A 50,000-nucleotide genomic window follows, 5' to 3' on the forward strand; every position below is an offset into this window, starting at 1 on the left:
TCTCCTTCAGGAAATATTCACGGTATGCCATTGGCGGCAAGTATAGGTATAGGAGACGAAGCATTGACTCGAATTGGTGGTTATACACCTAAAGTCAAGCCTGAAAATATTGTGATTATCGGAGCACGTTCTTTAGATGAAGGAGAAAAAGAGTTAATAAAGGAAAAAGGGATTAAAGTGTATACGATGCATGAGATAGATCGAATGGGTATGACAAAAGTAATGGAAGAAACAGTTTTATATTTGCGTGATAAAACAGATGGCGTTCATCTATCACTCGATTTAGATGGACTGGATCCACATGATGCACCTGGAGTAGGAACGCCAGTTATCGGTGGAATAAGCTACAGAGAAAGTCATTTAGCTATGGAGATGTTGGCAGAATCTCAGCTAATCACTTCTGCCGAGTTTGTGGAAGTGAATCCTATTTTAGATGAACGGAATAAAACAGCTACCGTAGCTGTTGCATTAATGGGCTCACTTTTAGGAGAGAAGTTAGTATAAAACATTAGTACCTACCAAAAGGTACATGAAACATATATGAAGATAAAAAAAAGAAGCTCTTAGTTCGGATTCGAGAGCTTCTTTATATAGAGAAAAACTTTTCATATTCATTTAATAAACCATCTAGCTCTGAACTTACTCTCACCACTGTTAGTGATGATAAAGGGTTTTCTGCTGCAAGAGTGACCATGTTATTTCTACATTCTTCAATTTGATTCAAAAGGTTCTCTTTTGTATGAGTCAAGCTTTCCACTCCTCTTCTTTTCATCTATACTAATTACATAACCTACGTACAATCTTTTTAAACGTATTTGACAAATTTTTGTTAAAATAATTAAGCATAAGTGAAACTTTATGATAAAGTACACGTATATATACTATCCCGCAATGGGCGGAGGTAACCGTTACATGGATTTATTATTAAAAAGGAAAATAAAAAAAGTAAAAAAAGGTGACCAGGATGCGTTTGCTGACATAGTAGAATATCACAAGGATAAACTTTTTCATCTATGTTATCGAATGTTAGGAAACCGGGAAGAAGCGCAAGACGCAGCACAAGAAGCGTTTATTCGAGCCTATGTAAATATTCATAGCTATGACACAAGTAAAAAGTTTTCCACCTGGTTATATCGAATTGCTACAAATCTTTGTATTGATCGAATTCGTAAAAAAAAGCCAGACTATTATTTAGATGCAGAAGTAGCCGGGACCGACGGGTTAAATATGTACTCTCAAATAGCTGCCGATCAGGCCTTACCAGAGGAAGAGCTAGAGCAAGTAGAATTGCAAGAATTCATTCAGTCGGAAATATTAAAGCTACCTGAGAAATATCGAACTGTCATTGTCCTAAAATATATAGATGAGCTGTCGTTAAAAGAAATCAGCGATATTTTAGACCTGCCTCTTGGTACGGTAAAGACTAGAATTCACAGAGGACGTGAAGCTTTAAGAAATCGACTTCGCCACTTGTAAGGAGTGAACTAAGAATGAAATGTCCAAAAATGTATGTAAATCTCATTCATGAGCATTTAGATGGAGATATTACAAAAGAAAATGAACTGTTATTAAAAGAGCATTTGCATCAATGCAAAGGTTGTCAGCAGCATATGCGTCAGTTAAAAAGAACCATTGCATTTGTGCAAAGCACTTCTCATATAGAATTACCTATGAACTTTACAGCAGGTGTTATGGCTGGGTTACCACGTGAGAAGAATCGAATTCGAATGAATAGATGGTTTACAAACCATCCGATTCTTAGTGCAGCTGCTGTATTTGTGCTGTTAATGTCCGGCACGGTGTTTTCGGCTTGGGAAACAGATGAAGACTTTTCTGTTTCAAAGCAGCCAAACCTGGTCATTCACGATAAAACAGTCGTTGTACCAAAAGGTGAGACCGTCAAAGGTGATATTACTGTGAGAAATGGCGATATTAAAATTGAAGGAAAAGTAGATGGAAACGTTACTGTTATACATGGTGATAAGTACCTAGCTTCTGCAGGAGAAGTGACAGGCAATATTGAAGAGTTAGACAAGATTTTTGACTGGGTATGGTATAACGTCAAAACTCATGCCAAGCAAGCTGTTGACTTTTAATAGTTGAACCATAAAACCGTCCGCTTATCTTGTTAGAGAGGAACAGTGGACGGTTTTATTTATATAAAAAGAAGGCTACATTGTATATAGGAACAAGGATTTAAAAATAAGATGTAATTTACAGTGTAATTTTGTTTTATGGTATAATAAAACGGTTATGTTATCTTTATTACATATATAGAGGAAGTGAGAAGATGCCTATTGGAGACCTACCAATCCTCTCATATTTAGGAAAAATTGTTGATGTTCTCCTGGTATGGTTCGTCATATATAAATTAATTATGGTCATAAGAGGTACAAAAGCAGTACAGCTTTTAAAAGGAATCACGGTGATTTTAGTTGTCCGCTTTATAAGTAACTTCCTTGGACTAAATACGCTGCAATGGTTAATGGACCAAGCGTTAACGTATGGGTTTTTAGCTATCATTATTATCTTCCAGCCAGAGCTGCGCCGAGCACTTGAACAGCTTGGGAGAGGACGTTTGTTTTCACGCAGTAATTTGCCTGAAGAAGATGAACGTACCGTTACGATTGAGGCTATTATAAAAGCAACGCATTATATGGCTAAAAGACGCATAGGTGCATTGATCTCAATCGAGAGAGAGACGGGTATGGGTGATTATATTGAAACAGGTATACCGCTCAACTCTAATATTTCTTCTGAATTATTAATCAACTTATTTATACCGAATACACCACTTCATGATGGAGCGGTTATTTTACAGCGGGATCAAGTAGCCGCTGCAGCATGTTACTTACCTTTATCTGAAAGTCCTTTTATTTCAAAAGAATTAGGTACTCGCCATCGTGCTGCTGTAGGAATAAGTGAAGTAACAGATAGTGTGACTGTCATTGTATCTGAAGAAACTGGAGGCATTTCCGTTACCAAAAATGGTGAATTGTATCGTGAATTGACAATTGATACATTGAGAGAAATGCTAGAAAAAGAATTAGTCACAACTTCTAAAGCAACTTCTTCCACTCGTTGGCAATGGAGGTTGAAGAAGAATGGATAAATTGATGAATCGATCGTGGGTTATGAAAATTATCGCGTTGCTGTTAGCCTTCATGTTATATTTATCTGTTAATTTAGATGATGGTGCCAGTTCATCAAATAAGATTCTGAACCGAAGCAGTTCTGCCAACACTGGAGTAGAAACATTAACAGATGTTCCGGTTCAAGTATCCTACAATGAGAAGAACAGAATTGTAAGAGGTGTTCCGGATACGGTTATTATGACACTGGAAGGTCCTAAAAATATTTTGGCTCAAACAAAGCTACAAAAAGATTATCAAGCTTATATTGACCTTGATAATTTAAGCTTAGGGCAGCATAGAGTCAAGGTTCAGTATCGAAATATCTCTGATAATTTAAACGTAGTCGTTAAGCCTGATATTGTAAACGTAACAATTGAAGAGCGCGATTCAAAACAGTTTTCAGTAGAGGCAAGCTATGATAAAAACAAAGTCAAGAATGGATATGAAGCAGGGGAAGCAACCGTTAGTCCAAGAGCCGTCACGGTAACGGGCGCATCAAGCCAATTAGATCAAGTTGCTTATGTGAAAGCCATTATTGATCTGGATAATGCTTCAAAAACAGTGACGAAACAAGCAACTGTTGTCGCACTAGATAAGAATTTAAATAAATTGAATGTAACAGTTCAGCCAGAAACGGTCAATGTAACGATCCCAGTGAAAAATATTAGTAAAAAAGTGCCGATCGATGTGATTCAAGAAGGCACGCCAGGCGACGGTGTCAACATTACGAAGCTAGAGCCTAAAACAGATGCAGTAAAAATTATCGGTCCATCTGATTCTTTAGAAAAAATCGATAAAATTGATAATATTCCAGTCGATGTTACCGGTATTACGAAATCTAAAGATATTAAGGTGAACGTCCCTGTTCCAGACGGAATAGATAGTGTAAGTCCAAAACAAATTACCGTTCATGTGGAAGTAGACAAACAAGGTGATGAGAAAGACGCAGAAGAAACGGACGCAAGTGCAGCTGAGACTAGGTCATTTAAGAATTTACCGGTTTCTTTAACTGGTCAATCCTCAAAGTACACGTATGAACTGCTTTCTCCTGCTTCAGTAGATGCGGATGTAAAAGGACCAAAATCTGATTTAGATAAGTTGACGAAAAGCGGCATTAGCTTGTCAGCGAATGTAGGGAATTTATCTGCCGGGGAGCACACGGTTCCTATTATAATAAATAGTCCCGACTCTGTTACATCAACACTATCGACTAAACAGGCAAAAGTTCGTGTAACAGCGAAAAAACAATCAGGGACAAATGATGAGCAAACAGATAAAGAAACAAGTGGAAGCACGAGCGATAAAGAAACAAAGCCAGACACGGGAACTGGATCAGGAACAAAGCCAGACACGGGAACTGGATCAGGAACAAATCCTGGGACGGGAAATTCAGGTGATTCAGCTGATAAACCAAGCGAAGAGACTGACACACCTGAAGACAATACAGATACACCAACAGATAGTACAGAAACTGGTGACGACAGTAGTAATCAAAGTGATGAAAATTCTACACCCGTAGATGGACAGACAGATAATACATCAGGAAACTAAATGTTTTGACATGAAGGAGAGAAAAATAATGGGTAAGTATTTTGGAACAGACGGAGTACGAGGAGTTGCCAATAGTGAATTAACTCCTGAGCTTGCTTTTAAAATTGGACGCTTAGGTGGTTACGTTCTAACAAAAGATTCAGAGCGACCAAAAGTATTAATCGGACGCGATACACGCGTTTCTGGTCATATGTTAGAAGGAGCGCTTGTTGCAGGATTGCTTTCAATTGGAGCAGAAGTTATGCGACTAGGCGTTATTTCAACTCCAGGGGTAGCGTATTTAACAAAAGCACTTGGCGCTCAAGCAGGGGTTATGATCTCTGCTTCACATAACCCGGTTCAAGATAACGGAATTAAATTCTTTGGTCCAGATGGATTTAAACTGTCCGATGCACAAGAGAATGAAATTGAAGCGTTAATGGATAGTGAAACAGATCAATTACCAAGACCTGTTGGAGGAGATTTAGGTCAGGTAAATGACTACTTTGAAGGTGGACAAAAATATCTTCAATACTTAAAACAAACGGTTGATGAAGACTTCTCAGGTATTCATGTTGCATTAGACTGTGCGCACGGGGCAACGTCATCTTTAGCAGCACATTTATTTGCAGATTTAGATGCGGATATCTCTACAATGGGGGCATCACCAAACGGATTAAACATCAATGACGGTGTAGGATCTACACATCCGGAAGCATTAAGTGCCTTCTTAAAAGAAAAAGGAGCGGATGTTGGGTTAGCATTTGATGGAGATGGAGACCGTTTAATCGCGATCGATGAAAAAGGTGAGATTGTAGACGGTGATCAAATCATGTTCATTTGTGCAAAATACTTGTATGAACAAGGACGCTTAAAGAAAAACACGCTTGTTTCTACCGTTATGAGTAACTTAGGCTTCTATAAAGCACTAGAAGCTAGCGGGATTGAAAGTGCACAAACTGGTGTAGGCGATCGTTATGTAGTGGAAGAAATGAAAGCTAATCAATATAACTTAGGTGGAGAACAGTCCGGTCATATTATTTTCTTAGACTACAACACAACAGGTGACGGTATGCTTTCAGCTATTCAGCTTGTAAACATTATGCAAGCAACGAAAAAGCCTTTATCAGAATTAGCAGCTGAAATGAAGAAATATCCTCAGCTTCTTGTAAATGTAAAGGTAACGGATAAGCATCATGTTACAGATAACGAGAAGGTAAAAGTGGTTATTGAAGAAGTAGAAAAAGAAATGAACGGTAATGGCCGAGTACTTGTACGCCCTTCAGGAACAGAGCCGTTAGTACGTGTGATGGTTGAAGCACAAACACAAGAAGAATGTGAGACTTATGTAACGCGTATCGTAGAAGTAGTAAAAGAAGAAATGGGCTTAGAGTAATTCATTAATTATATGCATAAGCGGTGACGTTTCAAGCCGTTTATGCATATTTTTATATTGTTGAGAAAAATTCTTGGAAATTATCTGATGCCAAAGGCTGTTTTTACAGATAGTAAAGAAGATAATTGACGTTTTCTCACTTCTTATTGTAATATTAAATCTGTTCGTCTCTTAATTTATGTAAAGGAGTGAACAATCTATTTTAAAAGTGAATACAAAGCGCCTGAACTAAGTAAAGGGACGGAAACGACTTAGTTGACGAGGAGGAGGTTTATCGAAGTATCGGCGGATGCCTCCCGGTTGTTGATTATCACGGCCGAAAACTTGATGTGAAAAACAATGAGGTGACTTATTGGACAAAAGCATTGAGATGATAATCATTGATGATGAAAAGAGACTCTCTTTTCATACATGAAGGAGGATTTTATCTATGTGCGGAATTGTAGGATATATTGGAACAGAAGATTCGAAAGAAATTTTATTACGTGGTCTTGAAAAGTTAGAATATCGTGGCTATGACTCAGCAGGTATTGCAGTTGTTAACAATGAAGGCGTGCACGTATTCAAAGAAAAAGGCCGTATTGCAGAATTGCGTCAGGCAGTAGATAACAGTGTTGTAGCACCAGCAGGTATCGGTCATACGCGTTGGGCAACTCATGGTGTACCAAGCCAAGAAAATGCTCACCCGCATCAAAGTACATCTGGACGCTTCACACTTGTGCATAACGGTGTAATTGAAAACTACGCTATTTTAAAACGTGAATATTTACAAGATGTAACGTTCAAAAGCGAAACGGATACAGAAGTAATCGTTCAGTTAATTGAAAAAATCGCAGCAGAAGGCTTAGATGTAGAAGAAGCGTTCCGTAAGACAGTAAGCTTGCTTCACGGTTCTTATGCACTAGCTCTTGTTGATAACGAAGATAAAAATACAATCTACGTAGCTAAAAATAAAAGCCCGCTTCTTGTAGGTGTTGGCGAAGGATTTAACGTTGTAGCAAGCGATGCTATGGCAATGCTTCAAGTAACAGATCAGTACGTAGAATTAATGGATAAAGAAACAGTAATTGTTACAAAAGAAGGCGTAACAATTAAAACGCTTGATGGTGAAGTGGTAGAAAGAGCACCTTATACAGCAGAGCTTGATGCAAGTGATATTGAAAAAGGTACGTACCCTCACTATATGTTAAAAGAAATTGACGAGCAGCCTTTAGTTGTTCGTAAAATCATTCAAGAGTATCAAAATGAGAACAATGAACTGCACATTGATGCAGACATTTTAGGAGCAATGGATGAAGCAGACCGCATCTATATCGTAGCATGTGGAACAAGCTATCATGCAGGCCTAGTAGGTAAACAATTCATTGAAACGTGGGCGAAGGTTCCAGTAGAAGTGCACGTAGCAAGTGAATTCTCTTATAACATGCCGCTTTTATCTGAAAAGCCATTGTTTATCTTTATCTCTCAGAGTGGAGAAACAGCTGACAGCCGTGCAGTATTAGTTCAAATTAAAGAACTAGGTTACAAAGCGTTAACAATCACAAACGTTCCGGGATCAACATTATCTCGTGAATCTGATTATACGTTATTACTTCATGCAGGTCCGGAAATTGCTGTAGCATCAACAAAAGCTTATACAGCTCAGTTAGCAGTGCTATCAATTCTAGCGGCTGTAACAGCAAAAACACGCGGCATTGAATTAGAATTTGATTTAGTTCAAGAGTTAGCAATCGTAGCAAACACAATGGAAGTACTTTGCGACGATAAAGAAGAAATGGAAAGCATTGCTCTTCAATTCTTAGCAACAACTCGCAACGCATTCTTTATTGGACGTTCTGTAGATTATTATGTAGGTTTAGAAGGTGCGTTAAAACTAAAAGAAATCTCTTACATCCAAGCAGAAGGATTTGCTGGAGGAGAGCTTAAGCACGGAACAATTGCTTTAATTGAAAACAATACGCCAATTATTGCATTAGCCACACAAGAGCATGTAAACTTAAGCATCCGTGGTAACGTAAAAGAAGTAGTAGCACGTGGAGCTAATCCTTGTATCATTTCAATGAAAGGATTAGAAACAGAAGAAGATCGCTACGTAATTCCGAAAGTTCACGAAACACTTTCACCACTAGCAGCGGTTATTCCTTTACAATTAATCTCTTACTACGCTGCATTGCACCGCGATTGCGATGTAGATAAACCACGTAACTTAGCAAAATCGGTTACTGTAGAATAATAAGGTTCTAGACACCCTTCTATTACAGAAGGGTGTTTTTGTATGTCTGAGAAAGAGAACAAACACCGTTTATGCCAGAAGTCTCATTGAGCTAAAAAATATATTTGCTTGCTCCATTTATTTTATATAATGAAAGAGGTAAATGAACGAACCTCAGCTATTAAAAAGGATGTGGAAAGCATTAGTGGATTGGCTCAAAGTATAAAGTACGTGTTGCGAGGCACCTTTTTTGTCTTGTATTTTCCCTTTTATTTTGTATTTCAAATCTTTTGTAAAATATGGATATATTTAATTACTAACCCCCTCATATGGATAGGAAAAAGAATCATTCAACCTGTCATTTATTTCATTTGGATATACATCATACGTTTTCTGTTCGTGTACCCTATTTCTTGGCTATGGAATGAGATAATATATCCTTTTATTCTCTTTGTTTGGGAACGATGTTTTTTGCCTATAACTAGATTTATATGGAGATATGCGGTATATCCTATATTGTATTTAGTTTGTTACCCTTGTTATCTTTTTTGGAAATACCTTGTGCTGCCTTTTTACAATGAAATTGTTCTTCCTGTGCTTTCATTCTGTCAGCGTATCTTTTTCTGTTTCTGGAAGGGATTTAAGTGGATTGGAATTCATATAATCTATTACCCTTTACGCTGGTTTTGGGTGACATGTATATATAAACCGCTTAAAAAAGTGTATATCAAAATCATTCAGCCTGTTCTCAAATGGTTTTCTCATTTATTTAGTTAATGAAATATACCAAAAGATTGCTTTTCTTTTTTAAGTATTAAACTCGAAAGATAAGAGGGAATTGATGTATAATAAAAACGGATATATCATTGCCTATTTATTTTATTAGATTCAATTTTGAAAGAGAGTGAAACAATATGGGCCGTAAGTGGAACAATATTAAAGAAAAGAAAGCGTCAAAAGATGCTAATACAAGTCGTATATATGCCAAGTTTGGCCGTGAGATTTATGTGGCTGCGAAACAAGGCGAGCCAGATCCAGAATCAAACCAAGCGTTAAAAGTTGTATTAGAACGCGCGAAAACATACAATGTGCCAAAAGCAATTATTGACCGTGCGATTGAAAAAGCAAAAGGCGGATCAGAAGAAAATTACGATAATCTTCGTTACGAAGGTTTTGGACCAAATGGCTCAATGGTTATCGTAGATGCTCTTACGAATAACGTAAACAGAACAGCTTCAGACGTGCGTGCTGCTTTTGGTAAAAACGGTGGTAATATGGGAGTCAGCGGATCAGTGGCGTACATGTTTGATCCAACAGCTGTTATTGGTGTAGAAGGTAAGGACGAAGAAGAGACGCTAGAACTGTTAATGGAAGCAGATGTAGATGTGCGTGACATTTTAGAAGAAGAGGATTCTGTTATTGTTTATGCTGATCCGGATCAATTCCATGCGGTACAAAAAGCGTTCAATGATGCTGGTATCACGGAATTTACAGTAGCTGAGCAAACGATGCTTGCTCAAAATGATGTGACTCTTCCTGAAGATGCACAAGCTCAGTTTGAAAAAATGATTGATGCATTAGAAGACTTAGAAGATGTGCAACAAGTATATCACAACGTTGATTTAGGATAATAGTAAAAGAGACAGACCTATCAAAGGGGTCTGTCTTTTTTTATAGGCCCTGCGAAAAGCATCTATTGACCCTTTCCCTTCGATTGAAATATGGTAAGATAATGAATTAAGTATAGAAAATAGTAGAATTTTATAAGAAACAAGTGGAGGGAAAGCAGTTGAAAAAATTAATGGTGGGGATGGCGTTAACAGCTACGCTTGCAACGGCTATAACGCCTGACTTTAGCTCAATTGGAGGAAATCAGGGAAAAGCATACGCAGCGACAGTTACATATAAAGTAACGGCAAGCAAGTTAAATGTGAGAAGCGGAGCGGGAACGACTTACGGGATTATCGGCAGCGTAGTGAAAGATCAAACGCTATCTGTGGTGAGCAAAAGCGGAAGCTGGTACAAAATTAACTACAACGGCCGCACGGGCTACGTAAGCAGCGATTATGTACAAGCATCAGGAACAACGCCATCAGCAGAAAGCACAACGTACATAGTAACGGCAAGCACGCTGAATGTAAGAAGCGGAGCAGGCACCAACTATGCAGCTATTGGAAGTGTGACAAAAGGTCAGAAGCTGTCCGTGGTGAGCAAAAGCGGAGATTGGTACAAAATTAACTACAGCGGCCGCACGGGCTACGTAAGCAGCGATTATGTACAAGCATCAGGAACAGCAACTTCACCAGCAGAAAGCACAACGTACATAGTAACGGCAAGCACGCTGAATGTAAGAAGCGGAGCAGGCACAAATTATGCATCCATAGGAAGTGTGACAAAAGGTCAAACGCTATCTGTGGTGAGCAAAAGCGGAAGCTGGTACAAAATTAACTACAACGGCCGCACGGGCTACGTAAGCAGCGATTATGTACAAGCATCAGGAACAACGCCATCAGCAGAAAGCACAACGTACATAGTAACGGCAAGCACGCTGAATGTAAGAAGCGGAGCAGGCACAAATTATGCATCCATAGGAAGTGTGACAAAAGGCCAGAAGCTGTCTGTGGTGAGTAAAAGCGGAAGCTGGTACAAAATTAATTACAACGGCGGTACGGGTTACGTAAGCAGCGACTATGTACAGGCTTCAGCTACAGCATCTCCAAAGCTCGTAGTCGATTCTTTTAAGACGTTAGGTAATGCCCAGCAGGTCATCTTGGTTACAGCAGATAACTACGATACGAAGTCTGCTAAAATTCAAACGTTTGAAAAAGTTGATGGAAAATGGAAGCAAGTTTTAACCGCGAATGGTGTACTTGGACAAAAAGGATTCGCTTTATCGAAAAAAGAAGGAGACATGGAGTCTCCGACCGGTAAATACACAATTGGCACAGCATTCGGACGCTATGCAAATCCTGGAACTAAGCTTCCATATCGAAAAATCACAGCAAATGATGTGTGGGTAGATGATTCAAAAAGTTCTCTATATAATACGTGGCAGCAAAAGCCGGCGAATGGCCGCTGGACGAGCGCTGAGAATATGGACATTCCCGCTTACGACTATGGGTTTGTCATTAATTATAATGAATCTAGAACGCCAGGAAAGGGAAGTGCAATCTTCTTCCATGTAGGCACAAATTATACAGCAGGATGTACGGCTACTTCTAAAGAACAAGTTGTCTCTATTTTAAAATGGTTAAATCCAGAGAAAAATCCAGTTATTATTCAATCTCCTGTAAGTGAATTAGATAAATATTAAGTTAGAAAGCAGCTGAATTCGTGTAATTCAGCTGCTTTTTTATGTAATTAAAAGCTTTGTCCGTCTGTGGTACGACAAAGTTAGTTTTCCTATTCATTGAATGAAAGCGTTTGATATCTTACGATTAAAGTATCATCACGTAGAGAAAGGAAGAGAGCAAATGGCTCAATCTAATATAAAAGTAGCTGTACAAAAGTTTGGGAACTTTCTAAGTTCAATGGTTATGCCAAATATCGGAGCATTTATTGCATGGGGACTTATTACTGCTTTATTTATTCCCACAGGCTTTTTCCCAAATGAAAGCCTTGCCAAACTAGTTGATCCAATGGTCAAGTATTTGCTGCCGCTGCTAATCGGCTATACAGGAGGAAAGCTTGTACACGATCAACGCGGAGGCGTTGTAGGTGCTATCGCGACCATGGGGGTCATCGTTGGATCTGATATTCCGATGTTTCTTGGCGCTATGATTATGGGACCGCTTGGCGGTTATATCATCAAGAAGTTTGATCAGTTTATTGAAGGTAAAGTCAAAACAGGATTCGAGATGTTAATTAATAATTTCTCAGCAGGTATTCTTGGAGGAATTCTAGCAATTCTAGCCTTTTTAGGAGTTAGTCCAGCTGTGGACGGCTTTACAGGTGCACTTGTAGTGGGTGTAGATTGGATGGTTGCACATGGCCTTCTTCCTCTTACAAGTATTTTAATTGAACCAGCTAAAATTTTATTCTTAAACAATGCTATTAATCACGGCATCTTATCTCCGATTGGAGCAGAACAAATTCGAACAAACGGACAGTCCATTCTATTGTTATTAGAAACAAATCCTGGTCCGGGATTAGGAATTCTGTTAGCGTATTGCTTCTTTGGAAAAGGAACAGCAAAACAGTCAGCGCCGGGAGCGGCCATCATTCATTTTATTGGCGGAATTCACGAAATTTACTTCCCTTACGTTTTAATGCGTCCGCTTTTAATCATTGCGGCTATTTTAGGAGGAATGAGCGGCGTATTTACATTTGTTCTTTTAGGAGGAGGCTTACAAGCGGTTGCTTCACCAGGAAGTATTTTGGCTATTTTAGCTGCTACACCAGGTAATGCAGGCAGCTACGTTGCAAATATCTCAGGTGTTCTCGTTGCAGCCGTCGTATCGTTTATTGTAGGTTCGTTAATTTTAAAAACAGGCAAGCAAACAGAAGATTTGGACGAAGCAGCTCGCAAAATGCAAGAGATGAAGGGCAAGAAGAGTTCTGTAGCAGGAAGCTTTACAAAACAGCAAGGCGAAGTACCAGCAAGTGTTCAAAAAATTGTTTTTGCCTGTGACGCAGGTATGGGATCGAGTGCAATGGGCGCCTCTCTTCTTCGCAAGAAAGTTAAGCAAGCAGATTTAAATATTTCGGTAACAAATACAGCTATCAGTAATATTCCAAGTGATGCTCAAATCGTTATTACACAGGAAGAGCTAACGCCGAGAGCTCAAAACAAAGTTCCAGATGCGTATCATATCTCGGTTGATAATTTTCTATCTAGCCCGGAATATGACAAACTAATTGATCAACTAAAAAATGATCATACTATTTCTAAGGCGGAAGAAGAAAAGAAAGTATCAGCAGAAAATAATGCAGATAGCAATGATGGTTTATTAAAAGAAGAAAACGTTTTCTTGAATCAGCACTTTTCTTCTAAGGAAGAAGCAATTCGATTTGCAGGAAGTGTGTTAGTAAAAGGCGGATATGTAGAAGAAAACTACGTTGAAGCGATGATTGAGCGCGACAATATGACTTCTACTTATATGGGAAATGACGTGGCGATTCCGCATGGTACGGAAGAAGCGAAAAAGAACGTTTTAAGGTCAGGCTTTACAGTGATTCAAGTGCCAGAAGGCGTTGATTTTGATGGTGAGAAAGTTCGTTTGATTTTTGGAATTGCCGGAAAAGACGGCACCCATTTAGAAATTTTATCTGGTATCGCGATTACATGTTCCGATATGGACAATATTGAAAAGATGGTTCATGCCAAATCAGCTAAAGAATTAATGGCTATTATTCAAAGTAACTAACGGGATAGAAAGGCATGAAGATGCCTTTTTATCCTTTGTTTATAAATAAGAAAAGAGTTGATGTTCTTGTTTATTACTTCAAGAGAAAAATCAATCATTGAGTTAATTATTAAAACGGCAGGAAAGCATACAGCACTTACACTTGCTACTTTTTTGAATGTAAGTGTAAGAACCGTTCACCGAGATTTGAAGGCAATTGAATCAATACTTGAAAAATTTGATTTGAAGCTGATTCGTACACAAGATGAAGGACTAATGATTGAAGGTAAAAATGAACAAATTTTTCGTCTTATCCAAGAGCTGATGAAGATTAAAACGACGGATCAGTCTCCACAGGAAAGAAAATTAATTCTTTTAATTCTTCTTCTAGAAGAAGGAGATTCATTTAAATTACAAACGCTGGCTAAAGACTTAGAAGTAAGTATTACTACACTAACTGCTTATTTAGATGAATTAACAGAGTGGTTAACAACATTTTACGTTTTCCTTCATCGAAAGAGAGGGGTGGGAGTAGAGGTTCAAGCTACTGAAGCCAATAAACGAAAAGCATTAGCTAATTATTTTCTTGTTTACTTTAATGAAGAGTTAATTGAGTGCTTGTTTTTAGCGGAAAATCAGCAGCATACGGATGAAACGATTTTGCATTATTTTTATCCGGATTATTTAGCAGAAGTAGACCGAATTGTACATCAAGCGATTAATCAGCATCATTCTAAGCTGGCTGACAGCGATTATATAGGGCTCATTGTTCATATTTGCATTATGATACAGCGAACGAAAAAGCAAATGTATCTAGAAGACGACAGCGGCCAAACGGAAGAGCTGGCGAGTGAAATGTTCTTAATGAAGGATATTTGCCGCGAAATTGAACGGGTATTTTCTCTTTCTTTTACAGAAAAAGATATTCATTTCTTAGCAGTGCGGCTGCGTGCAGCAAAGTTCCAAACTACTAGAGACGTATATTACGACAGCGTAGTGGTTGGGCAGATTATTAAGAATATGATTTCTCATGTTTCTGTTCAGCTTAACACCGACTTAACCGGTGATTTTTCCCTTTACCAAGGGCTGCTTGCTCATATGGAACCGGCAATTTTTCGTCTTAAGCAAAAAATGGAGCTTTTTAATCCATTAACAGAAGAGATTAAGAAAAAGTACCCTGTTTTATTTATGGCTGTGAGAAACAGTATCGATCAAGAGCTGCCGGATTTAATTTTTCCAGATGATGAAGTGGCATATCTTGTTTTGCATTTCGGTTCAACGCTAGTGCTAAAAGAAGAAGTCATGGAAATTCAGGCACTGATTGTCTGTCCAACTGGAATTGGCACCTCGAAAATGTTAGCTAGCCGTATTCGTAAAGAGATTCCGGAGATTAATTCAGTTGTCATTAAATCGGTAAAAGAAATCAAAGAAGCCGCGCTTGAAGGGTATGACGTAGTGATTTCAACAGTAAGACTGCCTTTTTTAAATGTAGATTACATTTTAGTCAATCCACTCTTAACCGAAGAGGATATTCAATCCGTCCAGAATTTTTTACAGAAAAACATTCAAAAGTTAACCAAAGATAAGGACTATCGTTCCTTCCAATATAAAAATAAGACCGTTTCTACAGAAAAACCGTCTTTTGAGGAAACGATGAAGCAAATTAAAGATGTGCATGGAAGTATCGAATCAATTCTTCAAAACCTTAGAATGTATCGATTTTCGGATGCAGTGAGTCACGATCAAGTGATTTCGCATGTAGTACGCGCCGCTGAAAAAGAACGTTTAATAACCAATGCCAGCTGCGTTATTCATCAGCTTAAGGAACGAGAAAACAAAGGCGGTTTAGGCATTCCGCAAACGAGTATGGCACTGTTCCATTGCCGTGAACATCACGTGAAAGAGCTGATTTTTCAAGTTTCACATTTAGAACAGCCTTGCACAGTTAAAGGTATGGACGGAACAAACATGCAGGCGCGTAACCTGCTATTAATGCTCGCACCTGAAGAGTTAAGTGAAGCACAGCAAGAAATCTTAAGTTTAATTAGTACCAGTTTAATTGAAGACCATGAAGCAATGATGATTTTTTCGTCTTCGAACGAAGAGATAATTCGCAAAAAGCTAGAAGATACGTTTCATGAGTACCTTCGAAATAATTTGATAAAGGAATGATTTTTGTGAAACAAGCAGTTCATTTTGGAGCAGGCAATATTGGTCGAGGATTCATTGGGGCATTGTTTTCTCAAAGTAACTATCACGTCACATTTGTAGATATTGCTGAAAAGATTATCAATCAGTTAAACGCAGATGAAGGGTATAACGTAGTGACAGCTGCAGAGCACCCGGAGACATTAGCTGTTCAAAACGTATCTGGTTTAAATAATCTGACACAAGAACAAGCGGTCATTGAAGCGATTAAAGGAGCAACGTACATTACGACGGCGATCGGACCCAACGTTTTGCCTCGCATTGCTCCTTTAATTGCTAAAGGTTTGGCTGAACGCGTGAAAACAAGCGACGAAAACGTATATATTATTGCATGTGAAAATCAAATCTCCGCGACAGATTTATTAAAAGGCTATATTTTTGATGCGCTGGATGAAGAGACAAAAGCTCATGTGATAAATAAGGTCTTTTTCTTTAATTCAGCTGTAGATCGTATCGTGCCTATTCAACATAACCAAGGTTCGCTTGATGTTTTAGTAGAATCCTATTATGAATGGGTAGTAGAAGCACCTGAAGATATTCCTTTGGTAGAAGGAATGACGATTGTGCCTGACCTTGCTCCTTTTATTGAAAGAAAGTTATTTACAGTGAATACGGGACACGCGGTGATTGCATATTTTGGTTATTTAAAAGGAAAAGAAACGATTGATCAAACGTTAAGAGATTCAGATATTTACGAACAAGTACAGCAAACGCTACAAGAAACAGGAAACTATCTAATTAAAAGATATGACTTAGATAGAAAGGAACATGAAGCCTATATTACTAAAATCATTGAACGCTTTAAAAATCCTCATTTAAATGATTTAGTTAAAAGGGTAGGAAGAGCGCCAATTCGCAAGCTTGGACCTCAGGATCGCTTGATTCGTCCGGCGCTAGAAGCAAAAAAAGCGGGCCTTTCTTATGCCTACTTAGCAAAGGCTATTGCTGCTGCGCTTTTATTTGACCCGCAAGAAGATAAAGAGGCGATGAAGCTTCAAGCGAATATTCATGAGTATGGTATTGAGTATGTGTTAAAAGAGGTTAGTGAATTAGAGGCAAGTGATGATTTAACAAAAGAAATCATTGCTCAATATAATGCTTTAAAGTCGTGAATGAATTTAGTGCGTGTAAACAGTCTATTTTAAATGGGCTGTTTTTCTTTTAACAGAAAGGGAATGTTTGTGTATAGGAGGGTGATAAAATGGTAGCTATTACGCACGTTCGATTAGCTGTACCTGATGTAGAAGAAGCCGTGCAGTGGTATGGAAAAGTTTTAGGTTTTAAGCTGATTGCGGGTCCTTATACGTTTAATGCTGAGGAAGAAAAAGCTGAAAATATGACTCAAGATTTACTGGGGTCTCATATCAAAAAAATGAAAAATGCTCACATGACAGCTGACAACCAGGTAGGCATTGAACTGTTTGAATTTAATAAGCCGCAAATGCCTCTTGTATTAAAAGACAGCGATGAGCAGTATCAAAGTTATTTTCACATGTGTTTAATAGCAGATGACGTGGAAAAATTAGCGGATAAAATTGAGCAATCAGGCGGTAAAAAGCGCAGCCAAGTATGGAATACAAGACCTGGAAAACCTTATTACTTAATTTATTGCGAAGATCCGTTTGGGAATATTATTGAGCTATATTCACACAGTACGGAGCTCATGTATGGGAATAGAGAAGAATAAAAGCTTATCCAGATTTCTTGGATAAGCTTTTATTTTTTCATAGCTGCCCGTAGCCGTATACCTTTGCCAGCTCTTCGAAGGTTTTTGATGAATACGTAATAGCTACAGATGTTCCTACTGCCACTTTATCAAATAATTCTTCGACATCCGCATTGTGCATTCGTACGCAGCCGTGGCTTACATATTTGCCGATGCTATCTTCTGAGTTATTGCCGTGAATAGCGTATGTGTCGCCAGTTGTGCCGTTTGCATTAAGCCCTAGCCAGCGGGAGCCAAGAGGGTTATTAGGAGCGCCTCCTGCAATATGCCCTGTATAGTAAGGACGATTTTTAATTTTATTAACAATCTTAAAAAAGCCTACCGGCGTAGCGCTCCATGTTTTTCCCGTAGCTACTGAATACGTCTTCTCTAACTTTCCATTATGAAAATAAGCAAGCTGATTTGTTTTTTTATTAATAATAATTAAATCTCCACTTGCTGCGTTTTCACTTGCATTCGCCGCACTTGCTGTATAAGAAATGCTGATAAGAGCTGCGAGGCATAAAGCAACTGCTCGCAGTATAATTTTTCTCACGTTCTAGCCATCTCCTCTATTGTTCGTTTACATATTTGATGAATTACATGCTATTAGTGTATAAAAGGAAAATGGACTGAATATGAACCTTTCCTGAATGACAACTGAAAGTGCATTTTATTTATAAGCGAATATAAAGTAAAAATCTGGGCAGAAATACAACTAAAGGTCTGGTACATATCTCATGAAAAAGAGAAAAGTGAAAATGCGCCTTGTATGTTTAATTTAGGATGTATTATCATGAAAGTTTGAAATAAAGGGCAGGAGGTGGAAGAAACAGATGCTTAAAGAATTTAAAGAGTTTGCTTTGCGAGGAAATGTATTGGATTTAGCTGTCGGTGTTATTATTGGAGCGGCATTTGGAAAAATTGTGACGTCTCTTGTAAATGATATTATTATGCCGCTGATTGGTTTGTTGTTAGCAGGGATAAACTTTAAAGATTTATCCTTCACGGTTGGAGATGCTACGGTATTATATGGATCTTTTATTCAAACAATTGTTGATTTCTTAATTGTCGCATTCTCGATTTTCTTATTTATTCGTTTCTTTAATCGTTTTAAGAGAAAAGAAGAAGAGAAAGTAGAGGAAGAAGTGGCTGTTCTGTCAAAAGAAGAAGAGATCTTAACAGAAATTCGTGATCTGCTAAAAGCAGAAGCAGTGAAAGAGCGTTCATAACAGCAATTTTTACATACGTATAAAACGGCTAAGAGGCCCGTCTTTTCATAAGAAAAGCGGGCTTTTTCGTGTGAAATTTCTCGGGAAATGTTAGTGGTATGATCATGGGGAAATTAGGCGTGAAAGCGAGAGAGATAGGAATGTTAAAATCATATTAAAAGTGTTAAGATATTGTAAATAGGAGGCTTAAGGTTATGTTTAAACATTTGTATCGTTCTTTGCCAATGCTGGCAGCGTATGGCCTGCTTAGCGTTTTTTTATACAGTGTTGTTATGTTTAATGTATCAAATGACACAAAAATGTTGTTTGACTGGGCCCAAATCCATACAGCTGGGTTCGTAGTATTAATAGGGGGATGCTCACTTGTTTTATGGGCGCTCACTTTCTATTTGCTACTTCGATTTAATCAGATAGAGAGAATACAAGGTTCGCAGTGGTATGCCATTTTTACGGCAATTGTGTTTTCAATTGTGGTAGCAGCCGTTTCTGCTATGGTTTTTATTATATATCATATTGATATACATAATCCAGGCAAAACAATAGAGTGGATGCAAGCATATCCCGAACGCTATCTTTTCACGGTATTTTTACTTTCGCTGTTAACACTAGCGATCATTATGCTAGTAGGGGAAGCTTATTTAGGGGCTGGGATTACCTTTGTTCTGTATTTTATTTTAGCTCTTGTAAACTATTATAAAAAAATCTTTCGAAATGAACCATTGTTCCCGAACGATTTTATTCAGGCGAGTCAGTTAAAAGAAGTTATTCCGATGATTAAAGATTCGATTTCAATTCCTATTGTAATAGGAGTTATTGGATCTATTGTTGTACTGATCGCTCTTTGGTTTTTCTTGCCGAAAATTAAAATTCGATGGTTTCTTCGAATTATTATGATTCTGCCGCTCATCTTTTTAATGAAATCATTTTTATTCTTTGAACACTCGTTTGCTCAAAAATATTATGATCAATATGCTGCGCTGATGCCTTGGAATCAGCAAAATAATTATTACTATAATGGACCTGTTATTGGCATGATTTCAAATGTTAAAACAGATGTGCTGCAAGAGCCGGATGACTACTCACAGGAAGTAATGGCCAAAGTGGCAAAGCGCATTCAGTCAAAGGAAGAGAAAACACAAGAAAGCAAGGCTGAAGTCAAACCAAACGTTGTGTTTGTGATGAACGAAACGTTTTGGGACCCAACAAAGCTTAACGTGACGTTCTCTGAAGATCCAATGAAAAATACAAGAGAACTTCAAAAGAAATATCCTTCTGGGTGGTCTTTAAGTCCTTCATTTGGCGGGGAGACAGCTAATGTGGAGTTTGAAGCGCTGACGAGCTACTCTTTGTCTTTCTTTAACCCTGGAGTCCTTCCTTATCAGCATGTATTGAGTAAAAAAGAATATCCGTCTTTTGTTTCTTATTTAGAAAAACAAGGCTATGCTACAACAGCTATGCATCCAAACAGCGGCATGCTTTATATGAGGCAAAATGTGTATCCAAATTTGGGATTTGATCAAGTGAAGTTTATTGATCAAATGAAGCATACGCAAAAAGATAACAAAGAATTTGTTTCCGATGAAGCGGTAGTTGATGAAGTACTCGATACGCTTCGTCAGTCGAAAAAGCCTGCATTTGTGCATGCTGTAACGATTGCAAATCATCTTCCTTATTCAGCGGATAAGTATAATGGTCAGGAAACAATTAAAGTAACCAGTAAAGGGTTATCACCGGAAATGCAAAAGGAAATTGAAATTTATGCTGAAGGAATTAAACGTTCAGATGCTGCTTTAAAACGATTGAACGATGAAATTCAAAAGCTGGACGAGCCGACCATTGTGGTATTTTGGGGAGATCATTTGCCAGCACTTGGACAAAACCTTCAAGCTTACAAAGAAACGGGTTTTGGAAACGAGAAAACGCAGCAAACATCTCAAAAATTTTATGAGACGCCGCTCTTATTTTTATCTAATTACGATACGGAAATAGATAAAAATCTCGGTACGATGAGTCCTATTTATATTGCTCCGACGCTTGTTCAATCTCTTGGTTACAAAAGTAATCTGTTCTACGATCAGTTGAATCAAATGAAAACAGAAGTGCCGGCTTTTCGTTCAAATATGTATATAGATTCAAAAGGAAAGCTAGTGGATGATCCGGCAGCGCTCTCTAAAAAAGCTGCAAAAGACCTTCAAGATTACCATGAAGTTGAGTTTGATACATTATCCGGGAAACAGTACGAAACGCATAAGTTGTATAAATAAAAATAAAAACTCCTTTTAAATAAAAGGAGTTTTTATTTTTTAAGTGTTTAAGGTTGTACTAAAAAATAATTCATGTATAATATTTTAAGGTTAAAAGTAAACTTTAAGTTAAGTAAAACAAAACTTGAGTTTGGAACAGCATGAACAATCATTCATGCTGTTTGCTAATTTTAAATACAGTTGAGGATCGAGAGTATGGAAATAGGAAAGAAAATTAAAAATTTACGATTAAAAAAAGGTTTAACACAAGAAGAGCTAGGAGAACGTACTGATTTAAGCAAAGGCTATATTTCGCAGCTAGAGCGCGATTTAAGTTCGCCGTCTTTAGAAACATTTTTTAGTATTTTGGAAGTGCTAGGGTGCGAACCGAAAGAATTCTTCGAAATTGATACGCATGTTCAAAAGGTTGTATACAGAGAGGAAGACTACACGAGTTATTGCGAAGATGAAAAAGGTTATCATATTCAGTGGCTTGTACATGAATCAAATGAAAAAGAAATGGAGCCAATTCGTCTTATTCTTCATGAAAAAGGTGCATTTAAGAGATTTGAGCCTTCTCTTTCAGAAACGTTTGGCTACATTTTGCGCGGGTGTGTGAAGGTGAAGCTTGGAGGCAGAATATATGAAGCCAAACAAGGAGAAACCATCTATTTTCAAGCTTCTGAAGAACATCAGATTTTAAATGCTCATGACGGAATAACAGAGTTAATTATCGTGGCGACAGAGTCTTATTTATAGAACAAAAGAGGTGAAGTGAAATGACATCTACGAATACAATTATTCAATTTGAAAATGTGACCAAGCAATATGATAATGATTCAGTTGTATTGGACCATGTAAGCTTTGAAATTGAAAAAGGGAAGTTTTATACCCTCTTAGGTCCATCGGGATGTGGAAAGACAACGATTTTACGATTAATTGCAGGCTTTACGGAAGCCTCAAGCGGAACGATTTATTTTAATGGGAAAAGAATTAATGATGTCCCGGCTAACAAACGTCAGGTTAATACGGTTTTTCAAGACTACGCGCTTTTCCCCCATTTGAATGTATTTGAAAATGTAGCATTTGGTCTTCGAATCAAGAAGATGAAAAATGCTGATATTGCAATAAAAGTTAAAGAAGCCCTTCGTTTTGTTAACCTAGAAGGATATGAAAACAGAGAAATAAAGGAAATGTCAGGCGGCCAAAGGCAGCGCGTAGCAATTGCACGAGCAATTGTAAATCAGCCCGAAGTCATTTTGCTGGACGAGCCGCTTTCAGCTCTTGATCTAAAATTGCGTACGGAAATGCAATACGAGTTAAGAGAATTACAGCGTCGTCTAGGTATTACGTTCATTTTTGTTACGCACGATCAAGAAGAAGCGCTTGCGATGTCCGATGAAATCTTTGTTTTGAATAAAGGAAGAATTCAGCAGAGCGGGGAACCTACAGATATTTATGATGAGCCAATTAATCGTTTTGTTGCCGATTTTATTGGTGAATCAAATATTGTACCAGGTAAAATGATTGCTGACTTTTTAGTGGAGTTTGGCGGCCAGCAATTTGAATGTGTCGATCAAGGATTAAACCAAAATGAGCAGGTTGAAATTGTGATTCGCCCTGAAGATTTAGCCATTACAAGCTCCGATCAAGGAAAGCTGCAGGTTCGTGTAGATTCACAGCTGTTTAGAGGAGTCCATTATGAAATTTTAGGCTATGACCATGCAGGGAATGAGTGGCTCGTTCACTCTACGAAAAAGGCAACGGTTGGCGAAGAAATTGGTTTATATTTTGAACCTGAAGCTATTCATGTTATGCGATTTAATGAAACGGAAGAAGAATTCGATAAGCGACTCGAAGGTTATGAAGCGGATTACGATGCAAACTAAATCAAGAAATATTTACTTAGTCCCGTACGTGTTATGGATTTTGCTTTTTGTAGTTGCTCCCATTGTATTAGTTGTCTATTATTCTTTTTTCAGCATCGATAATGAGCTGACGCTTGAAAATTATAAGAAATTTTTTACCCCAGTTTATTTACAGATGACGCTGAGTTCATTTTGGTATGCCTTTTTAATTACGTTATTTTCCTTGGTTTTTTCTTATCCTACAGCTTATTTACTAACGAAGCTTAAGCACAAGCAGCTTTGGCTCCTACTGATTATTTTACCGACGTGGATTAACCTATTATTAAAAGCTTATGCTTTTTTAGGTATATTTGGCACGTATGGTACGGTTAATAAGTTTACTGAATTTCTGGGACTTGGTACTCATCAAATTTTATTTACTGACTTTAGTTTTGTATTTGTATCGGTGTATATTTTTATCCCCTTTATGATTTTGCCGATTTTTAACTCTTTAGAAGAACTTAACCCCTCGCTTATCTACGCTTCGCGAGACTTGGGGGCATCTTCATGGGTGACATTTAAGCGCGTGGTATTTCCGCTAACGCTAGAAGGGGTTAAATCAGGTTGTCAGGCTGTTTTTATTCCAGCACTATCACTCTTTATGATTACGCGTTTAATTGCTGGAAACCGCGTCATTACACTGGGAACAGCGATTGAACAACATTTTTTAGTGACGCAGGATTGGGGCATGGGCGCCACAATAGCCGTCTTTTTAATTATTGCGATGGCCGTTATGATGCTCATAACAGGCATTGGAAAGAGAGGTGTGTAAAATGAAGAGAAAGTGGAAGTTCAGCCACCTTTATTTATTTTTTGTGTTTTTCATTTTATACGCGCCCATTTTTTATTTAATGTACTACTCTTTTAACAGCGGAGGAAACATGCGTGAATTTGAAGGGTTTACGTTAGATTGGTACAAAGAAGTGTTTCAAGACACACGTTTGCTCATTATTGTCTTGAATACCCTTATTATTGCTCTATTATCTTCGGTTATTTCAACTATTATTGGCGTGATAGGGGCACTTGCTATCGTATACGTGAAGCGCAGACGTGTTCAAAATACGCTGTTAACATTTAATAATGTGTTAATCGTGAGTCCAGATGTTATTATTGGCGCATCTTTTTTAATTCTATTTACCATTATCGGTGTAAAGCTCGGATTTATATCGGTATTATTAGCGCATATTGCATTCAGTGTACCGATTGTGGTCATCATGGTTCTGCCTAAGCTGCAGGAAATGAGTCCGACACTGCTCGACGCAGCCCGTGATTTGGGCGCAAGCCGCTTTGAAGTGCTTTCGAAAGTGGTATTGCCATTTATTCGTCCGGGTATCTTTGCAGGCTTTTTTATGGCTTTAACTTACTCTTTGGATGACTTTGCGGTTACGTTCTTTGTGACCGGGAACGGTTTTTCCACGCTTTCAGTAGAAATTTATTCGTTAGCAAGAAGAGGGGTATCGCTGAAAATCAATGCTCTTTCTACTCTTATTTTCATGTTTACCGTGCTGATTGTAATTGGTTATTACTTTATCAGTCAGCGATATAGCAATAAAGTGAAAGGGGTGGCGACTGGAAAATGAAGCAATTAGCAAAGCCGTTTATCTTCATCGTCATCCTTTCTTTCGTTCTTATGTATGTGGTTCATCATTTGAACAATGCCGAAGGATACTCTGGAGGAGATACGCTGACCGTCTATAATTGGGGAGATTATATTGATCCTGATTTAGTGAATCAGTTTGAAAAAGAAACCGGAATTAAAGTCATTTATCAGACCTTTGATTCGAATGAAGCAATGATGACCAAAATTGAACAAGGCGGTACGACATTTGATATTGCTGTGCCTTCTGAGTACGCGATTAGCAAGATGCGTGAAGAAAATTTACTATTGCCAATTGATCATTCGAAGCTGCCTAATTTAAAATACATTAATCCGCGTTTTTTAGACTTATCCTTTGATCCTGGCAATAAGTACTCTATTCCTTATTTTTGGGGAACTGTGGGTATTGTGTATAACTCTGATATGATTCATGGTAAGAAGATAAAAAGTTGGAATGATTTATGGGATCCTAAGCTGAAAAATCAAATTTTACTTGCAGATGGCGCTAGAGAAGTGATGGGAATGGGGCTAAATAGCTTAAATTATTCATTAAATGATACGAATAAAGCCCATCTTCAAGAAGCAAAAAGAAAGCTTGATACATTAACACCAAATGTCAAAGCCATTGTAGGAGACGAGATTAAGATGCTCCTAGCAAATGAAGAAGCGGCAATTGGCGTTGTTTGGTCAGGTGATGCTTCTGAGATTATGAGTGAAAACGATAAGCTGAATTACGTTGTTCCAGAAGAAGGTTCGAATTTATGGTTTGATAACATGGTTATTCCAAAAACGGCTAAAAACGTAGAAGGCGCACATAAATTCATGAATTTTATGCTAGATCCTAAACACGCTGCTCAAAATACGGAATATGTAGGGTATTCTATCCCTAATAAAAAAGCGTTAGATTATTTGCCGAAAGAAGTAGCGGAAGATGAACGTTTTTATCCAGAGGAAGAACTAACAAAAAAGCTTGAAGTATATAATAACTTAGGCAAACGAATGCTTGCTTATTACAATGAATTATTTTTAGAATTTAAAATGCACCGTAAATAAAAGGAACTTAATTAGGTCTTTGTACTTAAGTTCTTTATTGTTTTTGTAAATTCAGTTGCGTGATAGCAAGAGGAAAGATAAAATACAAACGAGTAAAGCTAATAACATTTATTTTATGTTATTAGCTTTTTTATTTGTAAAACGGGAAAGATAAGAAAAAATTGAATGTTCTATTATTCATCTAGAATTTATATTTCACATTATATAGGAGAGAAAAAGTGAAGCAAAAACAAAAGCAGCATATTCAATCCATTTATTTTTTACGATTATTCGCTATGATGATGGTTGTGCTCGTACATGTAACAGCAGCGTATGCAACGGTACTGCCATTTGCGAGCGAAGCTTATCAGAAATATCATTTTCTTAACCGAATTGTTCGAATTGAAGCAGGGATCTTTATTGTTATCACAGGTTTGGTTTTCTTTTATAGTTATATTAACAAGCCGTTAACAAAGACTTTATGGAAAACGTATTATGCTCGAAGAGTGACATATATTTTAGTTCCCTATATTATTTGGGCACTTATTTATGAATTTTATTCGTACTATGTAGGAGCAACAGAATTAAATGCAGCTGATATTGTGAAACGTATTTTACGCGGAGAGTCCTACTATCAGCTTCATTTTATCTTTTTAATTGTACAAGTCTATCTCGTGCTGCCGGTTTTTGTATGGCTAGCACAAAAAGTAACCATTTTTAAAAAATACATGTGGCTGTTTGGTATTATCATTCAGCTTGGTTATTTAATGCTTAACAATACGTATCATATCACTTCATTTAATTTATTTTTAAATACAATGGCTACGTTTTTACTCGGCGGTTGGATTGGCATTTATTATCGCGAGCAAGTGGATAAAAAGTACAGTCGTTCGAATATTGTATTATTTCTAGTGACGCTCGGATTGGGAATAGCTATTTCACTGTTAAATTATCACTTATACACAATGAAGACAATCCAAATTTCAGGCTTTACGTATGAGGCCGTTAATACGCTTTATTTGGTCGCTGGAAGTTATTTCTTCTTCCGAATTGCAGAGATATTAGCTGAAAAGCTTTCTGTGAAGTCCGTGACGATTGTTAAAAATATTGCCATGTACTCTTTTGGATTTTACTTGATTCACCCAATGGTTTTAAACTTTGTAGCAAAAGCAGTACCAATACAAGGCAACTACATGTTTCACTTTGAAATCGTGGCACGCTATATTTTAACATTAGCGGGCTGTTACCTCATCATTTGGGGATGTCATCGTCTTTTACCGTTTGCTAGCTTTTTGTTTGGCAAACTGCCAAAAGAAGCGGTGTTCATTTACCGACGTCCTGATCATAAATAGCGTTTAGTTAAAAGTTATGTCTGCTTGCAGACATAACTTTTTTTATAAAGTATAAGAGATGATAACGCGCTAGTTTTAAAATATTTTTAAAAGTGACATGCTAAGATAATGCTTATTTAGGTAATCACAAAAGGGGGAATTTGATATGCGTGTACTTGTGGTAGAAGATGATGCTTCATTATTACACGGTATCGTAGAAGGCTTAAAAGAAGAAGGATATGAAGTTGATTGTGCGTCTGAAGGAGATGAAGGTTTGTTTTTAGCAGAGCAGAATATTTATGATGCCTTGATTTTAGATATTATGCTGCCGGGTATGACAGGGCTTGACATACTAAAAAAGCTAAGAAAACAAAAGGTGCTGACGAAAGTTATTTTTCTCACTGCAAAAGATAGTGTAGAAGATCGAGTGAAAGGACTCGATTACGGAGCTGATGATTATTTGGTTAAGCCTTTTGCCATGGCTGAACTTTTTGCGAGGTTAAGGGTAATGCTCAGAGACTTGCAGGCAGAAGAAGGCATGATTTCATATGGTCCCATTTCTATACGAGAAGCCAATCATGAAGTTATGATAAATGGGAGTGCCCTAACGTTAACGATTAAAGAATTTCAGCTTTTGGAATACTTTATTCGAAATAAAGAACAAATCCTTATTCGAGATCAAATTTTTAATCGGGTATGGGGATTTACATCTGATGTAGGAGTAGGCGTAGTAGATGTCTATGTTCACCATTTAAGAAAGAAGCTTCAGCCTTTTAATTGTGACGGTTATGTACGTACAGTCAGAGGTGTAGGCTTTATGTTAAAAGGGGAAGAGCATGTTTAAAAAGACGAGAATCAGGCTTGTGTTATTTAACACAATGGTGCTGATGGTTATTTTGAGCATTTTTAGTTTAGTTTTATATTTTTATATGCAGCATGTTATTTTTTTAAATCCAGACAATCGGTTAAGTGAGATGAGCGAGCAAGTAAAAAAAAGAAACTTACATGAGATCCAGGAAAACAATGAGAGAGAAACAGAAAGGCGCGTTGCGTTTTTACTTTGGAGCAGTGATAAAAAATTAATCAAAATCACACCTAAAAAAGGGTTGTATACAAACGATATTGACGACTTTAAGCCTGCGCTCTCAGAAGGAAAAACCCAAACGTCGCAAGAGGTAAACGGTCATGCTTATCGAGTGATGAATGTGAAAAACGAAGGATATATAAAAGACCAAGACGTTTCAACGATTCAACTTGTCTTAAACGTAGATCCAGAAACTCAAACCTTAGAGCACCTTGCTTTTCTTCTTATCATTTCAGCTTTTATTGGACTGCTTCTTTCGCTTGTAGCTGGCTTGTTTTTAGCCAATAGAGCGCTTGTACCTATCCAAAAGTCTTGGAACAAACAAGTTGAGTTCATTGCAGATGCTTCCCATGAGTTAAGGACGCCTCTTTCCGTGATGCAAACGCATCTCGAGCTATTGTTTAGACGACCAAATCATACGATCGAGCAAGAAAGCGAAAATATTTATCAAAGCTTAAATGAAGTGAAGCGGATGACGAAGCTGGTGGGCAACTTACTAACACTGGCTAGATCTGATTCAAGTGCACAGCTGCTAAACAAAACGGTCTTTAATATGGACGAGCTGGTTGATAAAGTAGCTAATCAGTTTGAGCCTATATTTGAACTAAAGGAGCTGCGCTTCACAAGGGAAATTGAATCGTTAATGTGCGGAGGAGATCAAGAACGACTTCATCAGCTATGTATGATTTTATTAGATAACGCTTTTAAGTACACCCCATCTGGAGAAAGCATTCACATCAGTCTAAAGAAACATCACCACTCTATGACGTTAATTGTCAGAGACACAGGCGTTGGAATTGAAGCGAAAGATCTTCCTTATGTATTTGATCGCTTTTATCGAAGTGACAAGAGCCGAGCCCGTGCCGAAGGAGGATCAGGCTTAGGCCTCGCGATTGCCAAATGGATTGTACAAGCTCATGACGGAGAAATTAAGGTTTTTAGTCAAAAAAACGTGGGTACGGAATTTTATGTGAAAATTCCGGTATGAAAAAAGCTGCCTATCATCAGGCAGCTTTTTTCATCACTTTTTTATTGGCAGTCTTCCACGCTTTCCATGCATTAGCAAGTAACAGGCCAATTAATAAATAGGCAAGGCCGCCAAAAACTAAGTAATCTACAGCACTAATCGCCCCCGCAAGTAGTCCAAATTTTATTTGGTCTTTATACTTGGCAGGAGAAGTTGGCGGATCCGTCACCATAAAGAAGGCTAAAAATAAAGCGGAATTGACAAAAGGAGCTCGTAAAGCATCCGCTACATCGCCTACTCCTATTAATGACATAATCGTAAAAATAGCAAAATACACGCCCAAAAACGCAAATACTTGAGGGAATTTATTTACCTTGCTCGTCACAAGGTACCCCGTCACAAACACGAATACAATGAGCCATACGGGTAGTAAAGATAAGCTTCCCCACCAGCTTTGGCCGCTTGAAAAGACAATAAGTGAAAAGAGAAGACCAAAAGCGGCAGGGTTAAAAATAGGCTTCTTTTTTACTTTTACTAAGTGCTTCGATAAAATCGCAACAGCTACAGTGCAAAATGTGACCTAAGCCGGTGTAGATGTGCTAAGCACTAAGGCAATAATTAATCCAGTAATAATCCCGCCGTCAGGAAGCTGGATTTTCTTTTTATAAGCAAAAGAAAATCCTAAATCTAAGGCGGCCGCCGAGCATACGGCAAGTAGTAGGTGTCCTAAACCTTGAAAGGCAGAAGAGTTGAATTCACCTAATAAGGTTAAAAGCAGAAGCATAGCGATTACATATCTTTTAGGTGTTTTAACTAGCTGCGCCCAAGGACTTATTTCTTTTGGTTTGTTTTCATCTACAATAATATAACCTTTTGGTGTACTAATATATTTAACACCGCTTCTTCGTTCAGAACGTGTGGTCATAATTCATTAATTCCTCCATATCTGATGTGAAAAAAGGAGTGAAACTAGAATCGAAGAGTACGCCGCGTATGTCGGCATCATTCAATAAATTCACTCCTTTTTCCGCTCCTAAAATAAAAGCTGACGTAGATAATGCATCGGCCAGCATGGCAGAAGGAGCAATAGCTGTACAACTCAGTAGACTGCTTCGAGTGGATGGAGATAAGGGATTAACCAAATGATGCATGGATGGATGCGTCTTATTTTTTCTAGCATAATTCCCTGATGTGCAGACAGCCGTATCTGTTACACGTAAAGTCAGTAATGACTGCGTTTGAATCGCAGGATGCTGAATCCCGACTTTCCATAACTCTCCGTGTTGATTGAGTCCTTTAACTAGGATGTCTCCTCCTGCATTAATCATAAAATGCTGATAAGGAAGGGAGCGGGCAGCCAAATCAATGGCCAATCCTTTGGCGACCGCTCCAAGATCTATAATCATCGGTTTTTGTAAGAGAACCGTTTTTTTATGTGTATCCAATACGATGTCTTTATAACTTCCAGAATCGACTGCTTCGTTCACTTGTACGGGCTTTCCATATAAGTAATGTTCGTTAAAACCGCGGTTTTCTAATTGTTTTCCTACCGTTGGGTCAAAGATTCCATGCGTTTCATTTGCTACTAAGATAGCGAAATGAAGGGCTTCAAATAATAGAGGACTAACAGAAACGGGCTCTTTGACATGTCTAATTAGTTTCATAACTTCGCTTTTGGCATCAAATCGACTGCATGTCGTTTCAACGGTTTTAAAAATAGTAAATGCCTTTGAGATATGGTGAAGGACATTTGCTTCCTCTGATTGGGGAGCAATTACTTGAATGGACACGGTTGTTCCCATACATAAGACAGAGCGGCTATACGTTTTTATGGACATCATTCGTTTCTCCTTTATGCATTCATTGCTTGCTGAAGTGCGTCATCCACGGCATTTTGAAAATCTTCTGTACTAAGCGTTGCTCCGCTCACGACGTCGACATCTGAGCTTTGTCTTTGTACGACTTGAGACGGAAGGTCCTCAATGTAACTTTGAGAATAGTGAGTATCCGCTTCTGTAATTTCAACTGTATCAATTCGGTCGTTTTTAATGGTCACGGATACGTAGACAGTTCCGATACGGTTGCTTCCTTGGCCGGAATACGTTCCATCTTTGTATTTTGTTTTAGGAGCAGAACTTTCAGCACTCGCTGATGAATTGTTCTCATTAGATGAAGCAATATCTTCTCCCCAGTTGTCATTGACAATCGTTTGATTGCCTGTCTGATCCGTCGTTTTCTCCTGATGATGAGCCGGTGTGGCTTGAACAGCTTGTGCATTAGATAGAGTGTTTATATAACCAGTTGCATAAATACTTCCAATGGCTACGCTGCATGCAGCAATCATCTTCTTTCCCATTTTACTCATGTTTGTTGAACCTCCTGATTTGTACCAGAACTATAGTTTCGATTATTGATGGTTATCTTTAGCATAAATAAACTTTACAAATAAACTTTTAAAAAAGATTTAAAATCAAGAAAGGTTTTTTAAAAACAAATGAGCCAAAGGAAAAGGTGATTCTAAATAATAAGGGTAGGCGATGGAATTTCTTTCACAAGCCTAGCTATTTTGACATACGTAATAATAGTTAATATTTCTGTTTACTATCTAAACGTGCATGATAAAATAGAAAAGATGAATATGTGTTAGGAGGAACATCAGTGAAAATTAAGCTTGGCCTTTTATACGGAGGAAAATCCGCTGAACATAAAGTATCTTTACAAACAGCTCTAGCAGTTTCAAAAGCAATTAATCACGATAAATATGAAGTGCATCCAATTTATATTACAGAAACAGGAAAGTGGATTCGCGGCACACAGCTGACTGGTCCGCTTGAAACAGTTGCTCAATTAGAAATTCAAGATAACGGAACTGCTATTTCACCAGTTTCATTGAATACGGAAATGTTTGCATTAACAGATTCAAAAACAGATGATCAGCTAGATGTTATTTTCCCACTTCTTCATGGTCCAAATGGAGAAGATGGTACGGTACAAGGATTATTAGAATTATTGAATATTCCTTATGTTGGAAACGGTGTATTAGCTTCAGCAGCTGGTATGGATAAAGTTGTAATGAAGCAGCTGTTTGCACAGGCAGGTCTCCCTCAAGTAGAGTACGTATCATTTATCCGCCGCGAGTGGGAAGCAGATCGAACGGCTGCTTATGAAAAAGTAGAAACACTTGGATACCCTTGCTTTGTTAAACCAGCAAACTTAGGTTCAAGCGTTGGGATTAGCAAATGTGATAACCGCGAAGAGTTAGAAGCGGCATTTGTTGAAGCTTTCTTATTCGATCGGAAAATCATTGTAGAAGCAGCAGCAGTTGGTCGTGAAGTTGAAATTGGTGTGTTAGGGAATGATGAAGCAGCTTGTTCAGTAGTTGGAGAAATCTTACCTAAAAAAGCGTTTTACGATTACAAAGCCAAATATGAAGACGGCGATACAGGCCTTATTATTCCAGCTGAAATTACAGAAGAACAGCATCAAGAAATGTCAGCACTAGCAATCAAAGCATTTAAAGCAATTGATGGATCTGGTCTTGTACGTGCAGATTTCTTCTTAACATCAGAAGGTAAATTCATTATTAATGAAGTGAATACGATGCCTGGTTTTACACCTTTCAGTATGTTCCCGTTATTGTGGAAACACGCAGGTGTTGAATATCCAGATTTAATCGAAAAACTTGTATCACTAGCAATTGAACGTCATACCGAAAAGCAGCAAATTAAACACACAATGTAACTCACACAACACTATTCATCATGAATAGTGTTTCTGTGTTTAGTTTCGATTAATGTTATCCATAGTTTACTTTATATCGAGAGGAGCAAACCAACAATGATTAAACGTACGCTTAAACAGCTAGCTACAATGATTCCAGGAAGTGTATTTCATAGCGGGAAAGAAGCAGCTGTAATTGAGGGAGTCTCAATTGATACGAGAACAATTCAGCAAGGTAATTTATATATCCCAATCAAAGGGGAACGTTTTAACGGGCATACATTTGTCGATAAAGCAATTGAAAACGGAGCGGTCGCTACTCTATGGAACAAAGACGAAGAAAACCCACCGACAGACATTAGTGTTATTTTAGTCGATGATACACTAGAGGCCCTTCAGCAATTAGCAAAGTCCTATCGTCACGAGTTAGATATTAAAGTAGTGGGCATTACAGGAAGTAACGGGAAAACAACGGCAAAAGACATGGTGAAAGCTGTGCTCGATACAACTTACCGTGTTCTGAAAACAGATGGAAACTTTAATAATCATATTGGCATGCCGCTTACTATTTTGCGTTTAGATGAAACTCATGATATTGCAGTTTTAGAAATGGGCATGAGCAGCCGAGGAGAGATTGAGTTTCTTTCTAATTTAGCGGAGCCTGATGTAGCCATTATTACAAATATCGGCGAATCGCACCTTCAAGACTTAGGAAGTCGTGATGGAATTGCAGAGGCAAAATTAGAAATTACAAGCGGCTTAGCGCCAACAGGTCAGCTTGTCTATAATGGTGATGAGCCACTTTTAACGTCGCGCGTAGTTAATCCAGTATTTGAAACGGTGACATTTGGTAGCTCAGAACAAAACGATTTGTATCCAAGTGCTATTTCAGCTGAAGAGTTAGGAACAACATTCACTGTTTCACGTGAAACAACATATTCATTCTTTATCCCGGTATTAGGTAAACATAATGTTCACAATGCGCTTTCTGCTATTGCGGTAGGTCATTATTTTGGACTAGACAATAAAACAATCGCTAAGGGATTAAAAGAATTAAAGCTAACCAATATGCGTATGGAGCTCGTGAAACGAACAGATGGTCTGACCTTCATTAATGACGCATACAACGCAAGCCCAACGTCTGTTAAAGCTGCTATCACGTTGATGCATGATTTAGAAGGCTATAAGCAAAAAATTCTTGTTCTCGGGGATATGCTTGAATTAGGCGATCAGGAAAAAGAGTTCCACAAAGAAGTGGGAGAGTTTATTCAAGCAGAAAAAATTGATTATGTTCTAACATACGGCCCCTTATCTGTTGAAATTGAGCACGGAGCAAAAAATAATTTTGTAGAAGATAAGGTAATGCACTTTGAGGAGAAAGATGAGCTTGTTAAAAAATTAACAGCGATTACAACAAGAGAAGATGTGGTTTTAGTGAAAGCATCTCGAGGAATGAAGCTTGAGGAAGTTATCTCAAAAATGATGCATAAATTACCGTGATATTAAAAAGAGTATAAGTAAGCTCTATTGCAAACGGAAAGCCATAGTGTTATGATGTAGTCTGAGTGTCTTGAGGCGCTTATACTCTAAACGTTGAATTTATTGAAGTAGTCGTTTAGAGCATTTTCCGTTTCCTCGGAGAATGCTTTTTTTTGTAAAATATAGATAGTCTAAATATAAAAGGAGTTTGAAAAACTTGGCATTATTTCAAGATTTAGGATTAAGTCAACAGCTTAATAACGCTGTGAGTAAAATGGGTTTTGAAGAAGCAACACCAATTCAATCAGAAACTATCCCATTAGCACTAGAAGGTCACGATTTGATCGGACAAGCACAAACAGGAACAGGGAAAACAGCTGCATTTGGTATTCCTCTTATTGAAAAAGTTGATGTAAACGTAGATGCAATTCAAGGGTTAATTATTGCTCCTACTCGTGAACTTGCTGTACAGGTATCTGAAGAACTTTACAAAATTGGTCAAACAAAGCGCGTACGCGTGCTATCAATTTACGGTGGTCAAGATATCAGTCGTCAAATTCGTGCATTGAAAAAGCACCCTCATATCATCGTAGGGACACCAGGACGTATGCTAGATCATATTAATCGTCGTACACTTCGTCTACAAGACGTTCATACAGTTATATTAGATGAAGCAGATGAAATGTTAAACATGGGATTCATCGAAGACATTGAAAAAATCTTATCAAACGTACCTGAGAACCACCAAACACTTTTATTCTCAGCAACAATGCCTACTCCAATCCGTCGCATTGCTGAAAAATTCATGAACGAACCAAAAGTGGTAAAAGTAAAAGCAAAAGAAGTAACGATGCCAAACATTACGCAGTATTATTTAGAAGTACAAGAAAAGCGTAAATTCGATATCCTTACTCGTCTTTTAGATATGCAATCACCTGAATTAGCTATCATCTTTGGTCGTACAAAGCGCCGTGTTGATGAGTTATCAGAAGCATTAAATATGCGTGGTTATTCTGCACAAGGTATCCATGGTGACTTGACGCAATCGAAACGTCTATCTGTACTACGTCAATTTAAAGAAGGTTCTATTGATGTATTAGTTGCGACCGACGTAGCTGCACGCGGACTTGATATTTCTGGTGTTACTCATGTATACAACTTTGATATCCCTCAAGATCCAGAGAGCTATGTACACCGTATCGGACGTACAGGACGTGCTGGTAAAATGGGTGCTGCTATGACATTTGTAACGCCAAGAGAAACTGGACAGTTACACAATATTGAGCGTACAACAAAACGTAAAATGGAGCGTATGACTCCTCCAACGCTTGATGAAGCAATGGAAGGTCAACAGCGTATTGCAGCTGACAAATTAACGGAATCTGTGACACAAGGCAACTTATCTTACTACAAACAGTTGGCAGAAGAGTTACTTGAAGAGCACGATTCAGTTTCATTAGTGGCAGCGGCAATCAAATTATTTACAAAAGAACCAAACGAATCACCAATTCAATTAACTGCTGAACCACCGGTAATTGCAAAAGGTGATAAAAACAAACGTGGAAATGGCGGAGGTCGTTCACGTTCTAACTCTAAAAACTACTCACAGCAAAATCGTCGTGGAAACTCAAAGCGTTTTGGTGACAAGCGTCGCGGTGGAAGCAACGGCAGTGATAATAGAAATCGCAATAGCAGCAGCAATCGTAAAGATTCTCGCAGCAAAGCGTAAAATAAAAACGAGCCTTAACAGGCTCGTTTTTTTATGTGTTAATTGCTATTTTATTGGTGCACACTATGAGTAAAATAAAATGGGGTGTTCACTGATGTCGACCATTGTTCGGTTAGGTTATGTGGCGATGAGCGTTCATTTGGAAAATAGTTCTCCTTCTCAAACAATGACTTTTGCACAATTTCAGCGCGTGAAAGACCATGAAGCGGCCATTCGCAAGCTCGAACGTATTGCAATATCCAATTTAGAAAACTGCTTACGGTTATTAAAACATAATGCGTGGAGTGAAATTGAGTTTTTTCGATTCAGTTCTAAGTTAATTCCATTAGCTAACCATGATGCGCTAAAAGAGTGGAACTACATAGCTCCTTTAAAAGATGCTCTTCAGCGTATTTCTATATTTTTGAAGGAACATCCAATGCGAGTAGATTTTCATCCGGATCATTTTGTTGTTTTAAACTCAACGGATAAAGAGGTTTTTAAGCATTCTATCCAAACTCTTCGCATGCATCAAAAGTTGCTGAAAGGAATGGATATTCCGCTTCAAAATCGCTGTGTTTTACATGTTGGAGGAGCTTATAATGATAAAGAAAAAGCACTGGAGCAGTTTATTCATAATTGGGGGCTTGTACCTCAATCCCTTCAGCAAATGATTATGTTAGAAAACGACGATACAACCTTTCATATAAAGGACGTCTTGTATTTATGTGAAAAACTAAATGTTCCAATCATTTTTGATCTTCATCATCATCAGGCAAACAACGATGAAACTTCATGGCAAGAGCATTGGGATCGTATCATTAGAACGTGGGAACATGAAACGCTTCCTCTAAAAATGCATATATCTAGTCCTAAAAGTGATAAAGAATTTAAAGCCCATGCAGATTATATCGATGTTAATGGGTTTTACAGCTTTTTAAAAGAAGTAAATGGAACGATACCACAAATTGATTGCATGATTGAAGCTAAGAAAAAAGATGAAGCGCTCTTTCAGTTAGTAAGAGACTTGAAGTCTTATGAAGATGTGGAATTTATTAACTCATCCACTTTTTATATTAAATCCTAAAGCAGGCCTCATATCTGTGGCTTGTTTTTCTGCTTGAACGCAAGAAAAGCGAGAAGAAATCCAGCAATACCTCCAACGAAATGAGCTGTGTTGTTGGTTCCTGGCGTTAGCAGACCTGAAAGTAATCCAATAATTAAAAAGACGACAATGATTTGCTGGTTACTTTTAGAAAGCATATGCTTTTGTTTTATTACAAGGTAGAGGTAAAATCCGAGCAGCCCGAAAATGGCACCGGATGCACCCACATGGCTGTAAAAAGAAGATTGGATTAGAAATGTAACGATATTTCCAAGCAATCCACACGTAAGGTAGAATAGAAGAAACTTATAAGAAGAAAGAATACGCTCAGCACCTGGCCCTAACAAGAACAATGAAAATGAGTTAAAAAGAAGATGTGAAAAGCTTAGGTGCAAAAATATAGGTGTGAAAAGTCGCCAGTAGTCTCCTTGAGAAATTAGGCTATTCACACCAATAAGCTGATGTATAAAAGATTCTGCAAGGTGTGAGGGAAGAGCGGCAAGTAACCACAGCGCAATGTGGATGCAGATAAGCGTGAAGGTAACAGGATAAAAACGTTTAAATTCAGCTGCATTTTCTGTGCGTACGAACATATTTGTCACTCCTTTTTATAAAGGCATTTTTATATACTATTCTGTAAGAGAGGATTAAATGAAAATGATTATAGGAACTGGAATTGATATTACAGAGTTAGAACGGATTGAAAAAATGGTGCAGCGTCAAAGTGCTTTTATTAATCGGATTTTAACAAAAAATGAAAGAGAACGCTATGAAAAGCTATCAAGCCGACGTAAGGTCGAATTTTTAGCAGGAAGATTTGCTGTGAAGGAAGCATATTCGAAAGCTCTTGGAACAGGAATAGGAAAAGATTTCAGCTTCCAAGATATCGAAATCGTGAATGATGAAAGAGGAAAACCCCACATTGTTACAAAACAACCACTGGACGCGTCCGTACACGTATCTATTTCCCACAGTGCGCACTATGCGATTGCTCAAGTAATTATTGAACGCTTGTCAAGCTAGTCTGCATATTCACTATTTCTTGTTCATATATTCATAGTGTGGATAGGGGAGACAAGATATGTTCTTGCTTCTCCGTTTAGCTGTGAATATACGAAATAAAGGAGTTGGGGAAATGCATAAAAAATGGATTGGCTTATTTGTTTGCGCCTTTTTTCTCTTAGCCTTATCAGCATGCGGTGAAAAAAGTCAGCAGGATGTAACAGATGCATTGGATGCCAAGGTACAAGAAATGGCGGGGTATAAATCAGATGCTAAGATGACATTGAATACAGGGAAAGATGCTCAAGTATACGATGTAGAGATTTGGCATAGTAAGCCTATGTATTATCGAGTGAATTTGAAAAATACAAAGAAAGATCAAAGCCAAATGATTTTGCGTAATGATGAAGGGGTTTTTGTTTTAACGCCTGCCTTAAATAAAAGCTTTCGTTTTCAAAGTGACTGGCCGCAAAATAGTAGTCAAGCTTATTTGTATGAATCCCTTGTCCAAGATATTGTGAAGGATGAAAAGGCAAGTTTTAAATCAACGGATAAGCATTATATTTTTGAAACAAAAACCAACTATCAAAATAGCACGATGCTTCCTAAACAAGAAATTACGCTGAACAAAAGTGACTTAGCGCCTGTTTCGGTTAAAATTATGGACACGGATAATAAAGTGTTAATAAAAGTTGATTTCTCTAAGGTGAAATTCGATTCTAAGTTTGATAAAGGGGCTTTTGATACAAAAAGAAACATGACCAGTGCAAAGATTGACGTTCCAACATTAGCTCAGCAAAAATCATTTAGCGTCCTTTATCCTAAGGATGTTCCAAAAGGTACAAAGCTGTCCAAGGAAAAGAAAATTGAGACGGAAAATGGCGAGAGAGTCGTTTTAATGTACAAAGGAGAAAAGCCGTTTACGCTTGTACAAGGAAAAGCTCAAGTAGCTAAAACAGCAACATCTACAGTTACTGCCGGAGAGCCATTTGATTTAGGTTTTACTGTGGGAGCTTTAACGGATAAAAGTCTATCTTGGACATATAATGGAGTAGACTTTATGCTGGCTTCTGATCAGCTAACACCAGATGAATTGAGTACAGTTGCTAGATCTGTGCAAAGTCAGATGGGAAAATAAGAGAAGCTTACAAGCCTGCATATATGTAGGCTTGTTCTTGCTTAATTTGAATAAAGATCGAGATGAAGTTTGGCTATAGATGTATTATACTAACAGAGGAAAGTACGTTTAGAATGGTTCTGAAAAAAGGAAGTGTCGTAGTAATGGATGCATTTTATAGAGAAACATGGGCAGAAATTGATGTAGAAGCCATTTTTCAAAATGTGAATCATGTAAGAGAACTAATACCGGGGCATAAAACGTTAATGGCCGTAGTAAAGGCGAATGCGTACGGGCATGGAGATAAAGAAGTAGCAGAGATTGCGCTTCAAGCTGGTGCTGATATGCTAGCTGTAGCTTTTTTGGATGAAGCTATTGCTCTTCGAAAAAAAGGAATAAAGGAATCCATTTTAGTATTAGGAGCCGTGCCTGCCTTACACATTCAAACCGCATTGGAATGGGATGTAACGGTCACTGCTTATAGCAAAGCTTGGATTGAAGAAGCAGCGTCCGTTCTCGGTGAAAACAGTCAGCTGCATATGCATTTAAAAATAGATACAGGCATGGGTCGCTTAGGAGTTAGAACAAAAGAAGAATTACACGAAACGATGAAGATCATCGCTTCTCATTCAGGATTCGTTCTGGATGGAGTGTTTACACACTTTGCAACAGCAGACGAGCTAAACTCGTCTTATTTTGAAGAACAATACACATTCTTTGAAGAAATGGTTCGAATTGTGAAAGAACATAATTTTACACCTCCGATGATTCACTGTGCAAATAGCGCAGCCTTGCTTCGTCGTCCGAAAGATATCTTTAATGGCGTACGCTTAGGTATCTCTATGTATGGCTTGAGTCCTTCTGAGGAATTAAAAGAAGTCTTGCCAATTCCGTTAAAACAAGCTTTTTCGCTGCACAGCCGTATTGTGCATGTTAAAAAAGTCAAAAAAGGGAGTCATATCAGTTACGGAGCTACTTATGAAGCTAAAGAAGATGAATGGATTGCTACTATTCCAGTAGGATACGCAGACGGCTGGATTCGTAAACTAAGCAATTTTGAAGTATTAGTAGATGGAGTTAAAGTGCCAATTGTTGGTAGAATATGCATGGATCAATTGATGATTAAATTACCTAAAATGTATAAAATGGGTACAAAAGTCACATTTATTGGAAAACAAAAAGGTGCTGAAATTACAATTGATGAAGTAGCGAAGCATCTTGAAACAATTAATTATGAAATCCCTTGCATGATTGCAGCAAGGGTTCCGAGGGTTTATACAAGAGATTCGCAGCATATTGATGTTAATAATTATATCTTGCGCTGAATATACATCTTCCTGAGTCAACATAAAAAGTCTGCGAACAAAAGACAATAAAATAATAACTTCCATGCATAAAAGAGGGTATCAATTGACGATAATAGTGTAGAAATTGACAGAATTAACTTTCCATTAAAGCTAATCAATGTTATGATAAGGAAAGATGAGACTATTGGTGTGTGTATTGATGTTGGAGGTGTATGTTTGTGTCTGAAGCGAGCGCAACTACAGAAATCCTAGTAAGATTACCGAAAAATTTAGTATCGGAGCTCGATCTTATGGTTAAACAAGAAAATGGCAACCGAAGTGATTTTATTCACCAAGCAACAAAATTGTACCTTCGTGAGCGAAAAAAACGCCATATTCGCGAATCAATGAGACGTGGATATATGGAGATGGCAAAGATAAACTTAAATATTGCTTCCGAGGCTTTTCTAGCAGAGTATGAAGCTGATCATACTGTGGATCGTTTAGTAAGCGGGGGGTAATGACTTGGTAGTCAAACGTGGCGACGTTTATTTTGCTGACCTATCTCCTGTTGTTGGCTCAGAACAAGGAGGCGTTCGCCCTGTACTTGTCATTCAAAATGATATAGGCAATCGTTTTAGCCCAACTGTTATTGTAGCTGCGATCACTGCTCAAATTCAAAAGGCAAAGTTACCTACGCATGTTGAAATTGATGCAAAGCGCTATGGATTTGAGCGAGATTCAGTTATTTTACTAGAACAAATTCGTACTATTGATAAACAGAGGCTAACAGACAAGATTACCCATTTAGATGATGAAATGATGGACAGAGTGGATGAAGCCTTGCAAATCAGTGTAGGACTTATCGACTTTTAGAATTATACTTCCATTTATGCTAAGTTGCTCCTTTATGAGCAACTTTTTTAATTTGACTAGGAATAATCAGTAAACGTATATTGTAATAAGAAACGTTTTAAAAATGATAATATATATAGATAGATATAAATGAGTGTATTGACTCACAAGGAGGACCTCATGAATCAAGATTTATTCAATTATATACAAAATCATAAATCAGAAATTTTTGATCGATGGCTAGTGTTAATGAATGATGTGGAAACAGAGCGGATTAAAAACATTGTATCCGAGCAAGTGTACGTAAATGTAAGCTCTGATTTTGTAGATTTACTTTTGGCAAAAGCATTCCGAGATCAGGAAAATTTTGCAGAGGAACTAGAGGAAGTAGTAGGACGAGTTGTGAGTTTAGGATGGCCTCTTGCTTATTTGACACAGGGTGTACGTAACTTGGGTCACGTAGTGGTTGAAGGGTATGTAAACAGTGAACATGTAAAGGCTGACCAAACTCATTCTGAATTATTCTATCGGTTTGACAAGTGGTTAAGCCCTATTTATAACAAAATAGTAGAACAATACTCCAACTCGTGGGAAAATACAGTTATGTTGCAAAAAGTTGCACTTCAAGAATTGTCTGCTCCATTAATACCGGTATTTGATAAAATTACAGTAATGCCGCTTGTAGGAACAATTGACACTGATCGCGCAAAGAAAATTATGGAAAACTTACTGCAAGGTGTCGTAAAGCACCGATCAGAGGTCGTATTAATAGATATTACCGGAGTACCAGTAGTGGATACGATGGTTGCCCATCATATCATTCAAGCTGCTGAAGCCGTACGTTTGGTTGGAGCCAAGTGTTTGTTAGTAGGAATTCGTCCGGAAATTGCTCAGACTATTGTGAACTTAGGTATTAACTTAAACGAAATTATTACGAAAAACTCATTAAAAAAAGGCGTAGAGTTTGCGTTAGAAATGACTGAGCGGAAAATAGTTGATATAGAATCGGAGGAATAAACGTGAGAATACCCATTTTGAAATTGTACGACTATTTATTGGTATCCATTCAATGGGAGCTGGATGATCAAACGGCTATTCAATTCCAAGAAGATTTGCTAAGTAAAATTCATCAAACTGGAGCAAAAGGAGTGGTAATCGATTTAACTTCAATTGATATGATCGATTCATTCATCGCAAAAGTGTTAGGTGACGTGGTTAGCATGTCTAATTTGATGGGGGCTAGAGTAGTATTAACAGGTATCCAGCCTGCAGTAGCTATTACACTTGTTGAGTTAGGGATTGGCCTAAATGATGTTCTTACTGCACTCGATTTAGAAAAAGGTCTTGAGAAACTCCAATCGGAATTGGGGGATTAGTATATGGAATTCCAATCCAGCGTAAAAATCGTAACAGAATGGGACATCGTAGCGGCACGCCAATTAGGTAGAAATGTGTCGAAAGAGCTAGGGTTTGGAACAGTTGACCAAGCTCGTATTACAACCGCCATTTCTGAATTAGCTCGTAATATTTACCTATATGCGGGTAAGGGTCAAATCTATATTGAGAAATTAAATCGTGGAGGAAAAAACGGTCTTCTTGTCGTAGCAACAGATGAAGGGCCAGGTATCCCCGACGTTCGCAAAGTAATGGAAGATGGATACTCAACATCGGGTGGACTAGGAGCTGGGCTTCCTGGGGTAAAACGATTGATGGATGAGTTTGACATCGAAACAAATGTCGGAGAAGGTACTGAGATTAAAGCAGTTAAGTGGCTCCGGTAGGAGGAAATAGATAATGTCTTTTGATAAAGAGATGAGAGATTTATACAAAGATATTTTGGGGAACTATATCCAAACACAAAATGAACAAATTTTGTATCAAGGACAAAAACTAAGTAGAAAATCTTTAGAGAATGAAATATCGCCAGAAGATATTGTGAGCATTCATAAAGAAGTGATTGAAGAAATTTATTCTGATATTCCAGAAAAAGTGCTGCATTCTCTGGACTTTTTACTTGAGGTAATGATTAGCTACGGTCTTGCTCTTCGTGAGCATCAAACATTAAAAAATAAGCAGCGGGAACTTCGTTCTGAAATCGAAGTTGCCGCTAACGTCCAGCAGACGCTGTTAGGGACAAAGGTTCCCGCTAGTTCAACTTTAGAAATTGGTGCGATTAGCGTACCGGCTAAACAGATGAACGGAGATTATTTTCACTTTGTAGAAGAAGAGCACGGTGGGTTAAGTATTGCCATTGCCGATGTGATCGGAAAAGGAATTCCAGCTGCAATGTGTATGTCTATGATCAAGTATGCAATGGACAGCTTACCGGACTCAAGAAAAAATCCAAGTTATGTATTAGAGAACTTGAATAATATTGTAGAGCGAAACGTAGATCCAAGTATGTTTATTACGATGTTCTACGGAAGCTATAATCCCGAGACAAACTTATTTGATTATGCATCTGCAGGACATGAGCCAGGTTTTTATTATGATGCCAAAGTTGATTCATTTGAAGATTTGGAAGCAAAAGGACTCGTGCTAGGAGTCGATCGCCATGTGAAATATCTTCAGTACGAGCAGCAGCTTTCAAAAGGCGATATGATTGTTCTGTTAACAGATGGCGTAACAGAATGCAGAACTGAAGAAGGATTTATTGAAAGATTGGACATCATAAAATTAATTCGAAAATACATGCATTTGTCTCCTCAAGAAATTGTAGAATCTGTATATAAAGAGCTGGAAAAATTACAGCATTTTCAATTGAGGGATGACTTTACATTGATTATTTTGAAGAGTTTAGTTTAAGTATTCTAAATAAGGGTACAGAAAAGATAGCACAAAATTAGAGGGGGTCTACTAATACGATGAATTTAAAAATAGATATACAAAAGGACGGTCAAGCATATCGTATTAAGCTGGCTGGAGAGATTGACGCATATACAGCACCTAAGCTAAAAGAAAAGTTCATGGAAATTACTGAACATACTGAACCAGAAATTATAGTCGATTTAACCGATGTATCATACATGGATAGTACAGGACTAGGTGTATTTATTGCATTGTTAAAAGCCAATAAGAAAAATAACGGCTCTTTGAAATTTGTTGGTGTATCAGAGCGCATAAAGCGCTTATTTGATATTACGGGCCTCACAGACATTTTAAACGTGAATTCACAAGTAGAAGGTGGCGTAAAATGAAACAGCCTTATGACTTTGTTGAGATGAAGATTCCTGCTAAGCCAGACTACGTAGCGATTATTCGACTAACGCTGTCTGGTGTAGCGAACCGGATGGGTTTTTCTTATGATGAAATTGAAGATATGAAAATTGCTGTGAGTGAGGCATGTACAAATGCCGTGCAGCATGCTTACAAGAGTGAAGAAAATGGTGAAGTGAGAGTAGGTTTTGGTTTATTTGATGACCGTTTAGAAATCATGGTGGTCGATAAAGGTGAAAGCTTTAATTTTGAAGAGCTTAAGGAACATATAGGACCTTATGAAACATCAAAAGAAGTTGAATTTCTTCCTGAAGGTGGACTTGGTTTATATTTAATTGAAACACTAATGGACGAAGTGAAAATGGTCAATTCAAAAGGTGTAACGCTAATGATGACTAAGTATGTGCAAAGAGAGCAGGTGGAGAGTGATGAAAACACAGTCTCAACCTATGAAATTAACTAAAGAACAGGTTCAGGAACGAATTGAGCGCTTTCAAAAAACGCAGGATGAAGAAGCACAAAGTGATCTAGTAGTACATTACAAGAACCTTGTTGAATCTATTGCACGTCGTTATTCAAAAGGCAGAAGCTTACATGAAGATATTGTGCAGGTAGGGATGCTAGGACTGTTAGGGGCTATTAGAAGGTATGATGCTTCATTTGGAAGAAGCTTTGAATCGTTTGCTGTTCCTACAATCATTGGAGAGATTAAGCGATTTTTACGCGATAAAACGTGGAGTGTTCACGTACCACGCCGCATCAAAGAATTAGGTCCTAAAATTAAAGCAGCTGTCGAAGAGCTAACAACCCGTTTACAGCGATCTCCTCAAGTGAAAGAAATTGCTGATCATATCGGAGTGACAGAGGAAGAAATTTTAGAAACGATGGAGATGGGGCAAAGTTATCAAGCGTTGTCTGTTGATCATTCCATTGAAGCAGACTCTGATGGAAGTACTGTTACAATCCTTGATTTAGTAGGTGAACAAGAGTCGGGTTATGAGAAAACTGATCAGCGCTTAGTGTTAGAAAAGATTCTTCATGTATTAAGCGATAGAGAAAAAGAAGTGATTCGCTATACATTTATTGAAAATCTGAGTCAAAAAGATGCCGGTGAGAAGCTAGGGATTTCTCAAATGCATGTATCTCGACTGCAAAGAAGAGCTCTTGATAAGCTAAGGACTGCAGCTCGCTCAGATTCTAACGATTCGGAGTATATGTCGTGATGACAGTAGACCCTAATACAAAGTTGATTCAAACTCATATATACCAAGAGCCAAAGCAAGGGAACGTATGTTGTGGAGATAGTTACTATGTCAAAGAAACGGATGACTATTTTCTATGTGCAGTGGCAGATGGATTAGGAAGCGGTGAACAAGCCAGAGCCGCTTCTGTAGCTGTTACGGATGTAGCGAAAGCTCATCATCATCTAGATGTGGATGAGATCATTTCTAAGTGCAACAAAGCTACTCGACATACAAGAGGTGCGGCAGTAGCTATTTTGAAAATTGATAAAAAACATAACGAATTTCATTACACAAATGTAGGTAATATCCGCTTTTATCTGTATTCTCCGGAGGGGAAATTAACGTACCCTCTGCCAATTCAAGGTTTTTTATCAGGGAAAATTCAAAAGTTCCGCACACAAACCTTCCCATATGACTCCGGTTCTAAATTTTTGATTCATACAGATGGCTTAGAATTAAAAGAGATTAAATCTGTTTTTGCTAACTCGATGAATGTAGATCAATTGTCGACACGGCTACAGGCAGCAATTCGATCTCATAATGACGATATTACGTATATCGCTGGTCATCTTCCAACTGCATAGCTTTCTTTTTAGCTCACATGTGTTATTGCATGTGAGTTTTGTTACAATAGAGACAAAGTTTCATTTAGGTAGGAGGATAAGGTGTGTCTGTTGCAACGAAATTAGATAATCAAATTGTTCAACGTGTAAGTAAAGAGGTGGAGATTTCACAAAAGCAAGTACAAAACGTAATTGCTTTAGTAGAAGACGGTAATACAGTTCCCTTTATTGCTCGATATAGAAAAGAACAAACCGGTGCTTTGGATGAAGTCCAAATCCGGAATATTTTAGATTCCTGGAACTACTTAATGAATTTAGAGGAGCGTAAAGAGGAAGTTCTTCGATTAATTGAAGAACAAGGGAAATTAACTGAGGAACTGGCTGCTCAAATTCATCAAGCGAAGAAATTGCAGCAATTAGAAGATTTATACCGCCCTTTTAAGCAAAAACGACGTACAAAAGCAACTGTAGCAAAAGAAAAAGGTCTTGAACCATTAGCACAGTGGCTACTAAGTTTCCCGCGCTCTGACGTGAAGAATGAAGCGCAAACATACATAAATGAAGAAGCGGGAGTTCAATCTTCTGACGAAGCTATTCAGGGAGCCCTAGACATTGTAGCGGAACAAATTTCTGACGAAGCATCTTACCGTCAATGGATTCGTACGACCACTGTAAAAGATGGCATAATTGTTACTTCAGTCAAAGATCCGGAAAAAGATGAAAAAAATATCTATGAAATGTACTATGAATATACAGAAGCGGTAAAGCGAATCGTTCCTCATCGTATCTTAGCTATGAATAGAGGAGAAAAAGACGGTATTTTAAAAGTGAGTATTGATGGGCCTACAGATCGTATTCTTTCATATTTACATAAACAAGTAATCAAAAAAAGGGATTCTTCAGCTGAAGGTTATATCATCTCAGCGATAGAAGATGCTTATAAACGTTTAATAGAACCATCTATTGAACGCGAAATCCGTAAAGAGCTATCAGAAAAAGCAGAAGAAAGAGCCATTCACATCTTTTCTGAAAACTTACGAAAACTTCTTCTCCAACCTCCATTGAAAGGGAAAGTGGTATTAGGAGTAGATCCAGCTTTTCGAACAGGCTGCAAATTAGCTGTAGTAGATGAAACAGGCAAGGTATTAAAAATTGATGTTATTTATCCACATCCTCCTGTGAGAAAAGCAGCTGAAGCGCAAAATAAATTAAAGAAAATGTTCGCTGAATACCCTATTGAAGTAGTGGCAATTGGAAACGGAACGGCATCTCGCGAAACGGAGCAATTTGTAGCGGATGTTCTTAAAGAAATTGAAAACCCAGTTTATTATTTGATTGTGAATGAAGCGGGAGCAAGCGTATATTCGGCTTCTGATGTTGCTAGAGAGGAATTTCCTGATTTTCAAGTAGAAGAGCGAAGCGCTGTATCGATTGCCAGAAGGCTGCAAGATCCGCTGGCTGAACTTGTGAAAATTGATCCTAAGTCGGTAGGAGTAGGGCAGTATCAGCATGATGTGTCTCAAAAGCAATTAAATGATTCACTGACTTTTATTGTAGAGACAGTAGTAAATCAGGTAGGAGTAAATGCAAACACGGCTTCTGCTTCGCTTCTACAATACGTTGCTGGTCTAAATAAGACAGTTGCTCAAAACATTGTAAAATATCGGGATGAAAACGGAAAATTCTCTAACCGAAAACAGTTGAAGAAAATTCCGCGTCTAGGTGCTAAAACGTATGAGCAGTGTATTGGTTTTTTACGTATTATAGAAGGTGAAGAACCTTTAGACAGAACGGGTATCCATCCTGAAACATATGGAGACGTTAAAAAGCTTTTAAAGAAAGCGGAAGTGAAAGAGACTGAGCTTGGAACGGAGAAAGTAAAAGAAGCATTAAAACATATTTCTTTACCCGAAATATCAGAAGAACTAAGTATAGGGGAGCTTACTTTAAAAGACATTATAGAAGCGCTCGTAAGACCGGAAAGAGATCCGCGTGATGAACTGCCAAAACCTTTGCTCCGTCAGGATATTTTGAAGCTAGAGGATCTTGCCAAAGGTATTCAGCTTGAAGGTACGGTGCGAAACGTCGTAGACTTCGGAGCGTTCATCGATATAGGAGTTAAGCAAGACGGTCTAGTCCATATTTCTAAATTAACGAATCGGTACGTTAAGCATCCCCTCGATGTCGTTTCAGTAGGAGATTTGGTGAATGTGTGGGTAGAAGACGTAGATATGAAAAAAGGAAGAGTCGCACTGACGATGATTCCGCCTCATCAATAATAAAATTGCCTTTTCAGATTTTCTGAAAAGGCAATTTTATTTGTAAAAAGAAGTGATTTAAGAAGCGGAATTATTTTTTTGATAAAAAAACCAACATTGATTGAGCAATTTTATTTGTGCACGGTCTTTTTCAGAATAAGCGCGCCTCATTTGTTTTTGTAGCCACATTGGCATAAGGACAATCACTCCTTTTCATTTATGATAAGGTAAATAGTGAGTATGTAATGAAGTGTATGCCCAAAGAGCTAGTCAGGTGATTTCATACAGTAGAGGAGTATATAAAATGAATGATAAGGATTTACAAATACTTGTAGAAGAAATTTCATTGAAGCTGTTTCACAAACCATTTCGTCATGAAGCCACTTTTAATTCTCGTTTACGTACGACAGGTGGAAGGTATTTATTACGTACATCTAATATAGAAGTAAACTACAAATACTTTGAACAATATGGCAGACAAGAAATAGTAGAAATTATTAAACATGAGCTCTGTCACTATCATTTGCATATTGAGGGGAAAGGGTATAAGCATGGAGATCAAGACTTTAAAAGGCTAATGAAAGAAGTAGGCGCCCCCCGATTTTGTCAGGCATTGAAAAAAGAAAGTGATGGAAAGAAAAAAAAGCACATATATGTATGTATGCAGTGTGATCAAAAATATGTTCGAAAAAGAAAAGTGAACACGGTTAAATATGTTTGTGGAAAGTGTAAAGGTAAATTGAAAAAAATGTAGAAGATGCTTGACTAAAATAGATTGATTATGATAAATTAATAAAGCCGTCTCAAATAAACGGCAAAGAAATTACAAAAACTTATTGACATTATATATAATGTCGATTACAATGTAAGAAGTCTGATAAATATTATTCCACAGTAGCTCAGTGGTAGAGCTATCGGCTGTTAACCGATCGGTCGTAGGTTCGAGTCCTACCTGTGGAGCCATATGGAGAAGTACTCAAGTGGCTGAAGAGGCGCCCCTGCTAAGGGTGTAGGTCGTGTAAGCGGCGCGAGGGTTCAAATCCCTCCTTCTCCGCCATTTTATAATGGCCCGTTGGTCAAGCGGTTAAGACACCGCCCTTTCACGGCGGTAACACGGGTTCGAATCCCGTACGGGTCACCATTGATTTTTATTTACATATTCTGTGGAGGATTAGCTCAGCTGGGAGAGCACCTGCCTTACAAGCAGGGGGTCGGCGGTTCGATCCCGTCATCCTCCACCATTTGACTGTTTTATACATAATTTTGGATGGTCCCGTGGTGTAGCGGTTAACATGCCTGCCTGTCACGCAGGAGATCGCGGGTTCGATTCCCGTCGGGACCGCCATTTTAAATTATTGGGCTATCGCCAAGCGGTAAGGCAACGGATTTTGATTCCGTCATGCGTTGGTTCGAATCCAGCTAGCCCAGCCATAAAGAGCCATTAGCTCAGTTGGTAGAGCATCTGACTTTTAATCAGAGGGTCGAAGGTTCGAGTCCTTCATGGCTCATTTTCATTTCTTGCGG

General features: G+C 38.0%; 50 protein-coding genes and 8 tRNA genes (2 of these 58 running past the window's edge). 50 read left to right on the forward strand and 8 right to left on the reverse strand.

Going from position 1 to position 50,000, the window contains the following annotated elements; all coding sequences use genetic code 11:
- Positions 1-504, forward strand: the 3' portion of a protein-coding gene (gene rocF, locus LIS78_RS00950) for an arginase (protein WP_195781449.1). It extends 396 nt beyond the left edge of the window; only the last 504 of its 900 coding nucleotides appear in the window; its start codon lies beyond the left edge, outside the window; it ends in the stop codon at positions 502-504.
- Between the two features lie 82 nt (positions 505-586).
- On the opposite strand, the gene LIS78_RS00955 is transcribed toward rocF, so the two are convergent.
- Complete coding sequence (locus LIS78_RS00955) at positions 587-748, reverse strand: aspartyl-phosphate phosphatase Spo0E family protein (RefSeq protein ID WP_013054968.1); 162 nt, start codon at positions 746-748, stop codon at positions 587-589.
- Positions 749-912: 164 nt separating this feature from the next.
- On the opposite strand from LIS78_RS00955, the gene sigW reads away from it, so the two are divergent.
- From sigW to LIS78_RS01015, 12 genes are all read left to right on the forward strand, one after another.
- A complete protein-coding gene (sigW, locus tag LIS78_RS00960) occupies positions 913-1,476 on the forward strand; it encodes an RNA polymerase sigma factor SigW (RefSeq protein WP_013054969.1) in 564 nt (187 codons plus the stop codon).
- Between the two features lie 14 nt (positions 1,477-1,490).
- Positions 1,491-2,096, forward strand: coding sequence for an anti-sigma factor family protein (locus LIS78_RS00965; protein WP_195781448.1), 606 nt, complete (start codon positions 1,491-1,493; stop codon positions 2,094-2,096).
- A 194-nt stretch (positions 2,097-2,290) separates the two neighbouring features.
- The gene (cdaA, locus tag LIS78_RS00970; protein WP_013054971.1) at positions 2,291-3,112 is read left to right on the forward strand and encodes a diadenylate cyclase CdaA; all 822 of its coding nucleotides are present in this window, start codon (positions 2,291-2,293) and stop codon (positions 3,110-3,112) included.
- Entirely contained in the window at positions 3,105-4,685 is a 1,581-nt protein-coding gene (locus LIS78_RS00975) for a CdaR family protein (RefSeq protein WP_252284532.1), read from the forward strand. Before cdaA ends, LIS78_RS00975 begins: the two co-directional genes overlap by 8 nt.
- A 28-nt stretch (positions 4,686-4,713) precedes the next feature.
- Positions 4,714-6,060 carry a phosphoglucosamine mutase gene (glmM, locus tag LIS78_RS00980; protein ID WP_025753441.1) on the forward strand — a complete coding sequence of 449 codons (1,347 nt, stop codon included), beginning with the start codon at positions 4,714-4,716 and terminating at the stop codon, positions 6,058-6,060.
- Positions 6,061-6,490: 430 nt separating this feature from the next.
- On the forward strand, positions 6,491-8,293 hold the full coding sequence (gene glmS / locus LIS78_RS00985; protein ID WP_014461996.1) for a glutamine--fructose-6-phosphate transaminase (isomerizing): 1,803 nt from the start codon (positions 6,491-6,493) through the stop codon (positions 8,291-8,293).
- Positions 8,294-9,186: 893 nt separating this feature from the next.
- A complete protein-coding gene (locus LIS78_RS00990; RefSeq protein ID WP_013054976.1) occupies positions 9,187-9,903 on the forward strand; it encodes a YebC/PmpR family DNA-binding transcriptional regulator in 717 nt (238 codons plus the stop codon).
- A gap of 158 nt (positions 9,904-10,061) precedes the next feature.
- Entirely contained in the window at positions 10,062-11,585 is a 1,524-nt protein-coding gene (locus LIS78_RS00995; protein ID WP_252284533.1) for an SH3 domain-containing protein, read from the forward strand.
- A 160-nt stretch (positions 11,586-11,745) separates the two neighbouring features.
- Positions 11,746-13,638: a PTS mannitol transporter subunit IICBA gene (locus tag LIS78_RS01000; RefSeq protein WP_252284534.1), complete on the forward strand. Its 1,893-nt coding sequence runs from the start codon at positions 11,746-11,748 to the stop codon at positions 13,636-13,638.
- Between the two features lie 60 nt (positions 13,639-13,698).
- Complete coding sequence (locus tag LIS78_RS01005; RefSeq protein ID WP_252284535.1) at positions 13,699-15,789, forward strand: BglG family transcription antiterminator; 2,091 nt, start codon at positions 13,699-13,701, stop codon at positions 15,787-15,789.
- A gap of 5 nt (positions 15,790-15,794) precedes the next feature.
- Positions 15,795-16,937 (forward strand): mannitol-1-phosphate 5-dehydrogenase, encoded by a 1,143-nt coding sequence (locus LIS78_RS01010; RefSeq protein ID WP_252284536.1) that lies wholly within the window; start codon positions 15,795-15,797, stop codon positions 16,935-16,937.
- An 89-nt stretch (positions 16,938-17,026) separates the two neighbouring features.
- Positions 17,027-17,512, forward strand: coding sequence for a VOC family protein (locus LIS78_RS01015; RefSeq protein WP_252284537.1), 486 nt, complete (start codon positions 17,027-17,029; stop codon positions 17,510-17,512).
- Positions 17,513-17,549: 37 nt separating this feature from the next.
- Here the strand turns inward: LIS78_RS01015 and LIS78_RS01020 are convergent, their stop codons facing one another.
- The gene (locus tag LIS78_RS01020; RefSeq protein ID WP_195781442.1) at positions 17,550-18,086 is read right to left on the reverse strand and encodes a L,D-transpeptidase; all 537 of its coding nucleotides are present in this window, start codon (positions 18,084-18,086) and stop codon (positions 17,550-17,552) included.
- A gap of 280 nt (positions 18,087-18,366) precedes the next feature.
- On the opposite strand from LIS78_RS01020, the gene mscL reads away from it, so the two are divergent.
- From mscL to LIS78_RS01070, 10 genes are all read left to right on the forward strand, one after another.
- The gene (mscL, locus tag LIS78_RS01025) at positions 18,367-18,762 is read left to right on the forward strand and encodes a large conductance mechanosensitive channel protein MscL (protein WP_195781441.1); all 396 of its coding nucleotides are present in this window, start codon (positions 18,367-18,369) and stop codon (positions 18,760-18,762) included.
- 194 nt (positions 18,763-18,956) lie between these two features.
- Entirely contained in the window at positions 18,957-21,026 is a 2,070-nt protein-coding gene (locus tag LIS78_RS01030; protein WP_252284538.1) for an LTA synthase family protein, read from the forward strand.
- Positions 21,027-21,221: 195 nt separating this feature from the next.
- Positions 21,222-21,764: a helix-turn-helix domain-containing protein gene (locus LIS78_RS01035; RefSeq protein WP_013054985.1), complete on the forward strand. Its 543-nt coding sequence runs from the start codon at positions 21,222-21,224 to the stop codon at positions 21,762-21,764.
- Positions 21,765-21,784: 20 nt separating this feature from the next.
- On the forward strand, positions 21,785-22,894 hold the full coding sequence (locus LIS78_RS01040; RefSeq protein ID WP_252284539.1) for an ABC transporter ATP-binding protein: 1,110 nt from the start codon (positions 21,785-21,787) through the stop codon (positions 22,892-22,894).
- On the forward strand, positions 22,884-23,684 hold the full coding sequence (locus LIS78_RS01045) for an ABC transporter permease (protein WP_195781438.1): 801 nt from the start codon (positions 22,884-22,886) through the stop codon (positions 23,682-23,684). The genes LIS78_RS01040 and LIS78_RS01045 overlap by 11 nt, the downstream gene beginning before the upstream one ends.
- A 1-nt stretch (position 23,685) precedes the next feature.
- On the forward strand, positions 23,686-24,492 hold the full coding sequence (locus LIS78_RS01050; protein ID WP_013054988.1) for an ABC transporter permease: 807 nt from the start codon (positions 23,686-23,688) through the stop codon (positions 24,490-24,492).
- Complete coding sequence (locus LIS78_RS01055; RefSeq protein WP_252284540.1) at positions 24,489-25,562, forward strand: ABC transporter substrate-binding protein; 1,074 nt, start codon at positions 24,489-24,491, stop codon at positions 25,560-25,562. The genes LIS78_RS01050 and LIS78_RS01055 overlap by 4 nt, the downstream gene beginning before the upstream one ends.
- Before the next feature lie 218 nt (positions 25,563-25,780).
- Positions 25,781-26,893 (forward strand): acyltransferase, encoded by a 1,113-nt coding sequence (locus LIS78_RS01060; protein ID WP_195781436.1) that lies wholly within the window; start codon positions 25,781-25,783, stop codon positions 26,891-26,893.
- Positions 26,894-27,038: 145 nt separating this feature from the next.
- On the forward strand, positions 27,039-27,716 hold the full coding sequence (locus LIS78_RS01065; RefSeq protein WP_013054991.1) for a response regulator transcription factor: 678 nt from the start codon (positions 27,039-27,041) through the stop codon (positions 27,714-27,716).
- Complete coding sequence (locus LIS78_RS01070) at positions 27,709-28,944, forward strand: sensor histidine kinase (protein WP_209150834.1); 1,236 nt, start codon at positions 27,709-27,711, stop codon at positions 28,942-28,944. The genes LIS78_RS01065 and LIS78_RS01070 overlap by 8 nt, the downstream gene beginning before the upstream one ends.
- A gap of 16 nt (positions 28,945-28,960) precedes the next feature.
- On the opposite strand, the gene LIS78_RS01075 is transcribed toward LIS78_RS01070, so the two are convergent.
- The 4 genes from LIS78_RS01075 to LIS78_RS01090 all read right to left on the reverse strand — a co-directional run bounded on the left by LIS78_RS01075 (position 28,961) and on the right by LIS78_RS01090 (position 31,288).
- Positions 28,961-29,329, reverse strand: a complete 369-nt coding sequence (locus tag LIS78_RS01075) for an RnfABCDGE type electron transport complex subunit D (RefSeq protein WP_286676938.1) — start codon at positions 29,327-29,329, stop codon at positions 28,961-28,963.
- A gap of 174 nt (positions 29,330-29,503) precedes the next feature.
- Entirely contained in the window at positions 29,504-29,848 is a 345-nt protein-coding gene (locus tag LIS78_RS01080) for a hypothetical protein (protein WP_252284542.1), read from the reverse strand.
- Complete coding sequence (locus LIS78_RS01085) at positions 29,832-30,761, reverse strand: FAD:protein FMN transferase (protein ID WP_229754503.1); 930 nt, start codon at positions 30,759-30,761, stop codon at positions 29,832-29,834. Before LIS78_RS01085 ends, LIS78_RS01080 begins: the two co-directional genes overlap by 17 nt.
- A gap of 14 nt (positions 30,762-30,775) precedes the next feature.
- On the reverse strand, positions 30,776-31,288 hold the full coding sequence (locus LIS78_RS01090) for an FMN-binding protein (protein WP_195781432.1): 513 nt from the start codon (positions 31,286-31,288) through the stop codon (positions 30,776-30,778).
- A gap of 293 nt (positions 31,289-31,581) precedes the next feature.
- On the opposite strand from LIS78_RS01090, the gene LIS78_RS01095 reads away from it, so the two are divergent.
- The 4 genes from LIS78_RS01095 (at position 31,582) to uvsE (ending at position 36,917) form a co-directional block, all read left to right on the forward strand.
- Positions 31,582-32,664 (forward strand): D-alanine--D-alanine ligase, encoded by a 1,083-nt coding sequence (locus tag LIS78_RS01095; protein ID WP_013054995.1) that lies wholly within the window; start codon positions 31,582-31,584, stop codon positions 32,662-32,664.
- A 96-nt stretch (positions 32,665-32,760) separates the two neighbouring features.
- On the forward strand, positions 32,761-34,143 hold the full coding sequence (locus tag LIS78_RS01100) for a UDP-N-acetylmuramoyl-tripeptide--D-alanyl-D-alanine ligase (RefSeq protein WP_195781431.1): 1,383 nt from the start codon (positions 32,761-32,763) through the stop codon (positions 34,141-34,143).
- 196 nt (positions 34,144-34,339) lie between these two features.
- Positions 34,340-35,851 (forward strand): degradosome RNA helicase CshA, encoded by a 1,512-nt coding sequence (gene cshA, locus LIS78_RS01105; RefSeq protein WP_195781430.1) that lies wholly within the window; start codon positions 34,340-34,342, stop codon positions 35,849-35,851.
- A gap of 94 nt (positions 35,852-35,945) precedes the next feature.
- Complete coding sequence (gene uvsE, locus LIS78_RS01110; RefSeq protein ID WP_252284543.1) at positions 35,946-36,917, forward strand: UV DNA damage repair endonuclease UvsE; 972 nt, start codon at positions 35,946-35,948, stop codon at positions 36,915-36,917.
- Between the two features lie 8 nt (positions 36,918-36,925).
- Here the strand turns inward: uvsE and LIS78_RS01115 are convergent, their stop codons facing one another.
- Complete coding sequence (locus LIS78_RS01115) at positions 36,926-37,528, reverse strand: rhomboid family intramembrane serine protease (RefSeq protein WP_098250182.1); 603 nt, start codon at positions 37,526-37,528, stop codon at positions 36,926-36,928.
- A gap of 64 nt (positions 37,529-37,592) precedes the next feature.
- Here LIS78_RS01115 and acpS point away from each other — a divergent pair, with 64 nt between their 5' ends.
- The 14 genes from acpS to LIS78_RS01185 all read left to right on the forward strand — a co-directional run bounded on the left by acpS (position 37,593) and on the right by LIS78_RS01185 (position 48,497).
- Entirely contained in the window at positions 37,593-37,958 is a 366-nt protein-coding gene (gene acpS / locus LIS78_RS01120; protein ID WP_195783335.1) for a holo-ACP synthase, read from the forward strand.
- Positions 37,959-38,016: 58 nt separating this feature from the next.
- Positions 38,017-39,075 (forward strand): LolA family protein, encoded by a 1,059-nt coding sequence (locus tag LIS78_RS01125; RefSeq protein WP_195781428.1) that lies wholly within the window; start codon positions 38,017-38,019, stop codon positions 39,073-39,075.
- Between the two features lie 143 nt (positions 39,076-39,218).
- Positions 39,219-40,379 (forward strand): alanine racemase, encoded by a 1,161-nt coding sequence (gene alr, locus LIS78_RS01130; RefSeq protein ID WP_425334716.1) that lies wholly within the window; start codon positions 39,219-39,221, stop codon positions 40,377-40,379.
- 200 nt (positions 40,380-40,579) lie between these two features.
- Entirely contained in the window at positions 40,580-40,861 is a 282-nt protein-coding gene (locus LIS78_RS01135) for a CopG family ribbon-helix-helix protein (RefSeq protein WP_013055003.1), read from the forward strand.
- A 4-nt stretch (positions 40,862-40,865) separates the two neighbouring features.
- Positions 40,866-41,216: a type II toxin-antitoxin system endoribonuclease NdoA gene (gene ndoA / locus LIS78_RS01140; protein ID WP_013055004.1), complete on the forward strand. Its 351-nt coding sequence runs from the start codon at positions 40,866-40,868 to the stop codon at positions 41,214-41,216.
- Positions 41,217-41,375: 159 nt separating this feature from the next.
- Positions 41,376-42,212, forward strand: coding sequence for an RsbT co-antagonist protein RsbRA (locus LIS78_RS01145; protein ID WP_252284544.1), 837 nt, complete (start codon positions 41,376-41,378; stop codon positions 42,210-42,212).
- A gap of 2 nt (positions 42,213-42,214) precedes the next feature.
- Complete coding sequence (locus LIS78_RS01150) at positions 42,215-42,571, forward strand: STAS domain-containing protein (protein ID WP_013055006.1); 357 nt, start codon at positions 42,215-42,217, stop codon at positions 42,569-42,571.
- Positions 42,572-42,574: 3 nt separating this feature from the next.
- Entirely contained in the window at positions 42,575-42,976 is a 402-nt protein-coding gene (locus LIS78_RS01155; RefSeq protein ID WP_013055007.1) for an anti-sigma regulatory factor, read from the forward strand.
- A 13-nt stretch (positions 42,977-42,989) separates the two neighbouring features.
- On the forward strand, positions 42,990-44,000 hold the full coding sequence (locus LIS78_RS01160) for a PP2C family protein-serine/threonine phosphatase (protein ID WP_195781426.1): 1,011 nt from the start codon (positions 42,990-42,992) through the stop codon (positions 43,998-44,000).
- A 59-nt stretch (positions 44,001-44,059) separates the two neighbouring features.
- Positions 44,060-44,392 (forward strand): anti-sigma factor antagonist, encoded by a 333-nt coding sequence (locus LIS78_RS01165; protein ID WP_013055009.1) that lies wholly within the window; start codon positions 44,060-44,062, stop codon positions 44,390-44,392.
- On the forward strand, positions 44,389-44,874 hold the full coding sequence (gene rsbW, locus LIS78_RS01170) for an anti-sigma B factor RsbW (protein ID WP_025753516.1): 486 nt from the start codon (positions 44,389-44,391) through the stop codon (positions 44,872-44,874). The genes LIS78_RS01165 and rsbW overlap by 4 nt, the downstream gene beginning before the upstream one ends.
- Complete coding sequence (gene sigB / locus LIS78_RS01175) at positions 44,840-45,634, forward strand: RNA polymerase sigma factor SigB (RefSeq protein WP_013055011.1); 795 nt, start codon at positions 44,840-44,842, stop codon at positions 45,632-45,634. Before rsbW ends, sigB begins: the two co-directional genes overlap by 35 nt.
- Positions 45,634-46,239: a PP2C family serine/threonine-protein phosphatase gene (locus tag LIS78_RS01180; RefSeq protein WP_013081423.1), complete on the forward strand. Its 606-nt coding sequence runs from the start codon at positions 45,634-45,636 to the stop codon at positions 46,237-46,239. Before sigB ends, LIS78_RS01180 begins: the two co-directional genes overlap by 1 nt.
- An 83-nt stretch (positions 46,240-46,322) precedes the next feature.
- A complete protein-coding gene (locus LIS78_RS01185) occupies positions 46,323-48,497 on the forward strand; it encodes a Tex family protein (protein ID WP_252284545.1) in 2,175 nt (724 codons plus the stop codon).
- A gap of 57 nt (positions 48,498-48,554) precedes the next feature.
- Here the strand turns inward: LIS78_RS01185 and cmpA are convergent, their stop codons facing one another.
- Positions 48,555-48,671: a cortex morphogenetic protein CmpA gene (gene cmpA / locus LIS78_RS01190; RefSeq protein WP_013055014.1), complete on the reverse strand. Its 117-nt coding sequence runs from the start codon at positions 48,669-48,671 to the stop codon at positions 48,555-48,557.
- Positions 48,672-48,780: 109 nt separating this feature from the next.
- Between cmpA and LIS78_RS01195 the strand changes: the two genes are divergently transcribed.
- The 9 genes from LIS78_RS01195 to LIS78_RS01235 form a co-directional block, all read left to right on the forward strand.
- Positions 48,781-49,230, forward strand: coding sequence for a SprT family protein (locus tag LIS78_RS01195; RefSeq protein ID WP_252284546.1), 450 nt, complete (start codon positions 48,781-48,783; stop codon positions 49,228-49,230).
- A 134-nt stretch (positions 49,231-49,364) separates the two neighbouring features.
- A tRNA-Asn gene (locus tag LIS78_RS01200) sits at positions 49,365-49,439 on the forward strand.
- Positions 49,440-49,442: 3 nt separating this feature from the next.
- Positions 49,443-49,533 (forward strand) — tRNA-Ser (locus tag LIS78_RS01205).
- Positions 49,534-49,542: 9 nt separating this feature from the next.
- A tRNA-Glu gene (locus tag LIS78_RS01210) sits at positions 49,543-49,617 on the forward strand.
- Between the two features lie 24 nt (positions 49,618-49,641).
- Positions 49,642-49,717: transfer RNA gene (locus LIS78_RS01215), tRNA-Val, on the forward strand.
- A 28-nt stretch (positions 49,718-49,745) separates the two neighbouring features.
- A tRNA-Asp gene (locus LIS78_RS01220) sits at positions 49,746-49,821 on the forward strand.
- Positions 49,822-49,832: 11 nt separating this feature from the next.
- Positions 49,833-49,907: transfer RNA gene (locus LIS78_RS01225), tRNA-Gln, on the forward strand.
- A gap of 4 nt (positions 49,908-49,911) precedes the next feature.
- A tRNA-Lys gene (locus LIS78_RS01230) sits at positions 49,912-49,984 on the forward strand.
- A 12-nt stretch (positions 49,985-49,996) separates the two neighbouring features.
- Positions 49,997-50,000, forward strand: a tRNA-Leu gene (locus LIS78_RS01235) (it continues 79 nt past the right edge of the window).

It is taken from the genome of Priestia megaterium, assembly GCF_023824195.1.
In the GTDB taxonomy this organism is placed as follows: Bacteria; Bacillota; Bacilli; order Bacillales; family Bacillaceae_H; genus Priestia; species Priestia megaterium_D.

Excerpts from the sequence above, each read along its gene's own strand:
- LIS78_RS01045 (WP_195781438.1), top strand. The coding sequence starts at position 22,884 with ATGCAAACTAAATCAAGAAATATTTACTTAGTCCCGTACGTGTTATGG.
- rsbW (WP_025753516.1), top strand. The coding sequence starts at position 44,389 with ATGAAACAGCCTTATGACTTTGTTGAGATGAAGATTCCTGCTAAGCCA.
- LIS78_RS01030 (WP_252284538.1), top strand. The coding sequence starts at position 18,957 with ATGTTTAAACATTTGTATCGTTCTTTGCCAATGCTGGCAGCGTATGGC.
- LIS78_RS01115 (WP_098250182.1), bottom strand. The coding sequence starts at position 37,528 with ATGTTCGTACGCACAGAAAATGCAGCTGAATTTAAACGTTTTTATCCT.
- LIS78_RS01160 (WP_195781426.1), top strand. The coding sequence starts at position 42,990 with ATGTCTTTTGATAAAGAGATGAGAGATTTATACAAAGATATTTTGGGG.
- LIS78_RS01125 (WP_195781428.1), top strand. The coding sequence starts at position 38,017 with ATGTTCTTGCTTCTCCGTTTAGCTGTGAATATACGAAATAAAGGAGTT.
- LIS78_RS01090 (WP_195781432.1), bottom strand. The coding sequence starts at position 31,288 with ATGAGTAAAATGGGAAAGAAGATGATTGCTGCATGCAGCGTAGCCATT.
- LIS78_RS01085 (WP_229754503.1), bottom strand. The coding sequence starts at position 30,761 with ATGTCCATAAAAACGTATAGCCGCTCTGTCTTATGTATGGGAACAACC.
- LIS78_RS01180 (WP_013081423.1), top strand. The coding sequence starts at position 45,634 with ATGACAGTAGACCCTAATACAAAGTTGATTCAAACTCATATATACCAA.
- sigB (WP_013055011.1), top strand. The coding sequence starts at position 44,840 with ATGAAAACACAGTCTCAACCTATGAAATTAACTAAAGAACAGGTTCAG.
- LIS78_RS01000 (WP_252284534.1), top strand. The coding sequence starts at position 11,746 with ATGGCTCAATCTAATATAAAAGTAGCTGTACAAAAGTTTGGGAACTTT.
- LIS78_RS01195 (WP_252284546.1), top strand. The coding sequence starts at position 48,781 with ATGAATGATAAGGATTTACAAATACTTGTAGAAGAAATTTCATTGAAG.
- LIS78_RS01040 (WP_252284539.1), top strand. The coding sequence starts at position 21,785 with ATGACATCTACGAATACAATTATTCAATTTGAAAATGTGACCAAGCAA.
- LIS78_RS01155 (WP_013055007.1), top strand. The coding sequence starts at position 42,575 with ATGGAATTCCAATCCAGCGTAAAAATCGTAACAGAATGGGACATCGTA.
- LIS78_RS01050 (WP_013054988.1), top strand. The coding sequence starts at position 23,686 with ATGAAGAGAAAGTGGAAGTTCAGCCACCTTTATTTATTTTTTGTGTTT.
- cmpA (WP_013055014.1), bottom strand. The coding sequence starts at position 48,671 with ATGCCAATGTGGCTACAAAAACAAATGAGGCGCGCTTATTCTGAAAAA.
- LIS78_RS00965 (WP_195781448.1), top strand. The coding sequence starts at position 1,491 with ATGAAATGTCCAAAAATGTATGTAAATCTCATTCATGAGCATTTAGAT.
- uvsE (WP_252284543.1), top strand. The coding sequence starts at position 35,946 with ATGTCGACCATTGTTCGGTTAGGTTATGTGGCGATGAGCGTTCATTTG.
- LIS78_RS00975 (WP_252284532.1), top strand. The coding sequence starts at position 3,105 with ATGGATAAATTGATGAATCGATCGTGGGTTATGAAAATTATCGCGTTG.
- LIS78_RS01145 (WP_252284544.1), top strand. The coding sequence starts at position 41,376 with ATGAATCAAGATTTATTCAATTATATACAAAATCATAAATCAGAAATT.
- glmS (WP_014461996.1), top strand. The coding sequence starts at position 6,491 with ATGTGCGGAATTGTAGGATATATTGGAACAGAAGATTCGAAAGAAATT.
- LIS78_RS00990 (WP_013054976.1), top strand. The coding sequence starts at position 9,187 with ATGGGCCGTAAGTGGAACAATATTAAAGAAAAGAAAGCGTCAAAAGAT.
- cdaA (WP_013054971.1), top strand. The coding sequence starts at position 2,291 with ATGCCTATTGGAGACCTACCAATCCTCTCATATTTAGGAAAAATTGTT.
- LIS78_RS01165 (WP_013055009.1), top strand. The coding sequence starts at position 44,060 with ATGAATTTAAAAATAGATATACAAAAGGACGGTCAAGCATATCGTATT.
- acpS (WP_195783335.1), top strand. The coding sequence starts at position 37,593 with ATGATTATAGGAACTGGAATTGATATTACAGAGTTAGAACGGATTGAA.
- LIS78_RS01080 (WP_252284542.1), bottom strand. The coding sequence starts at position 29,848 with ATGACCACACGTTCTGAACGAAGAAGCGGTGTTAAATATATTAGTACA.
- glmM (WP_025753441.1), top strand. The coding sequence starts at position 4,714 with ATGGGTAAGTATTTTGGAACAGACGGAGTACGAGGAGTTGCCAATAGT.
- LIS78_RS01015 (WP_252284537.1), top strand. The coding sequence starts at position 17,027 with ATGGTAGCTATTACGCACGTTCGATTAGCTGTACCTGATGTAGAAGAA.
- alr (WP_425334716.1), top strand. The coding sequence starts at position 39,219 with ATGGATGCATTTTATAGAGAAACATGGGCAGAAATTGATGTAGAAGCC.
- LIS78_RS01055 (WP_252284540.1), top strand. The coding sequence starts at position 24,489 with ATGAAGCAATTAGCAAAGCCGTTTATCTTCATCGTCATCCTTTCTTTC.
- LIS78_RS01035 (WP_013054985.1), top strand. The coding sequence starts at position 21,222 with ATGGAAATAGGAAAGAAAATTAAAAATTTACGATTAAAAAAAGGTTTA.
- LIS78_RS01100 (WP_195781431.1), top strand. The coding sequence starts at position 32,761 with ATGATTAAACGTACGCTTAAACAGCTAGCTACAATGATTCCAGGAAGT.
- LIS78_RS01070 (WP_209150834.1), top strand. The coding sequence starts at position 27,709 with ATGTTTAAAAAGACGAGAATCAGGCTTGTGTTATTTAACACAATGGTG.
- LIS78_RS01065 (WP_013054991.1), top strand. The coding sequence starts at position 27,039 with ATGCGTGTACTTGTGGTAGAAGATGATGCTTCATTATTACACGGTATC.
- sigW (WP_013054969.1), top strand. The coding sequence starts at position 913 with ATGGATTTATTATTAAAAAGGAAAATAAAAAAAGTAAAAAAAGGTGAC.
- LIS78_RS01005 (WP_252284535.1), top strand. The coding sequence starts at position 13,699 with ATGTTCTTGTTTATTACTTCAAGAGAAAAATCAATCATTGAGTTAATT.
- mscL (WP_195781441.1), top strand. The coding sequence starts at position 18,367 with ATGCTTAAAGAATTTAAAGAGTTTGCTTTGCGAGGAAATGTATTGGAT.